This is a genomic window from Pseudomonas sp. v388, from assembly GCF_003935425.1.
GTDB lineage: Bacteria > Pseudomonadota > Gammaproteobacteria > Pseudomonadales > Pseudomonadaceae > Aquipseudomonas.
Window position 1 is genome coordinate 100414 of record NZ_RHQN01000012.1, and the last position, 48357, is coordinate 148770.

Sequence of the window (48357 nt, forward strand, 5' to 3'; positions counted from 1 at the left end):
CGGTGAAGATCCTGTAGGAGCGAGCTTGCTCGCGAAGACGTAATGCCAAACGACATGAATGCTGCGCCTGTACTGGCTCTTTCGCCAGCGAGCTGGCTCTACAGGCGAAGAGGTCGATATACAGCTGCAAACATCAGCGTTTGAACAGCCCTTTGAGGGCGTCTTTGAGTTCCGGGCTGACTTTGTCGCCCAGTTTCTCGTCCAGCTTGTCGCCCAGCTTTTCACTGATCCGGTCGCCGGCCAGTCTGGCGGCGATCTGGCCCAGGCCCTCGCGGTCCAGGCGGCAGGCTTTGGCGCCCAGTTCCAGCGGGCCGCGGCATTGCACGGGCCATTCGATGCCCACATAGCGTGGGTTGATCTCGCACGCCGGGTCCGGCATCTCGCTCTTGTCGCCTTCGATCACGATGCCGACGCGGTAGTTCATGCCCAGCACGCGCAGGTCCACGTCACCATTGCCATTGACCGTCAGGCCCGGCGTGCGAACCTTGAGGTCCGGGTTGCTGGCCACGCCATTGCGCAGCGCCAGGTTGCCGTCGAGCTGCTGGAACGGGGTGTCCTTGCCGCGCGGCTCTGCGCTGAGGGTTTTGCGATTGAGCACCGAAATGCCGCGGCACAGTTGCTGTTCAAGGTTGGCATTGACCAGCACGCCGTTGTTCAGGGTAAAACCGGCGGTGCCGCTGAGGCTGTCGACCAGGGCTTTCTCACTGTTGCCCTTGCCGTTCAGATCGCTGTTGAGGGTCAGCAGGCCACGCACCGGCGGATTCTGGCCCTGGCTTTCGAGAATGCGTTCCACCGGCACTTTGACGGCGCGGGTCTGCACGCTCACCAGCGGCACTTCAGGGCGCGCATCCAGGTTGCCCTTGAGTTCGAAATTGCCGTTGTAGAGGTCGCCGCGCAGGCTCTCGACTTTGACCAGGCCGCCCGCCGCCTGGGTCTTGAACGCCGCATTGTCGATGGGCAGCTTGTTGACGATCAGTTTGCCGAAGCTCAGGTCTGCCTCGACATCCAGCGTGCGCAAGCGCTCCAGCGGCAGCAGTCGAGTGGTGCTCCACGCGGCTTTGGTCGGCTGCTCCGGCAGCGGGGTATCGCCCGCGATGGCGGCAGCCTCACCGCTTTGCACTTCGGATTTGCGCGCAGCTTTCACGCCTTTGGACTCTTCGCTCTCGGCCGGGCGATAGCGGTCGGCGTCAAAGGTGTCACCCTTGAGCTGGACGCGCAGCGCCTGCCTGGCAAAGTCGGTCACGGCGATCCGGCCGGTGAAGTGGCTGTCGTCTACCTTGAGGCTCAGATCCTCCAGCGCCACGCTGTTGGGCGTGCCGCTGAGGCGGGTGACCATTTCCACTTTGCTCAATGCGCCGTCGGCCATCGGCGGCAATGGCTGGCCGATGGTGTCGAAGAAGGTGCGCACGTCGAGTTGGGCGATGGACAGGCCGCCGCTGACCTGCGGGGTCTTGTCCAGGTCACGGGCACGCAGCTCACCCAGTGCGCGCAACTGGTTGGCGGAAATCTTCAGGCCATTCCACTCGGCGATGTTCGCCGCCAGATCGACCAGCAACTGGCCTTGGGCGGCGAAGGTCACCGTCTTGCCTTGCAGCGGCTCGCCGGCCGCTTCGCCGGACAGGCGCATGTCTTCGAATTGATAGCGCTGCAATGCGCGGTCCAGGCGCAGCTCGCCGACCAGCTCGGTCTTGGCGCGAAGCATGGGCTGGTTGGTGCTCAGGAATGCCGTCAGCTTGATCGGGATGTCGGACGTTTCACGAATCGCGCCGGTGCTCAACTGGATGCTTTCAGCGAGGAAGGTCTGGCCCTTGCGCGCATCGCTGTAATCGATGCGGGCGTTGTTGACCGTCAGGCTGTCGATATTGAGCTGGATCGGGCGCGAAGAGCGTTCGGACTTGTCCGCATCCGGGGCAGGCTCGCCTGGCGCGGCCGGAGGTGTCTGGCCAGTGGCGGCGGCCGGCTTGCCGATGTCTTCCCAGTTGCCGTGGCCGTTTTCATCACGGTGCAGGCTCAGGTTCAGGCCTTCGATCCGCACGTCGCTCATCTGCACCTGTTTGCGCAGCAGCGGTAGTACCCGAACCGACAGGCCGAGCATCTGCACATCGGCGAAAGGCTGGTCGGGGGCGGCCAGCGTGGCGACCTTGGCTTCGTGCAGCTCCAGGCCCAGCCACGGAAACAGGCTCCAGCCGATGTCACCGTCAAGCGTCAGTTCCACGTTTGCCTTGTCGCGGGCCAGCTGGCGAATCTCGTCTTTGTAGTCGTTGGGATCAAACAGATGGGTCAAGGCGAAGCCAAGAGCCACGATGATCAGCAACAACCCGAGAATAAACAGCCCCAGGATTTTGCCGAACGCTTTCATGGGCGAGTCCTTGTGTCGATTGTTCAAAATTTAGCCCGCGAGTATACCGCTCTCGGCCGTCTCTCGGGCTTCGAATGCCGTCAGGGTCAGGACTGCCAGCGGCCCTGCGGCTGTCAGCAAGCGTAGTTTGCAACTGCCTGCGCGGTCGTTTTCTCCGCGCAGACTTGCCAGCGTCTTGCAGATGCGGTGTCGGACCGGTGGCATGCGTCGGATCTGCAGGAGCGGCTTTAGCCGCGAAGGAGGCAGTACGTTCGCAGCCGATACGTTGCCTGGAGTATTGCCTTCGCGGACAAGTCCGCTCCCACTTGGGATGTTGGTGAGTTCCGTTCATACGCATATGCACGGAAAGTTATAAGCACCCATTAAAGACTGTCTATATCCTGCCGATAATCGATTACATCTATGGGGTCATAGACAGCATGGATTAGTTGGAAATAAAAATGATGTAACAGCACACTTACATGCTTCGAGTAGTGGTAGTCTCCGCATGCGCTGACCGGGTGCGGCCATTTGCCACATCTGGAGCATCCTAAAAACAGTCATGCATTGCGGCATGGAAGCTGTGGATGTTCGGCGAAAAGTCCTGCGAGCTTTATACATATTGGGGTTATCACAATGAGCACAAGCACAGCCTTGGGCGGCGTTGCCGTTCAGCCTGCGTTCTTGTCCAAAGAGCGCATTATTGCCAAGCCCGGTTTCAACCGCTGGCTTGTTCCACCCGCCGCCCTGGCGATTCATCTTTGCATCGGTATGGCCTACGGCTTCTCGGTATTCTGGCTGCCGTTGTCCAAGGCTGTCGGTGTTACCGCACCTGTTGCATGCACACCCGACATGGGCTTCTTCGCTCAAATGTTCGCGTCGACCTGCGACTGGCAGATTTCGATGCTCGGCTGGATCTACACGCTGTTCTTCATCTTCCTGGGTTGCTCGGCAGCCATTTGGGGCGGCTGGCTGGAACACGCAGGCCCGCGCAAGGCCGGTGTGGTTTCGGCACTGTGCTGGTGTGGCGGTCTGCTGATCTCCGCGTTGGGTATCTATACCCACCAGATCTGGCTGATGTGGCTGGGTTCCGGCGTCATCGGTGGTATCGGTCTGGGCCTGGGCTACATCTCGCCAGTTTCGACCCTGATCAAGTGGTTCCCGGACAAGCGCGGCATGGCGACCGGCATGGCGATCATGGGCTTTGGTGGCGGCGCGATGGTGGGTGCACCACTGGCGACGTTCCTGATGAGCCACTTCGCTTCTGCGCAAAGCGTGGGCGTATGGGAAAGTTTCGTGGTGATGGCGGCGATCTACTTCGTCTTCATGATCGGCGGCGCACTGGGCTACCGCGTTCCACCGACCGGCTGGAAACCTGAAGGCTGGACTGCTCCGGCGGCCAAGGCCAAGAACGCGATGATCACCAACCGTCACGTGCACGTCAGCGTGGCCTGGAAAACACCGCAATTCCGTCTGGTCTGGCTGGTGCTGTGCCTGAACGTGTCGGCCGGTATCGGCATTCTGGGCATGGCTTCGCCACTGCTGCAGGAAGTGTTCGCCGGCAAGCTGTTGGGCAATTCGCTGACCTTCAGCGAGCTGAGTGCCGACCAGTTGAAGCAGATTGCTGCAATCGCCGCCGGCTTCACCGGTCTGTTGAGCCTGTTCAACATCGGTGGTCGTTTCTTCTGGGCCTCGTTCTCCGACTACATCGGCCGCAAAGCCACGTACTTCGTGTTCTTCGCGCTGGGCTTCCTGCTCTACGCTTCGGTTCCGACCCTGGGTCACCTGGGCAGCATCGCGCTGTTCGTGGCGGCGTTCTGTGTCGTGCTGTCGATGTACGGCGGCGGTTTCGCTACCGTTCCGGCTTACCTGGCAGATCTGTTCGGTACGCAAATGGTCGGCGCGATCCACGGTCGCCTGCTGACTGCATGGGCTGCAGCCGGTGTGCTCGGTCCGGTACTGGTCAACTACCTGCGTGAATACCAGCTCAGCATCGGCGTTGCCCGTGCCGACGCCTATGACATCACGCTGTACATCCTGGCCGGCATGCTGGTTCTGGGCTTCATCTGCAACCTGATGATTCGTCCGGTGGCCGACAAGTACTTCATGACCGACGCCGAACTGGCCGCTGAACAGGCCATCGGTCACGACAAGGGCGCCGATGCGACCACTTCGCTGGAGTGGAAAGCATCCGAAGGCAGCAAGCCTCTGGCAATCGCCGCCTGGCTGGCCGTAGGCATCCCGCTGGCGTGGGGCGTCTGGGTTACCCTGCAGAAGACTGCGGTGCTGTTCAACTGATAGCTCGCCGTTGATCAAGAGCGCTTGCACTTCGGTGCAGGCGCTTTTTTTTGCCTGCGGTTTGGCAAATGCAGAAGTTATATGGGGCTGATATCGGCTTCCCGTCGTCTGTTTGCTTCATGCGCGACGCTTCTGGGCCTATAATGATCGCCTTTTTCGCCCAATGATTTTGCGGAGCTGGTGATGGCCGAACGTAAGGCTTACGTCGAGCGCAATACTCTGGAAACCCAGATCAAAGCCTCGATCAACCTGGATGGCACCGGAAAGGCCCGATTCGATATCGGCGTGCCTTTCCTTGAGCACATGCTCGACCAGATCGCCCGGCACGGGCTGATCGACCTGGATATCGAGTGCAAGGGCGACCTGGAAATCGACGATCACCATACCGTCGAGGACGTGGGTATCACCATCGGCCAGGCATTCGCCCAGGCAATCGGCGACAAGAAAGGCATTCGCCGCTACGGCCACGCCTACGTGCCGCTCGATGAAGCGCTGTCGCGCGTGGTCATCGACTTCTCGGGTCGTCCGGGCCTGCAGATGCATGTGCCGTACACCCGCGCCACCGTCGGCGGCTTCGACGTGGACCTGTTCCAGGAGTTCTTCCAGGGCTTCGTCAACCACGCCAATGTGACGCTGCACATCGACAACCTGCGTGGCACCAACACTCACCACCAGATCGAAACCGTCTTCAAGGCGTTCGGCCGTGCCCTGCGCATGGCGGTGGAACTGGACGACCGCATGGCCGGGCAAATGCCTTCGACCAAGGGTGTGCTCTGATGCAGACAGTGGCGGTCATCGATTACGGCATGGGCAACCTGCACTCGGTCGCCAAGGCGCTTGAGCACGTTGGCGCCGGCCGTGTGCAGATCACCAGCGACGCCAAAGTGATTCGCGAAGCCGACCGCGTGGTGTTTCCGGGTGTGGGCGCGATTCGCGACTGCATGGCCGAGATCCGCCGACTGGGCTTCGACTCGCTGGTGCAGGAAGTCAGCAAGGATCGTCCGTTTCTCGGCATCTGCGTCGGCATGCAGGCATTGCTCGACAGCAGCGAAGAAAACGACGGCGTGGACTGCATCGGCATGTTTCCCGGCCAGGTGAAGTTCTTCGGCAAGGATCTGCACGAAGACGGCGCACATCTGAAAGTGCCGCACATGGGTTGGAACGAAGTCGCGCAGACGCTGGATCACCCGCTGTGGCACGACATTCCGGACATGGCGCGTTTCTATTTCGTGCACAGCTTCTACATCAACGCCGCCAATCAGCGTCAGGTGGCTGGTCGTGGACACTACGGTGTCGATTTCGCCGCCGCACTGGCTGAAGGCTCGCGCTTCGCCGTGCAGTTCCACCCTGAGAAGAGCCATACCCACGGCCTGCAGTTGCTGCAGAACTTCGCCGCATGGGACGGCCGCTGGTAACCATGAGCAGAGCCAGAACCAGGGCGCCGATTCTGACGCTGACGCCGGAACAGGAGCAGGACGCGATCCACAAGCTCAAGCGCCTGTTTGCCGAGCGTTTCGAACTGGAGCTGGGCACCTTCGAGGTGGCCGAGGTGCTGGAACTGTTCAGTCGCGAGATCGCCCCGCACTATTACAACCGGGCGATCTTCGATACCCAGGCGCTGCTCAAGGAGCGTTTCGAAGGGATCGAGAGCGACGTGTGGGCGCTTGAGAAAGATTAGAAGCAGCTTTGCGCTGCACGAATTGAAAGGTACGCATACGTGCAGCTTGTAGCTTGCAGCTTGCGGCTTATGACTAAGGACAAAGTATGCTGATTATTCCCGCTATCGACCTGAAAGACGGCGCCTGTGTGCGTCTGCGTCAGGGCCGCATGGAAGATTCCACGGTGTTTTCCGATGACCCGGTCAGCATGGCCGCCAAATGGGTCGACGGTGGCTGCCGCCGCCTGCACCTGGTTGACCTCAACGGCGCGTTCGAAGGCCAGCCGGTCAATGGTGACGTGGTCACGGCCATCGCCAAGCGTTATCCACAGTTGCCGATCCAGATCGGCGGCGGGATTCGCTCGCTGGAAACCATCGAGCATTACGTCAAGGCGGGCGTGAGCTACGTGATCATCGGCACCAAGGCGGTCAAGGAACCTGAGTTCGTGGCCGAAGCCTGCCGCGCGTTCCCCGGCAAAGTGATCGTCGGCCTGGACGCCAAGGATGGCTTCGTCGCCACCGACGGCTGGGCTGAAGTCAGCACCGTGCAGGTCATCGATCTGGCCAAGCGTTTCGAGGCCGATGGCGTGTCCGCAATCGTTTACACCGATATCGCGAAAGACGGCATGATGCAGGGCTGCAATATTCCGTTCACTGCGGCGCTGGCTGCGGCAACGCGTATTCCGGTCATCGCTTCGGGCGGCATCCATAACCTGGGCGATATCCGTGCCCTGCTGGACGCCAGGGCGCCAGGCATCATCGGCGCCATCACCGGCCGGGCGATCTACGAAGGCACGCTGGACGTGGCAGAAGCCCAGGCCATGTGCGACCTGGAACAGCGCTGACCGAGTCGGTGGGTGCGGACTGGTCTGCGAAGACCTGCGTACAGTCGATACATATGCAGCGACTGTACGGCTTCTTCGCGGACAAGCCCGTTCCCACAGGGTTTGCGGGTTGGATTTAACCGGAGATTGAGTCTGTGGCCTTAGCCAAACGCATCATCCCTTGCCTGGACGTCGACAATGGTCGCGTGGTCAAGGGTGTCAAGTTCGAGAACATCCGTGATGCGGGCGATCCGGTCGAGATCGCGCGTCGCTACGACGAGCAGGGTGCTGATGAAATCACCTTCCTGGATATCACCGCCAGCGTCGATGGCCGTGACACCACGCTGCATACCGTCGAGCGCATGGCCAGCCAGGTGTTCATCCCGCTGACGGTCGGCGGCGGTGTGCGTACCGTGCAGGACATCCGCAACCTGCTCAACGCAGGCGCAGACAAGGTGTCGATCAACACGGCGGCGGTATTCACCCCCGAATTCGTTGGTGAAGCCGCTGCGCGTTTCGGTTCGCAATGCATCGTGGTCGCCATCGACGCCAAGAAAGTGTCCGGGCCGGGCGAAACCCCGCGCTGGGAAATTTTCACCCATGGCGGTCGCAAGCCGACCGGTCTCGATGCAGTCGAGTGGGCCAGGAAGATGGAAGGTTTGGGCGCCGGTGAAATCCTGCTGACCAGCATGGATCAGGACGGCATGAAGAACGGCTTCGACCTGGGCGTCACCCGTGCCATCAGCGATGCGCTGGGTATTCCAGTGATCGCTTCGGGCGGTGTCGGCAACCTGGAGCACCTGGCGGCCGGCGTGCTGGAAGGGCACGCCAGCGCGGTGCTGGCGGCGAGCATCTTCCACTTCGGCGAATACACCGTGCCCGAAGCCAAAGCCTACATGGCCAGCCGCGGGATTGTGGTTCGCTGATTGCTGTTGTCCTGCCAGCAGTCTTCGCCAGCAAGCTGGCTGCTATGGTGCCGCGTGCATCCGTAAGAGCCAGCTTGCCGGCGAACAGGCCGGCCTGCTATTCCAGCAAGTCCGTACGCGGTGCCGAGCGCTGGCCGGACATATCTATTGCCCGGCTGCACAGTGTTGCAGGCAGTTTATCCTGCTCGATGTTCAGCGCCTCCAACGCACGTTGGTAATCCTTGGTGTTCTCGCAATCGCCCCCAAGCTTGTATTCATACGCGCTCAGTCCAGGGTGCGAGAACTGCCACGCCACGTTGTAGCTGCCTGAATCCTGCTTGCGAATCTCAAGCTGCGGCGCGCGGGTCGGGCCGGGCCGGGCGATTTCCATGGCCACCAGCAACGGGTTCTTCATGAGTGTCGGTGACGGCGACTGTTCCTGCGACTCGACCCCGATCACGCACAGCACATACAACCCAGGTTCCGAACCCACCGGATCGTCGATCAGCGCATCCTTGGCAGGCAGCGCCTGGCTGTAATGCCGAGGGCTTGAGCATTGCAGCGGGTCACGCACCGTCTTGTAGCGGTAGAAGGGCGTGTTCAGATCGAATGCCAGCCTCCAGGTCGGCAGCACCGGGTTGCCCGCCGCGTCGTTCTTGATCCGTTTGTAATAGCGAATCGCGTGGCTTTTCGGCGTGATGGTGACCGTCGGCAGCAGATCGCAGCCCTCGGCTTGCGGTGCGAATCGACCTTCGATGAAACACTGCGCCAGCGTGCCGACAGGGTTCGAATAGTTGCTCGCGGGTGCCCAGCGTGGATGGCCGTCTTGCAGCTCGCACGGCGCATCGCCGAAGCAGCGATTTTCTTCCTTGGCGTCTGCCGTCGTGGTCGCCACGACGCCCAGGACCTGGTTCGACACGCGATCCAGGAGCGGGCTTCCGGAGCTGCCCGGCTTCAGGCCACGGCACTGGTCCTTGTAGAAACTGCGGAACACCGCCGGATGCTCGACCAGCGTTTCGCTCGACAGCAGGCTGCATGTGGACAGCCGCAGACCTTTCTCGTCGTATTGCGAGGGCGCGCCGACGATCAGCAGATCGTCACCCACTTGCGGCGCCTTGGCGGCCAGTCGCAGTGGTTCGATACCTGCCTTGATCAGGCTTTGCAGCGAGGCCTCCAGTTCGATGATCGCCAGGTCCTGCCCGCGCTGGCTGCTCCAGTTGACCTGTTTAAGGCCGTAGCGAAGCTGTTTGTGTGCCGTATCGTAAAAGTGATTGAAATCCACATGGCCGTCGCTCGGCGTGTCCGTGGTGACGTTCAGGCTGTCGAGCGACACGCAGTGGCCTGAAGTCAGGACATACGCCGGGCTGGCGTCGTCGGATTTCTCGCCACGGGTGTCGATCAAGGTGGCGGTGCAGTATGCGTCTGGAGAGGCCTTAGCTATTTGCAGGCGGCCAATGCCTTTCCAGTGGTCGTTCTGGCCCCGCTGGTTGCCGAGCAGCAGTGAAGGCGCGAGGTTTTCCCGGCCAAGACCGAGATCCTGGGCGACGCAGGCCGACGCCATCAGCAGCGTAAACAGCGAGCAGCCCATCAGGTGAAGCGTTTTGGTTTTCATGACATTCCCTTGTAGTGAAACCGTCCAAAGCCGAGGAGTCGGCTGGAAGTGGTGTGAGTACGAAATCAGCAAACCCATCGTTGAAGGCAATAAATAGTTATGTGACGCATCGACTGCCGCTCGCCCGGCGCCCGGCCGCCATCGCCACCAGGCGTGCTCTCACGAGCCAGGCTCACCTACGATGTCCTCCCGAACGTCGGAGCGCTGGCCGTTGACGTCATGGGCGTAGGTGCAGATTTTCCTGGGCAGCGATCGCGCGTGCAGTTCCAGGTTGCCAAAGCGTCGCTTGAAGCCTTGCGGGTCTGAACAGTCGGTGGTGTCCACAGGCCCGACCTTGACGGTGTAATGATCGATCAAGCCGGAATCGAGCGACCAGTGAACCGAGTAGGCGTTGAATCGGGTTTTCTCGATGGTGATGCGTGGCGCGGCCGTGGGGCCGGCGGGCTGCAGCTCGATCGCGAGGGTCAGGGCGTTGCGCATCAGACCGTGACTCGGGCGCTCCTTGGCCGACGCCAGGCCAACGATGCACAGCCAGTTGATGCCGATCCGGGCATCTACCGGGTCATCGATCGTCGCGTTTTGCGAGGCAATCGCCTTGCTGTAGCCGGCCGGTCTTTCGCAATCCAGGGCCGAGTCGGCTTTCTTGTATCGATAGAAAGGCTGGTCCACGGTGAAGCGCAGGTTCCAGCCTGGAAAGATCGCCTGGCCGTCGTCGCCGGTCCGCACCTTGGCATAGTGTTTGGGCGGCGTGGCGGGGTCGAACCGGATCGAGAAGGTCGGGAACAGGCTGCACTGGGATTGTTCGGTACTGAGCACGCCGTTGACGAAGCAACGTTTGAGCTGAATGACCGGGCTGCCGAAGTTGCTGTCCGGCTCCAGCGGCGGGAAGCCGGGCGGCAGCGGGTCATCGTCCTGGGGTGGAGCGCCCGACGGGAGCGGCTGCGTGACGAGGTTCATTACCGCGTAAATCTCACCGCTGTCGCGAACGATCAGCGGACTGCCCGATGCTCCGGTGTCCACGTCCTTGCATCGGTTGCTCACCGAATGCCGCCAGACCCAGGGCTGATTGAGGATTTCCCCGGACGGCTGGTGAGTACAGGCCGCCATGCGCAGGCGTCCGGTGTCCTGATAGAGCGGCGCGCCCACCCAAAAGACTTCCCGGCCTTTCTCGGGTAGCTGGTCGGCGAGCGGCAGCGGCCGGATTCCGGCGTCGATCAGCGACTGGAGCGTGGGTTGCAACTCGACGATCGCCATGTCGACGCCCTGCAGACTGCTCCAGCTGATGCGTTTCAACGGATAGCTGCGCGGCGTGGTGTCGGTGAAGTAGTTGAACTGCATGGCGCCGTCGATCTCGCCGTCGGTGATGATCAGGCCGTTCTTTCGGGAAATGCAGTGGCCGCTGGTCAATACGTAGGCTGGCGCATCGGGCGTGCCGTCGGCGCTGCGGGTGTCGAGCAGGGTGGCCGTGCAGCTCAGGCCTTTCTTGCTTTGGATGCGGCCGATGCCGTTCCAGTGTTCGCGTGACCCGTCCGCGTTCAGGAGCACTCTGGAAGGGGCGAGGGAAACCAGGCCTTCGCCGATATCCGTGGGCGTCGCCTGTGCGAAACAGGGCAGCGCAGCGATGATGGACAGCGCCGCTGCGAGGGTTGTGACATTCATGATCGATCCTTGATAACGATGACTGGGCCTTCGGATGAAGGCCCGTCCGTTTAAGCGCGGCGTGGCGCGCTTATCAAGGGTGCGAAAGCAGGGGACAAAAAAAGCAGACGCGGCCTACTTTCGGCGAGGAAAGAGGTGATGCGCGACGAGCATGGAGCGTGTGGAAACCTAGCGATAAATGCCGTTCTTGCCGTGGCCGGCCATGGCCCGGTTGCCCCGCAGGCTGATCATGCTGGGCAGGTCGATCCATTCGATGCCCTGCGCCTTGAGGCGCGGCAGCTCCCGCTCCAGCACATCCAGGGTAACCGGGTAGGGATGCCCGATGACCACGGCCGAACCTTGTTTGCGCGCCAGTTCGATTGCGATACGCAACTGCCGGGTGACGGCTTCGGCGGTGCGTTCATCGTCGAGGAAGACGTCTCGCGACACGCTGGCCAGGCCGAGCTTCTGTGCCTGAGCGGCGGCCACGGTTCTGGCGCTGGTGCGGCTGTCGACGAAGAACATGTGGCGGCGTTGCAGCTCGGCCATCAGCCAGGCCATCGCCACCGGTTCTGCCGTCATGCGGCTGCCCATGTGATTGTTGATTCCCGCAGCGAAGGGCACCTTCAACAGCGCCGCATTGAGCCGGCTTTCCAGTTCGGCGAGGGGCAGGTCGGGGTGCCAGGCATACGGCCCGGTGGCCGGGTCCATCGGCATGTGCAAGATGACGGTCTTGCGCGCCTTGTGAGCCTGATGCGCGAAGTCGGTGGCGTGGGGCGTGTCGGGCATGATCGCCAGCGTCACCGGGCCGGGCAGGGCGAGGGTGCGGCTGTCGCGCAGCGGGTTCTGGCCCAGATCATCGATGATCACGCTCAGGTACGCGGCAGCGGGCTGGGGAGCAGGCTTGGCCGGTGCCGCGTGTGCAGCGCCGGCCAGCGAAAGCGCCAGGGTCAGGAAAGCGAGCAGGCGCATCCGTCAGTTGCCGCGCGTGATACTCAACCCTTTGAGCAGGCTCAAGGCCTGGCTGAGCTGGAAGTCATCATCCTGCGGACGCGCCTTGGAGGTGCCGCCCTTGACGGTCGGTTTGTCCGCGCCGCCGTTGCCGTTGCCCAGATGGCCGTACAGGTCGGCTTCCTTGTAGTTCTCGCCATCGACTTCGCTGGTCACCTTGGCGCGGCGCACGACGATATCCGGGTTGATGCCCTGGGCCTGGATGGAACGGCCGTTTGGCGTGTAATACAGCGCGGTGGTGATCTTCAGCGCCCGGTCATTGTTCAGCGGCAGCACGGTCTGCACCGAGCCTTTGCCGAAGCTGTCAGTGCCCATGAGGATGCCGCGTTTCGAATCCTGCAGTGCACCGGCGACGATTTCCGAGGCCGAGGCGCTGCCACCGTTGATCAGCACCACCAACGGCACGCCTTCGCTGGCATCGGCCGGGTCGGCGGAGAAGCGCAGCTCGGAGTTGGCGATACGGCCCTTGGTGTAGACGATCAGCCCCTTGGTCATGAAGTGATCCGCCACCTGCACCGCCGATTGCAGCACGCCGCCGGGGTTGTTGCGCAGGTCCAGGATCAGGCCGCTCATCTTCTTGCCGTTGTCCTTGCGCATCTTGGCCAGTGCCTTGCCGACTTCTTCGCCGGTCTTGACCTGGAACTGGGTGATGCGGATGTAGCCGTAGCCATTCTCCAGCATCTGCGCCTTGACGCTCTTGACCTGGATGGTCGCCCGCGCCAGCGTCACGTCGAACGGGTTGCCGCCGTCGCGCACCAGGGTCAGGGTGATTTTTTCGCCGATCTTGCCGCGCATCTTGTCGACCGCTTCCTGCATGGTCTGACCCTGAGTCGGCGCGCCGTTGATCTTGACGATCAAGTCGCCGGCCTCGATGCCGGCCTTGGAAGCCGGGGTGTCGTCGATGGGCGAAACCACTTTGACGAAGCCGTCCTCGACGCCTACTTCGATGCCCAGGCCGCCGAACTCGCCGCTGGTGCTTTCCTGCAATTCCTGGAAATCTTCAGGGCCAAGGTAAGCCGAGTGCGGATCAAGGTTGCTGAGCATGCCCTTGATGGCGTTTTCCAGCAGGGTCTTGTCGTCCACCGGCTCGACATATGCAGCCTTGACCCGATCCATGACCTCGGCAAAGGTGCGCAGCTCGTCGAGCGGCAAAGGCGCCTTGGGCGCGGCTGCAGCCGCCGGGGCCGGCGTGATGATCTCGGCCGCTTGCGCCAACGGCGCGCCGATAACGATGGCGACAGCCAGGGCCAGCGAGGTAAGGCGGGACAAATGCAGCATGTCTAACGAACTCCTGGAGATTTTGGTGCCGACTTATCCTTGAGTGCGACACCATTGGGCTGGATCGCTGGGGCGACCCTGCTGACGAATAGCAAAATACAACGCTGAAGTGTCTTGACCGCCACTGTTGCCTACGGTGGAAATCGCTTCTCCGGCCTTGACGATATCGCCGGCCGACTTGAGCAGGCTCTGGTTGTGTCCGTACAGGCTCAGGTAACCATTGCCATGGTCGAGGATGACCAGAAGACCCGCGCCGCGCAACCAGTCGGCGAACACCACTCGTCCACCGTGCACTGCGCGTACCTGGCTACCCGCCGCCGCACTGATCATCACGCCGTCCCATTTGGTCCGTGCGTCATCACCGCGTGCTTCGCCAAAACGTGCAAGCAGTCGACCATCGATTGGCCATGGAAGTTTTCCCCGCGCTTCGGCAAATGGCCCGCCGTAGGATACGCCGGCACTGGAAACCACGGCGCCGGGGGCTTTGACCGGACGTCGCGGTGCCGGTTCATCATCATTGTTGCGGGCCACGGCCTGGGCTTCGCGCTGGCGCTTCTCTTCGGCTTCGCGAGCGGCGACCAATGCTTTCTGGCGGGCTTCTTCAGCTTCGCGTGCCTGACGGGCCAGGGTTTCTTCGATGGTCTTCAGAACCTTGGCCAGGTCGGCCTGATCCTGCTGGCGGGCCTGCAGTTTCTCGTCGCGGGCCTTGTAGTCCTGGTTGAGCCTGGCAAGCGCCTGCTGGCGTTCCTGGCGGACCTTGGCCAATTCTTCGGTCTGGCTGTCGAGGTTGCTCTTCTGCACCAGCAATTGCGCCTGCTGCAGATCGATGGCTTTCTCGACCTGGGCCAGCTGGCGCAGGGTTTCATTGAAACCACGCAACTGGGCCAGACGGGCCTGGCTCATGTAATCGTAATAGGTCAGGGTTCGGGCGAACTTCTCGGGGTGCTGCTGGTTGAGCAGCAGCTTGAGGTATTCCTGGCGACCGCTTTGATAAGCCGCGCGTGCCTGAATGGCGATCAGGCGTTGCTGCTCGGTACGTGCCTTGTTGAGTCCGGCTTTTTCACCGTCGAGCTTCTGGAGCTCGCCTTCGGTCTTTTTTAGTTCCTTTTGCAGGACCTCGACCTGCTTTTCCAGCTTGCCCATTTCGGTTTCGGTGGTACGCAGGTCCTTCTGGACGCCTGCCTTTTCTTCCTGGAGCTTGCTGAGCACTTTCTGCAGCTCGGCAACGTCCTGACGCGCGGCATCTATCTGTTGTTGGGTTTGCGCTCGCTCATCGACGGCAAACGCCGGATTGAGCAGGCACATCAGAGCAAGGGCGATCAAGGCGCGGAGCATGAGGGTGGGCGATACCGAGGATGTGTGAGAAAAATGTCGGGCTAGTATGCCCGCCACACGCTGCAAAAAAAACGCCCCGCGGCCATTGCTTTGGGGCTTGCCGTTGAATAACCGGCGGCGCCGGGTAGCCGGGCGCCGGTCAGAGTGGCTTTATTGCGCGACGAGGATGGAGTGGCCGGTCATTTCTTCGGGCTTTTCCAGATCCAGCAAATGCAGGATGGTTGGCGCCACGTCGGCCAGGACACCGCCTTCGCGCACCTTGAGCGGGCGCTTGCCGACATAGATGAATGGAACCGGCTCGGAGGTGTGGGCGGTGTGCGCTTGACCGGTGGAATCGTCGGTCATCTGCTCGACGTTGCCGTGGTCGGCGGTGATCAGCGCTTCGCCGCCGACCTTTTCCAGCGCCTCGGCAATTCGGCCCACGCACACGTCCAGGCATTCCACGGCCTTGATCGCCGCCTCCATGATGCCGCTATGGCCGACCATGTCGCCGTTGGCGTAGTTGACGATGATCACGTCATAACGCTGGTGCTCGATGGCGTCGACAATCCGGTCGGTCACTTCCGGGGCGCTCATTTCCGGCTGCAGGTCATAGGTAGCGACCTTCGGCGACGGGATCAGAATGCGCTCTTCGCCAGGGAACGGTTCTTCCCGACCGCCGGAGAAGAAGAAGGTCACGTGCGCATACTTTTCGGTTTCGGCGATGCGCAGCTGGGTCTTGCCGTTGTCGGCCAGGTACTGGCCCAGCACGTTCTTCAGGCTGCCGGCGGCGAACGCCGAGGGCGCCGGAATGCTGGCTGCGTATTGAGTCAGCATCACGTAGTTGACCTTCGGCTGACGGGCGCGCTCGAAGTCCTTGAAGTCGTCTTCGACGAACACACGGGTCAGCTCGCGGGCGCGGTCGGCGCGGAAGTTCATGAACACCACGGCGTCGCCGTCTTCGACCTTGACCACCTCGCCGATGCGCGTGGCTTTGACGAACTCGTCGTTTTCGTCACGGGCGTAGGCCGCTTCAAGGCCGGCGACGCTGGAGTCGGCGTGGAATTCGGCGGCGCTGTCGACAATCAGGTTATAGGCCGTGGAAACGCGGTCCCAACGGTTGTCACGGTCCATGGCGAAATAGCGGCCGATGATCGTGGCCGTGCGGCCCTTGCCGAGGCGGGCGAAGGTCTGGTCCATCAGTTCGAGGGAAGCCTTGGCACTGCGCGGCGGGGTGTCGCGACCGTCGAGGAACGCGTGCAGGTAGACCTTCTCGGCACCGCGCTTGACGGCCAGCTCGGCCATCGCGACCAGATGGTCCTGGTGGCTGTGTACGCCGCCATCGGACAGCAGGCCCATGATGTGCACGGCCTTGCCGGCGCTGACGGCCTTGTCCACGGCGCCGCAGATGGTGGGGTTCTCGAAGAACTCGCCGTCGCGGATGGCCTTGGTGACGCGAGTGAAGTCTTGGTAAACCACACGTCCGGCGCCCAGGTTCATGTGGCCGACTTCGGAGTTGCCCATCTGCCCGTCCGGCAGGCCGACGTCCATGCCCGAGCCCGAGATCAGGCCGTGGGACATCGTCTCGTAGAGACGATCCATGACCGGCATCTTGGCGGCCATGATGGCGTTGCCTTCGGAATGTTCGCTGTGGCCGAAGCCGTCAAGGATGATCAGGACCAGAGGTTTTGGGGTGGCAGTCATGGGACCCACTCGAGGCTGGTTGATGGAAGTAGGAAAAAGATCGGCATTTTAAGGACAAGTTCAAACGGCGTCACTGCCCGACGGACTTTGGCCGACCTTGGGTGCTGTGTATACTGGCCGACATTTTAACGCCCTGGAACCGACCGATGGTTGCTAATCTGCTTGAATTTGCCACGACCCACTATTTGATCACCGGCGCATTTGTCATCCTGCTGGGCACGCTCATCGCGTACGAGCTGAGCAAGGGTGGCAAAAGCCTGAGCACCGGCGAGCTGACCGCACTGGTCAACGCCGATCAGGGCGTGGTCATCGACGTTCGTTCGGCCAAGGACTACGCGGCCGGCCATATCGTCGGCGCCCTGAACTTCCCGCAGGACAAGGTGCTGACCCGCACTGCCGAACTGCAGAAGTACAAGGACAAGACGTTGATCATAGTCGACGCCATGGGCCAGCATGCAGGCAGCACCGCCCGCGAGCTGCTCAAATCCGGCTTCAAGGCCGCCAAATTGTCCGGCGGCGTTTCCAGCTGGCGTGCTGATAATCTTCCTCTGGTGAAATAAAACATGGCCCGTGTTCTTGTCTATTCCAGCGACTATTGCCCTTTTTGCATTCGCGCCAAACAGTTGCTCAAGAGCAAGGACGTGGCGTTCGAGGAAATCAATGTCGACGGCAAGCCGCAGGTTCGCGCCGAAATGACGAAGAAGGCGGGCCGTACGTCCGTGCCGCAGATCTGGATCGGTTCGGTCCACGTCGGCGGTTGCGATGACCTGTTCGCCCTGGAGCGTTCCGGCAAGCTCAGCGAGCTGCTGGCCTGAGTCCCTGTTTCCATTAGCCCCCTATTTGTTAAGGATCTGACATGACCGATCAAACGAACAACGCTGCTGCTCCTGCCGAAGAAAACGGCCCTCAGTTTTCCCTGCAGCGCATCTACGTTCGCGACCTGTCGTTCGAAGCGCCGAAAAGCCCGGCGATCTTCCGTCAGGAGTGGACGCCAAGTGTCAGCCTGGACCTCAACACCCGTCAGAAGCCGCTGGAAGGCGATTTCTACGAGGTCGTCCTTACCCTGTCCGTGACCGTCAACAATGGTGAGGAAGTAGCGTTCATCGTTGAAGTCCAGCAAGCCGGTATCTTCCTGATCAAGGGCCTGGACGACGCGTCGATGAGCCACACCCTGGGCGCGTTCTGCCCCAACATCCTGTTCCCGTACGCTCGCGAAGCCATCGACAACCTGGTCGTGCGCGGTTCGTTCCCTGCGCTGATGCTGGCACCGGTGAACTTCGACGCGCTGTACGCGCAGGAACTGCAACGCATGCAGGAAGCCGGCGAAACGCCGACTGTGCAGTAAGCGTTATCGGTTCAGCAAAGAAAGCGCCTCTCGGGGCGCTTTTTTGTGGCGGTGGGTTTCTGAGGCTTGCCTGTGGGAGCGGACCGGGCAGCGTCGTTACGCAAACCCGTTCTGCCGCCACGCCTCGTACACCGCCACGGCCACGGTGTTGGACAGGTTCAGGCTGCGGCAGCCTTCGCGCATCGGCAATCGCAGGCGCTGCTCCGGGCCGAGCGGGTCGAGAACGTCGGGCGGCAGGCCGCGGCTTTCAGGGCCGAAAATGAAGGCGTCGCCTTTCTCGAAGCTCACGTCGTGGAACGGTCGCGATCCTTTGGTCGTGAAGGCGAACAGGCGCGGGCTGCCGAGCCTTTCCAGACAGCTGGGCAAGTCGGCGTGGGTTTGCAGCGTGGCATACTCGTGGTAGTCCAGCCCGGCCCGACGCAGACGCTTGTCGTCCAGCTCGAAGCCCAGCGGCTCGATCAAATGCAGGGTGCAGCCACTGTTGGCGCATAGCCTGATGACATTGCCGGTATTCGGCGGAATTTCTGGTTGAAAAAGGATGACGTGAAACATGCACGGCTCCGAACAAAAGGGCGGATTGCATTCTACCCCCGAAGAGGACCCAAGACCGAAGCTATGGCCTCGGGTTCTGGGTTCCATGGCAATTGTCGGCTTTACGATAGGCACGATCATCGGCCAGTCGCAGCAGCCCGACCCCGTGGAATTGGTGCAGATCGAAGAACTGCCGACCGGCCTTGCACTGTGGTTTGACGAAGAGCCCACGTTCAAAAGCGAAACGGTCGATGGTGCGGTGGTGGTCAGGCTCGAGGCGGCGCGTGGACAGCCGTGGACCGGCCAGTTGCGGTTCGACAGCAAGGTGGCGCGCTGGAGAGTAGAAAGAGGGGAGAAAGGTTTGGTGCTGACTCTTCTGGCAGCCCGTCCGTTGCACAGTGACTTGCACACTGCCGAGGTGGACGGGCGCTGGAGACTGGAGGTCAGTCTCCGAGAGAAATAAAAGAGGGGAATCCCCGGCCTGCCTGTACCAAGGTCCCCAAAACTGGTGATGTAATACCTAATGCAGAGGGCGTGCCAGTTTTCAAATTCGACTGGAAAATGGGCGCTACAAGACCTTTGAGCGGCTCTGGAACCTGCGTTTTACCGAGTTCTTGCAGTCATTGCGCGTGATCCCTGATTTTTTGTGATCCGGCTGGCCGGTGCTCCGAAGGTGTTTCCTGCACGGTTATCGGGCACTCAAAGGCTTCTTGCACCCAAGGTGATGCACGCGCGCCTGCACGGCATCAGGGTTCCCTTCACCCACGCACCCCGCCCCGTCTCCTGCGCCCTGCGGTTGACCGGCATTTATTCAGTTCCATTGTCTTGCAGGGCTTTTCCTGCCGGTGAGCCGGGTCATGGCGAAACGCCGGCACGGCATTTGCACCGTGCTTTACGCCGGCTCGATGACCGCTCGCTGCCTGTTTCGTTCAACACCCGCCATGGCGTGGCGGACGATCAAGGCGTCGAAAAGGGGGTTTCAAGCCTGTGAAAGCCGTGCTGTGAAAGTTTCTCCAGTCGGTCCGAGACGAGTGCTCTCCCGTGTGGTGGCAATTGTCACAATTACTGCTACCGATTGTTAACTTGTTGATTTACAAAGAGTTAAGTATTTTCCACGGACGTTTATCGGAACGGATTTTCCAGGGTCTGCATCAAGATCTCCGGGTAAACGGACTGCGAACCAAATGATCTGACGAATGACTTGAAAATATTTTTTGGGAATTACTGAATTTGGCCGATACACTCGGTGCCGGCGGGTAAAAACGTGTTGCGTTATAGCTGATAGGTCTAAATACAGCGCTAAAGATTACTTTTGGACTTATCGCTTTTTCACTACCGTGCTGCCACCGAAAAACGCGGTCTAGTCATAAATGTCTCGGGACGCACAGCAACCATTGGCCTCACGGCCGGGACTGTCGTCTAACGCGCATCCGAGGGTCAGGGCACAGCCCGGCACCTTGGACATAAAAAATTAGATTCACGAGGAGCGTAGTTAATGAAGAAGTCGACCCTGGCCCTGGCCGTAACCGTTGGTGTACTGGCTCAACAGGCCGGTGCAGCTGGTTTTCTTGAAGACAGCAAAGCGTCTGTCAGTTCTCGTACCCTGTATTTTGATAACAATGTCCGTGAAGGCTATCGAGCTTCTGAGCAGGAAGAAACTGCTACCGGCCTCAAGTTCGACTACATTTCGGGCTTCACTCAAGGCACCGTAGGTTTCGGCCTTGATGCTCAGGCAGTCGTAGGCTTTGGCTTGGGTGGTGGTATCAAGCACCATAACGCCGGTAGCGCTAACACTGTTGTCCCGGCGGATACTGACGGTTCTTCTGTTGATAGCTGGAGCCGCGTCGGCGCTAACGTCAAAGCTCGCTTTTCCAAGACTGAACTGAAAGTCGGTAATGCGCTCGCGCCAAACCTGCCGATTCTGGTCAGCAACGATGGTCGCTTGCTGCCTCAGGCTTTCGAAGGCGGCATCCTGACTTCCAAGGACCTGGACAATGTGACCTTCACTGCTGGTCAACTGACCCAGGCTATTGGTCGTGCCTCTAGCGACTGGGGTGATCTGTCGGTAAACGGCGCTGCCAAAGGCAGCGACGAGTTCCGATTCGCTGGTGCTGATTGGAAAGTCACAAAAGACCTGACCCTGCAGTACTACTTCGCAAATCTCGAAGACTTCTACAAACAGCATTTCCTCGGCTTGGTACACGTTTACCAGATCGCCGATGATCAGTCGTTCAAGACCGACCTGCGTTACTTCAACAGCAGCAGCGATGGCAAGAACGATGATGGCGCTACCGGTTACGCTTTCAACAACAATAACGGTTATGCCAAAAAACCGGGCGAGGTCGATAACAGCACCTGGTCTGCCATGTTCACCTACACCTTGGGCGGCAACGCCTTCATGGTCGGCCACCAGCAGGTTGGCGACGACGGTGGTTTCGTGAACCTGAACCAAGGTTCGGTACGTAAAGATAATGGTCTCGGTAGTCTTGATGGTAACGGCGGCGCAAGCTTCTATCTATTCACAGACTCGATGATCAACCAGTTCAACCGCGCTGGCACAAATACCACCTTCGGTCAGTATTCGTATGATTTCGCCAAGGCGGGTATCCCAGGCCTGAAGGCTGCGATTGCTTACCTGCATGGCGATGACATCAAGGGCCGCCAGGGCACTGTCAACGCAGGCCGTGAATTCTCCGAGTGGGAACGCGATATGCGTATTGACTACGTGATCCAGAGCGGTCCGTTAAAAGGTTTTGGCACCACTGTTCGTCATGGTAGCTACCGTGGTGATGCTGATCTGCTCAACTCCACCAACGCCGATCAAACCCGCGTGATCTTCAACTACACCTACAACTTCATGTAAGTGTTCTGAAGCTCCAAAGAAACCCCGCCCCGTGCGGGGTTTCTTTTGTCCGTTATTCCATATTCGATTCGGGTCTAACTCGATCAACATCTATTCTTTTTAATTTTTCGCGACAGCAGGCACAGTGCAGCTTAACTCAGGCTTCCCCGAACAAAGACAAGGAGCTGCACCATGACACTGCGACTTGGCGATATCGCCCCGGACTTCGAACAGGATTCCAGCGAAGGCCGTATCCAATTCCATGAATGGCTGGGGAACAGCTGGGGTGTGCTTTTTTCCCACCCGGCGGATTTCACGCCGGTGTGCACCACCGAGTTGGGTTTCACCGCCAAGCTCAAGGATGAATTCGCCAAGCGCGGCGTCAAGGCCATTGCGCTGTCGGTGGACCCGGTGGACTCCCACGTGAAATGGATCGACGACATCAATGTCACGCAGAACACCCAGGTCAATTTCCCGATCCTGGCCGACGCCGACCGCAAGGTGTCGGACCTGTATGACCTGATTCACCCCAATGCCAGCGACACCCTGACTGTGCGCTCGCTGTTCGTGATCGATCCGAACAAGAAGGTGCGCCTGACCATTACCTATCCGGCCAGCACCGGTCGCAACTTCCACGAGATCCTGCGGGTCATCGATTCGCTGCAGCTGACCGATAACTACAAGGTCGCCACGCCCGCCAACTGGGTCGACGGTGACGACGTGGTAATCGTGCCGTCCATCAAGGACGAGGCAGAAATCAAGGAACGCTTCCCCAAGGGCTACAAGGCCGTCACACCATACCTGCGCCTGACGCCCCAGCCCAACCGCTGAACCCCGATCAACCATGCGTGAACCTTGGGCCGACTTGTCGGCCCTTTTTTGTGGGCGCAGGAGGGCTATAAGTTTATGGAATAACCAAATGAATAAATGAGATTTATAGATATAAAAAACACCTGTTACTGTCACCACCATTAGGGGCGAAACCGCTCATGAACCGCACCTTACTTGACCGCCATCGGCCAGGCAGGTGACCAACTTAGTGTTTGCAAAGGAGCGCGCCATGCGCACTATCGTTTTGCGTCGAGGCCTGGTCGCTCTGTTTGCTGCGGCGGTCTCTTTCGGCGTCATCTCCCAGGCTCAGGCCGAAGACTTGCGCATCGGTTATCAGAAGTACGGCACGCTGGTGCTGCTCAAGGCCAAAGGCTCGCTGGAGAAGCGTCTGGCCGAGCAGGGCGTGAAAGTGCAGTGGACTGAATTCCCCGGCGGCCCGCAGCTGCTGGAAGGCTTGAACGTCGGCTCCATCGATTTCGGCGTGACCGGCGAGACGCCACCGGTGTTCGCCCAGGCGGCCGGCGCGGACCTGCTCTACGTGGCCTACGAGCCGCCGGCGCCGACCAGTGAAGCGATCCTGGTGCCCAAGGACTCGCCGATCACATCGGTCAAGGATCTCAAGGGCAAGAAGGTCGTACTCAACAAAGGCTCCAACGTTCATTACCTGCTGGTGCGCGCCCTTGAAGACGCGGGCCTGAAGTATTCGGATATCCAGACCGTGTTCCTGCCGCCGGCCGACGCCCGCGCCGCCTTCGAGCGTGGCAGCGTGGATGCCTGGGTCATCTGGGACCCGTACCAGGCGGCCGCCGAGCAACAGCTGCAAGCGCGCACTTTGAAGGACGGCACCGGCATCGTCGATAACCATCAGTTCTATCTGGCGACCAAGCCTTATGCGCAGAAGAACCCAAAGGTGATTCAGGCGCTGGTCGAAGAGGTGCGCGCCGTGGGTGAATGGTCCAAGTCGCACCCCGAGGAGGTGACCAGGCAGGTTGCGCCGCTGCTCGGCCTGCCGGCGGACATCACCCTGACGTCGGTCAAGCGCCAGGGCTATGGCGCGTTGTTCCTCACCCCTCAAGTGGTTGCCGCGCAGCAGAAAATCGCCGACACCTTTTATCAGCTCAAGTTGATCCCCAAGCCGCTCAGCATCGCTGATGTGGTCTGGACGCCGCCCGCTGCCGTCGCGAACGCGCAGTGACTGACCGGCCCCTGAAGGAGACAACTCCATGAGCGTGACTACCTCACAACGCATTACCCACAGGCTGGCGCCCTGGGCGCTGCCGATCCTGCTGCTGGCGGTGTGGCAGCTGTCGGTCAGTGCAGGCTGGCTGTCGACGCGCATCCTGCCGGCGCCCAGCGCGGTTATCGCCGCCGGCGTCAGCCTGGTGGCCAGTGGTGAAATCTGGACTCATCTGGCAATCAGCGGCTGGCGGGCCGGAATCGGTTTTGCCATCGGCGGCGGCATCGGCCTGGCCTTAGGCTTTATCACCGGCCTGACCCGTTGGGGCGAACGCTTGCTCGACAGCTCGGTGCAGATGATCCGCAACGTGCCGCACCTGGCGCTGATTCCGCTGGTGATCCTGTGGTTCGGTATCGACGAGACCGCCAAAATATTCCTGGTCGCGCTGGGCACGCTGTTCCCGATCTACCTCAACACCTACCACGGCATTCGCAACATCGATCCGGCACTGGTGGAAATGTCCCGCAGTTACGGCCTGTCCGGGTTCGGCCTGTTCCGTCATGTGATTCTGCCGGGTGCGATGCCTTCGATTCTGGTCGGCGTGCGCTTCGCGCTGGGCTTCATGTGGCTGACGCTGATCGTCGCCGAGACCATCTCGGCAAGCTCCGGGATTGGCTACCTGGCCATGAACGCACGTGAATTCCTGCAAACCGACATCGTCGTGCTGGCCATCGTGCTTTACGCGGTACTCGGCAAGCTGGCGGATCTGGCCGCCCGAGGATTGGAGCGAGTGTGCCTGCGCTGGCATCCGGCCTATCAAGTGAACAAAGGCGGTGCGGCATGACCAGCTTGAAACAACAACCGCCGCACCTGCTGCGCGGCATCCCGCTGGCGGTTCGCAAGCTGAAGAAAGCCTTCGGCAGCCGCGAAGTGCTCAAGGATATCGACCTGCACATTCCGGCCGGCCAGTTCGTGGCGGTGGTCGGGCGCAGTGGGTGCGGCAAAAGTACCTTGCTGCGCCTGCTGGCAGGCCTGGATAAACCGAGCGAAGGCCAACTGCTGGCAGGCTCCGCGCCATTGAGCGATGCCCGCGATGACACGCGCCTGATGTTCCAGGAAGCCCGTTTGCTGCCGTGGAAAAAGATCATCGACAACGTCGGCCTGGGCCTGAGCGGTGACTGGCGGGCGCAGGCACTGGAAGCGCTGGAAGCGGTCGGCCTGGCCGAGCGTGCCAATGAATGGCCGGCAGCCTTGTCCGGCGGCCAGAAGCAGCGCGTGGCCCTGGCGCGCGCGCTGATTCACAAGCCACGTTTGCTGCTGCTCGACGAGCCGCTGGGCGCGCTGGATGCCCTGACCCGGATCGAGATGCAGCAACTGATCGAAAGCCTGTGGCGCAAGCACGGCTTTACCGTTTTGTTGGTCACCCACGACGTCAGCGAAGCGGTTGCAGTCGCCGACCGAGTGATTTTGATCGAAGAAGGCCGTATTGGCCTGGACCTGTTGGTCGACTTGCCCCGGCCACGTGCCCGTGGCTCGCATCGCCTGGCTGCGCTGGAAACCGAAGTTCTCGACCGCGTGCTGTCCATTCCCGGAACGCCGCCCGAACCTGAACCTACTTCACCATTGCCTACGCAGTTGCGTTGGGCCAATTAATCCCGATCCCAAAGGAAGCCAAACCATGACCATTAAAGCCATCAACGTTCGTAACCAGTTCAAAGGCACCATCAAGGAAATCGTCCTGGGCGACGTGCTGTCGGAAATCGACGTGCAGACCGCTTCGGGCATCGTGACATCGGTCATCACCACTCGCTCGGTCAAAGAGCTGGAACTGGGTGTGGGCAGCGAAGTGATCGCGTTCGTGAAATCCACCGAAGTGTCGATCGCCAAGCTGTGATCGAAGTGCGGCACAGAACCCCGGACGGTGAGAACCCTCCGGGGTTTTTTATTGCGGGGCGCACGGTTCTGCGGCCGTGGTGCGTCTGATCGTCGAATTGCCGTGCACTAGATGCCTTCGCGTTTAGGCAGAAATGGCGGCAGGTACAGCCCCAGATAGGCATTGAACACGCGCATGCCTTCCTCGGCCATGCGCGGCGTGATCTGGTCATGCAGCTGGATCGAGCGGGCGTAAACCCGGTCGCTCAGCTCCATCGCCAGGGCAAATACGTCGACGTCCTCTGGAAGCGCCGGAAGCAGGAAGTAGCGGTCGAACACTTCCAGCATCAGCTGGCCCAGCTCGATATCGTGCTGCCGGTCGGCCTGGTTGATTTCCGCAAGCCCGTGCTGGGCCAGGATCAACTGGCGTGCGGCGGCGTCGGCGTTGTAGATATCCAGCATGCGCAGTTCCACGATGCGCGACAGGTCGCGCCACTCATTGAGCTGCGCATGCTCGATGGGCGCCTGCAGCGAGGCGCGAAAGGCCGCGTGGATGTCTGCGGTCAGCGCTTCGAGCAAGGCCGGCACGCTGGCGAAGAAGTGATAGACCGATGACGGCGGAATCTTCGCCCGCTCGGCCACGCTGTAGATCGACAGGCTGGCCACGCCCTCGGCGGCGAGCAGTGTCCGTGCTGCATCGAGGATCGAATCGATCCGCGCCTGGCTGGCTGCTCGGGGTTTGCGGGGTGCGGCGGGGCGTGTCATGGGCAAGCTCTTGAAAATTGGAGTGGGAGCGGACCGGGCGGCGCTCCGCTTGTCCGCGAAGAGGTCGGTACAAACGCTGGAAATCTATCGTCTGTACATAAGGCTTCGCGGACGAGTCCGCTCCCACAAAGGCATGGTGTGCAACAAAAAACGCCGCAAGGCACGGGCGCTTGCGGCGTTTTCATTGCGTGGTGCGCTTACACGGTATGCAGATACCAGTTGTACTCAAGGTCGGAAATGGAGTGCTCGAACTCTTCCAGCTCACTTTCCTTGCAGGCCACGAAGATATCGATGTATTTCGGATCGATGTACTTGGCCATGACTTCGCTGTCGTCCAGCTCGCGCAGTGCATCACGCAGGTTGTTCGGCAGGCTTTGTTCATGCTGCTCGTAGGAGTTGCCGGAAACCGGCGCGCCTGGCTCGATCTTGTTGGTCAGGCCGTGGTGCACGCCTGCCAGGACGGAAGCCATCAGCAAGTACGGGTTGGCATCGGCACCGGCAACGCGGTGTTCGATGCGCACCGCATCGGCGGTGCCTGTCGGCACGCGAATGGCAACCGTGCGGTTATCCAGGCCCCAGGTCGGCGAGTTGGGAACGTAGAACTGAGCACCAAACCGGCGATACGAGTTGACGTTCGGGCACAGGAACGCCATTTGCGCCGGCAGGGTCTCGAGCACACCGCCGATGGCATGACGTAATGCGGCGTTCTGCTCGGGATCCTCGCTGGTGAAGATATTCTTGCCATCGCGATCAAGGATCGAAATGTGCACATGCAGTCCGTTACCTGCCTGGCCCGGGTAGGGCTTGGCCATAAAGGTCGTGTCCATTTCGTGGTCGTAAGCGATGTTCTTGATCAGGCGCTTGAGCAGAACCGCGTAGTCGCAAGCCTTGAGCGGATCGGCAACGTGGTGCAGGTTGACTTCGAACTGCGCCGGCGCGCTTTCCTTGACGATGGCGTCGGCCGGGATGCCTTGTTCTTTCGCGCCTTCGAGGATGTCTTGCAGACAATCGACGTACTCGTCAAGGTCGTCGATCAGGTAGACCTGTGTCGAGTGCGGACGTTTGCCGGAAATCGGTGAGCGCGGCGGCTGTGGACGACCGTTCACGTTTTCCTGGTCGATCAGGTAGAACTCCAGCTCGAATGCGGCGCAGATGGTCAGGCCCATGTCATCGAACTTGGAAACCACCTGACGCAGCACTTCGCGCGGGTCGGCGAAGAACGGCGTGCCTTCGAGTTCGTGCATGGTCATCAACAGCTGCGCGGTCGGGCGCTTCTGCCAGGGCTCGTTGCACAGCGTGTCAGGGATTGGATAGCAGATGCGATCGGCGTCGCCGATGTCCAGGCCCAGGCCGGTGCTTTCCACCGTCGAGCCGTTGATATCCAGGGCAAACAAAGAGGCCGGCAGGTTGATGCCTTTCTCGTAAACCTTGTGGAGGCTGGTGCGCTCAATGCGCTTGCCGCGCACCACACCATTCATATCTGCAATCAGAAGGTCAACGTACAGAACCTCAGGATGTTCCTTAAGGAACGCGTTCGCTTCGTTAAGCTGAACGGCACGCGGGGGTACCGACATGATGCAACACCTTTGTTGTTAAAAATATCAATCATCGAGTATTACGGGTTTCAGTCAATCCGAAAGCCAGGATGAAGTCAATAGAGCCAAAGGCCGCCCCAAAATTGCCCCGAAATGCCTTTTTTGCCGCTATTTGGGGCGCATTTTCAGTGGGGAAGCCTTTGTAGATATCGTGCGTGAGCGGCCTATCTAATGTCTTTAACGTAAAGTTGTATAAAAAAATGAACAAGGCTAAGCTCGATTGCAGCCCACAGAGCAATAATACCGGGGGTTTGATGCCTTGCCTTCTCTTGATTGACCTCCGCTTTTGCCGTGTGCAAAGCCGTCATCATGTCTGTCACATTAGCGTCCATAATGACCTGCCGCTGAACGTCACGACGTCCGGATCACCAGATTGCCTAGGATTTCAGTCGGGCAGGTGCCACCTTACCGCGTATTCGCGCCTGCCGAAACGAGTTGTACACCGTGACGCCAATGCGTCTAGAAAACGCCTGATCGCCTGATTGCAATCAGGACACGACAAACCCTGAGGTATTTATGAGTACCAACCTCGACCAGCTCACCGATTGGTTGAAAGAACACAAGATCACCGAAGTCGAATGCATGGTGTCCGACCTTACCGGGATCACTCGCGGAAAAATCTCACCGACCAACAAGTTCATCGCGGAAAAAGGCATGCGCCTGCCCGAGAGCGTGCTGTTGCAGACGGTGACCGGCGATTACGTAGAGGACGAAATCTACTACGAGCTGCTGGACCCCGCCGACATCGACATGATCTGTCGCCCTGACCAGAACGCGGTGTACCTGGTGCCCTGGGCCGTAGAGCCGACTGCGCAGGTGATCCACGACACCTACGACAAGCAAGGCAACCCCATCGAGCTGTCGCCGCGCAACGTGCTGAAGAAAGTGCTCAAGCTCTACGCCGACCAGGGCTGGCAGCCCATCGTGGCGCCGGAGATGGAGTTCTACCTGACCAAGCGCAGCGATGACCCCGACTACCCGCTCCAGCCTCCCGTCGGGCGCTCCGGCCGGCCGGAAACCGGGCGTCAGTCGTTTTCCATCGAGGCGGCCAACGAGTTTGACCCGCTGTTCGAAGATGTCTACGACTGGTGCGAACTGCAGAACCTGGACCTGGACACGCTGATTCACGAAGACGGCACCGCGCAGATGGAAATCAATTTCCGTCACGGTGATGCGTTGTCGCTGGCCGACCAGATCCTGGTGTTCAAGCGCACCATGCGCGAAGCCGCGCTCAAGCATGACGTGGCCGCGACCTTCATGGCCAAGCCCATGACCGGCGAGCCGGGTAGCGCCATGCACTTGCACCAGAGCATCATCGACATTCATACCGGCAAGAACATCTTCTCCAACGAAGACGGCACGATGAGCCAGCTGTTCCTGAACCACGTAGGCGGCCTGCAGAAGTTTATCCCCGAGTTGCTGCCGCTGTTCGCACCGAACGTGAACTCGTTCCGCCGCTTCCTGCCGGACACCTCGGCACCGGTCAACGTCGAGTGGGGCGAAGAAAACCGCACCGTGGGCCTGCGAGTGCCGGATGCCGTGCCGCAGAACCGTCGCGTGGAAAACCGCTTGCCGGGTGCCGACGCCAACCCGTATCTGGCAATTGCCGCCAGCCTGCTGTGCGGTTTCATCGGCATGGTCGAAGGCATCAACCCGAGCGCGCCGGTGGTGGGCCGTGGTTACGAGCGCCGCAACCTGCGTCTGCCGCTGACCATCGAGGATGCGCTGGAGCGTCTGGAGAACAGCAAGACCATCGAGAAGTACCTGGGCAAGAAATTCATCGTCGGCTACGTCGCGGTCAAGCGCGCCGAGCACGAGAATTTCAAGCGCGTGATCAGCTCCTGGGAGCGCGAGTTCCTGCTGTTCGCCGTGTGACCCCCCAAACCCTGCCGCCGCCGGGCTCGGTGGCGCAGGGTTCGTCCGACCGATCAAAGGAAGTGCCGCATGAGTGCCAACAACCCGCAAACCCTCGAATGGCAAGCCTTGAGCAGCGAACATCACCTGGCACCGTTCAGTGATTACAAACAACTGAAAGAGAAAGGCCCGCGCATCGTTACCCGCGCCGAGGGCGTGTACCTGTGGGACAGCGAAGGGCACAAGATTCTCGACGGCATGTCCGGGTTGTGGTGCGTAGCCATCGGCTACGGTCGTGAGGAACTGGCCGACGCTGCCAGTCGCCAGATGCGCGAGCTGCCTTATTACAATCTGTTCTTCCAGACCGCCCACCCGCCGGCGCTGGAGTTGGCCAAGGCGCTGTCCGAGATCACCCCTGCCGGGATGAACCACGTCTTCTTCACCGGCTCCGGCTCCGAGGGCAACGACACCATGCTGCGCATGGTCCGTCATTACTGGGCGGTCAAGGGGCAGCCAGACAAGAAAACCATCATCAGTCGCATCAACGGCTATCACGGCTCCACCGTTGCCGGTGCCAGTCTGGGCGGCATGACCTACATGCACGAACAGGGCGACCTGCCGATTCCCGGCATTGTGCACATTCCGCAGCCGTACTGGTTCGGCGAAGGCGGCGACATGGCCTGCGACGAGTTTGGCGTGTGGGCGGCCGAGCAACTGGAGAAGAAGATTCTCGAATTGGGCGTCGACAACGTCGGTGCGTTCATCGCCGAGCCGATTCAGGGCGCCGGCGGCGTGATCGTGCCGCCCGACAGCTACTGGCCGAAGATCAAGGAAATCCTGGCGCGCTACGACATCCTGTTTGTCGCCGACGAAGTCATCTGCGGCTTCGGGCGTACCGGTGAGTGGTTCGGTAGCGATTTCTACGGCCTCAAGCCGGACATGATGACCATCGCCAAAGGCCTGACCTCCGGTTATGTGCCCATGGGCGGCCTGGTGGTACGTGACGAAATCGTCGCCGTGCTCAATGAAGGTGGCGACTTCAACCACGGTTTCACGTACTCCGGCCATCCGGTGGCGGCGGCGGTGGCGCTGGAAAACATACGTATCCTGCGCGAAGAAAAGATCGTCGAACGGGTCAGGTCCGAAACGGCACCATATTTGCAAAAGCGTCTGCGCGAGCTGAGCGACCATCCTCTGGTGGGCGAAGTGCGCGGTGTGGGCCTGCTGGGTGCCATCGAACTGGTGAAGGACAAGGCGTCTCGCGAGCGCTATACAGGTAAGGGCGCCGGCATGATTTGCCGAACCTTCTGTTTCGAAAACGGCCTGATCATGCGCGCAGTGGGCGATACCATGATCATCGCGCCGCCGCTGGTCATCAGCTTCGAGCAGATCGATGAGTTGGTGGAAAAGGCCCGCAAGTGTCTGGACCTGACGCTGGAAGCTTTGCAATAGGAACAGAACCTGTGGGAGCGGCTTTAGCCGCGAAGAAGCGGGTACATCCATGAGTGATGTATCGGCTGAAATAATGCCTTCGCGGGCAAGTCCGCTCCCACAAATACAGAATCCTAACGGTCAGTGATAAAAAAATTATCGGAGCGGTAAGTATGAAAAAATTTGGCAAGACCCTTCTCGCGCTGTCCCTTATGGGCGTCGTGGCCGCCGCTGCGCAGGCCGATGACAAAGTGCTGCACGTCTATAACTGGTCCGATTACATCGCGCCGGACACCATTGCCAAATTCGAGAAAGAGTCGGGCATCAAAGTGGTGTACGACGTCTTCGACAGCAACGAAACGCTCGAAGCCAAATTGCTGGCCGGCAAATCCGGTTATGACATCGTCGTGCCGTCCAACAACTTCCTGGCCAAGCAGATCAAGGCGGGCGTCTATCAGGAACTGGACAGGTCCAAGCTGCCCAACTGGAAAAACCTGAACGAATCGCTGCTCAAGGCCGTTTCTGTCAGCGACCCGGACAATAAGCATGCATTCCCGTACATGTGGGGTTCCATCGGTATCGGCTATAACCCTGACAAGGTCAAGGCTGCGCTGGGCGCCGATGCGCCGGTCAATTCCTGGGATCTGCTGTTCAAGCCCGAGAACGCCGCCAAGCTGAAATCCTGCGGCGTGAGCTTCCTCGATTCACCGACCGAAATGCTGCCGATTGCCCTGCATTACCTCGGCTACCCGACCGACTCCCAGGACAAGAAGCAGCTGGCCGAAGCCGAAGCCTTGTTCATGAAGATCCGTCCTTCGATCGGCTATTTCCACTCGTCCAAGTACATCTCGGACCTGGCCAACGGCAACATCTGCGTCGCGGTCGGCTATTCGGGTGACATCTACCAGGCCAAATCCCGTGCCGAAGAGGCCGGCGGCAAGGTCAAGGTGAGCTACAACATTCCGAAAGAGGGCGCCGGCAGCTTCTATGACATGGTCGCCATTCCCAAGGATGCCGAAAACGTCGAAGGTGCCTACAAGTTCATGACCTTCCTGATGAAGCCGGAAATCATGGCCGAAATCACGGACGCGGTGCGTTTCCCCAACGGTAACGCGGCTGCCACGCCGCTGGTCAGCAAGGACATCACCGGCGATCCGGGCGTTTATCCGCCGGCTGACGTACAGGCCAAACTGTATGCCATCGCTGATCTGCCTGCCGCCACCCAGCGCTTGCTGACACGCAGCTGGACCAAGATCAAATCGGGTAAATGAGCCTGTCATGAAACCCGTGGATGCTGCGTAGCCCTGGCCGCGCAGCGTCCCGCCGACAGGAATGTTGTCGAAAACTTTGCTGGATGGATCCATAGAAGGTAAGTTGCGCGCCGGTTTCCGTTGTCCGGACGCGTTCCGGCTTCCAGGCTCCCCCTGTTGAAAGGACCCACTCTTTGTCTATTTCCATATTTTCCAAAGCCCTGCTCGCCGGCGCCGGGCTGACCCTCGCGGTCAGTGCCCAGGCCGAAACCGTGCACATCTACAACTGGTCCGACTACATCGGCAAGACCACCCTGGCAGACTTCGAAAGCACGACCGGCATCAAGCCGATGTACGACGTTTTCGACTCCAACGAAACCCTGGAAGCCAAGCTGCTCGCGGGCCGTACCGGCTACGACGTGGTGGTGCCGTCCAACCATTTCCTGGGCAAGCAGATCAAGGCGGGCGCGTTCCAGAAGCTCGACAGGTCGCTGCTGCCCAACTACAAGAATCTCGACCCGGCGCTGCTCAAGCGTCTGGAGAAAAACGATCCAGGTAACCAGTACGCCGTGCCGTATCTGTGGGGCACCAACGGCATCGGCTACAACGTCGAGAAGGTCAAGGCCGTGCTGGGCGTGGACAAGATCGATTCCTGGTCGGTGCTGTTCGAACCGGAGAACATCAAGAAGCTTTCCAGCTGCGGCGTAGCCTTCCTCGACTCGGCGGACGAAATGTTGCCGGCGGTGCTCAATTACATGGGCCTCGATCCCAACAGCACCAAGGAAGCGGACTATAAAAAGGCCGAGGCCAAGCTGCTGTCGATTCGGCCTTACGTGACCTATTTCCACTCGTCCAAATACATCACCGACCTGGCCAATGGCGACATCTGTGTCGCGGCCGGTTTCTCGGGCGATGTATTTCAGGCCAAGGCGCGTGCCGAGGAAGCGGGCAAGGGCGTCCAGATCGCTTACAGCATCCCGAAAGAGGGCGGCAACCTGTGGTTCGACATGCTCGCCATCCCGGCGGACTCGAAAAACGTCAAGGCCGCCAGTGCGTTCATCAACTACATGCTTGACCCGAAAGTGATCGCCCAGGTCAGTGACGAAGTCGGCTATGCCAATGCCAACCCGGCAGCCGGTGAGTTCATGGATCAGGAAATCCGCACCGACGAAGCGGTGTATCCGCCGCAGGACGTACAGGACCGGCTATATGTGAACAGTGAGTTGCCACCCAAGGTGCAACGCTTGATGACCCGCAGCTGGACCAAGGTCAAGTCGGGCAAATAAAAAATCCAGCACCCGGCCGTACAGGCCGGGTTGCGCTTGTGTTGGGAGTTTCACCCATGGCAGTTGCCTCCGGCGCCTACAAAAAAGCCCTCGAAGGCGGTCAGCAACCTAAAGAGGTGCTGGTCAAGATCGACCGGGTCACGAAAAAATTCGATGAAACGGTAGCCGTGGACGATGTGTCCCTGCAAATCCACAAAGGCGAGATCTTCGCCCTGTTGGGCGGTTCCGGTTCCGGTAAATCCACACTGCTGCGGATGCTGGCCGGCTTTGAGCGACCCACCGAAGGCCGGATCTTCCTCGACGGCGTCGACATCACCGACATGCCGCCGTATGAACGTCCGATCAACATGATGTTCCAGTCCTACGCGCTGTTCCCGCACATGAGCGTGGCGGACAACATCGCCTTCGGCCTCAAGCAGGACAAGCTGCCCAAGGCCGAGATCGACGCCCGCGTGGCCGAGATGCTCAAGCTGGTGCAGATGACCCAGTACGCCAAGCGCAAGCCGCACCAGCTTTCGGGTGGCCAGCGTCAGCGGGTCGCGCTGGCGCGTTCCCTGGCCAAGAAACCCAAGCTGTTGCTGCTCGACGAGCCGATGGGCGCGCTGGACAAGAAACTGCGCTCGCAGATGCAGCTGGAACTGGTGGAAATCATCGAGCGAGTCGGCGTGACCTGCGTGATGGTGACCCACGACCAGGAAGAAGCCATGACCATGGCCGAGCGCATCGCGATCATGCACCTGGGCTGGATTGCCCAGATCGGCAGCCCGATCGACATCTACGAAACCCCGACCAGCCGCCTGGTCTGCGAATTCATCGGCAGCGTCAACCTGTTCGACGGTGAAGTGATCGAAGACATGGAAGGCCATGCCCTGATCCGCAGCCCTGAGCTGGAACGCAATATCTACGTCGGCCACGGCGTGAGTACGTCCGTGGAAGACAAGCACATCACCTACGCGCTGCGCCCGGAGAAACTGCTGATCACCACCGAACAGCCGTCCTTCGAGTACAACTGGTCGCGGGGGAAGGTGCACGATATCGCCTATCTGGGCGGCCACTCGGTGTTCTATGTCGCACTGCCCGGTGGCAAGCTGGTGCAATCGTTCGTCGCCAACGCCGAGCGCCAGGGTGCGCGGCCTACCTGGGGCGACGACGTATACGTGTGGTGGGAAGACGACAGCGGCGTGGTACTGCGCTCATGAAAGCACGCAAGGTCAAACGCGCCCTTAACCGGATCACGCCCAATGGCCGGCAGATGGTCATTGGCGTACCGTTCCTCTGGCTGTTCCTGTTCTTCGCCCTGCCGTTCCTGATCGTGGTCAAGATCAGCTTCGCCGAGGCCGACGTGGCGATCCCGCCGTACACCGAGATCTTCAGCTACGCCGAAGAAAAACTGCAGGTGGCCCTGAATCTGGGCAACTACATCCTGCTCGGCGGTGATGACCTGTACGTTTCGGCGTACCTGGGTTCGCTGAAAATGGCGTTCATCAGCACCTTGCTGTGCCTGCTGATCGGCTATCCGATGGCCTACGCGATCGCCAACGCCCGCAAGGACGTGCAGACGGTCCTGCTGCTGTTGATCATGATGCCGACCTGGACTGCGATCCTGATTCGCGTCTATGCCTGGATGGGTATTCTCAGCAACAACGGCCTGCTCAATGCGTTCCTGATGTGGCTGGGGTTGATCGACGAACCGTTGCAGATCCTCAACACCAACCTGGCGGTGTATATCGGCGTGGTCTATTCGTACCTGCCGTTCATGATCCTGCCGCTGTACGCCAACCTGGTGAAGCACGATCACAGCCTGCTGGAAGCCGCTTCCGACCTGGGGTCGAGTACCTTCAACAGCTTCTGGAAGATCACCGTGCCGTTGTCCAAGAACGGGGTGATCGCCGGCTGCATGCTGGTGTTCATTCCGGTGGTGGGCGAGTTCGTGATTCCCGAGCTGCTGGGTGGCCCGGAAACCCTGATGATTGGCCGCGTGTTGTGGCAGGAATTTTTCAACAACCGTGACTGGCCGGTGGCGTCGGCCCTGGCAGTGATCATGCTGCTGGTGCTGATCGTGCCCATCATCCTGTTCAACCGCAGTCAGGCCAAAGAACTGGAGGGCAAGGCATGAAGAGCTTTCGATTCTCGACCTTGATGCTGGTCCTGGGCCTGGTGTTCATCTACGCGCCGATGATCATTCTGGTGATCTACTCGTTCAATGCCTCACAACTGGTGACGGTGTGGGGCGGCTGGTCGGTCAAGTGGTATGTGGGCCTGCTGGACAACACCCAGCTGATGGGTTCGGTGATGCGCTCGCTGGAAATCGCCTGTTACACGGCGATTGCCGCGGTTGCACTGGGGACCATGGCGGCGTTCGTGCTGACCCGTATCACGCGCTTCAAGGGCCGCACCTTTTTCGGCGGCCTGGTGACCGCGCCGCTGGTGATGCCGGAGGTGATCACCGGTCTGTCGCTGTTGCTGCTGTTCGTGGCCATGGCGCAGTTGATCGGCTGGCCTCAGGAGCGCGGCATCGTGACCATCTGGATCGCGCACACCACCTTCTGCGCCGCTTACGTGGCCGTGGTGGTTTCGGCTCGTCTGCGCGAACTGGACCTGTCCATCGAGGAGGCGGCGATGGACCTGGGCGCACGGCCGTGGAAGGTGTTCTTCCAGATCACCATCCCGATGATCGCGCCTTCTTTGGCAGCGGGCGCCATGATGTCGTTCGCGCTGTCGCTGGATGATCTGGTGCTGGCCAGCTTCGTGTCCGGACCGGGCTCCACGACCTTGCCGATGGAAGTGTTCTCGGCGGTGCGCCTGGGCGTCAAGCCGGAGATCAACGCGGTGGCGAGTCTGATTCTGCTGGCGGTGTCGTTGGCGACCTTTCTGGTCTGGTACTACACCCGCAGTGCTGAAGAGCGCCGCAAACGTGCGATCCAGCAGGCCATCGAAGAAGCAGCGGCGGACTCCTGGAAACAACCGGACCCGCGCCGGGCGCCTTCTGCCTGACGGGATCTGATCTGTGGGAGGGAGCTTGCTCGCGACAGCCGTGTATCAGCCACTGAAAATGTTGTGGATGTACCGGCCCCGTCGCCAGCAAGCTGCCTCCCACAAAAGCTCAGCCATTCGCTTCCTACGGCACCAACCTCAAAACTCCTTGCGTATGTTCTGCCACATCCTTCTCGCTGAAGCGCTGTGGCACGTACTCGCCTTTTACAAATTTTTCAGCCTGATCCGCGTAATGCCGGTCAAAAGGCACGCCGCTTTGGCCCACCGGGTTGATGCCCCGGCTCTCGGCTGGGGCGGCGAAGTCGATCAGGCGTCGCGTTGATGGCCCGTAATTCACCGGCCACGGCGCGCGGCTGATGCGCGAAGAGAGATTGTTGGGCACTTCATGGGTGCCGGGCGCGGCGAATGGACCAACATTCAGTACGCGGTCTAGCGGCTTTTGCGAACCCAGCGGGTGACCATGAGTCAGGGTGTGAACCTTGCCCCATTGCCAATCATTCGGATTAGCCCCATACAACGATTTCAGATGCGCCACGCTGGCGCGCCACGCCGCTTTGACCGTATCGGCGCGGCTTTCCACGACCGGCGTAACACGATTGTCCCACCAGGGTGATTGCGCATCGGCAGCCAGTCGGGGCAGGGCGGCGTCCAGCGCTCTGGTCGACAGCAGCGTTTCGAACATCCCGTCGCCCAGCTCGTCGTGAAACGACTTGTCCGCCAGCTCAAACAGCAGCTGGTTGAACAACGTCGCCGCTACGGAATCCACCGGGTAGTCGCCTTGCCAGGCAGCCAGCGATTCGACCAATGCCCGTTCGCCCGGCTCATCCGCCACCTCGCGCAACACCGGCATCAGCGGCCGCAGAATGCTCGGCGCGTAGTCAGTCTGCGTTCCGAGTTGCAGTCTGGCGCTGGCATCCAGGTCCCATTGGATGCCGGGCTCGCTCAGTTGCCGGTCGAGCTGCTGCCCGCGCTCGGCGGGGTTGTAGTAGCCAGGAATCTGCATCCCGGTTGGCGACAGCGGCTGAAAGTTGGCCGAGACGATATAGCCGCGGGCCGGATTTTCTTCCTGCGGGTTGGCGCTGAAAGGGTAGAAACCCAGCTTGTCCGCCTGCGCGGTGCTGCCGTCCAGCAGAAAGGTCGAGTTGACGCCCTCGGGACGAATCGGCAACTGCGCTGCCGCCCACCAGCCGATGTCACCCCAAGCGTTGGCCCAGACAAGGTTCAAGCCGGGAGACTGGATTTTCTGCGCGGCGCTGCGCATTTTCTCCCGCGTATCAGCACGGTTCAGCTCGTAAAAGCCGTCCAGTACCGGATTCTCTGATTCCAGAAACGACCACCACATGGCAATCGGTGCCTGTCCTGCAAGCTTGCCCATTACGTCGTTGACGATCGGGCCGTGGGGCGACTGGCGCAGGGTGATGGTAGCCGGCGGCTCGCCCTTCACCGCGATCTGCTGTTCGCTGCGGGTCATGTCTACCCAGCGGCCGTGATGCCAGACCTGATTCGGATCGTCCGGGTTGGTCTTCTCGACGATCAGGTCCACGTCGTCGTTCTGGAACATGGTCAGGCTCCAGCCGAAATCCAGGTTGTGGCCGAGAAAGGCGAAGGGATTGAGGGCCTGGTGATGCCCGTACAGCTCAAACCCCGGTGCAGACAGTTGCGCCTCGTACCATACCGATGGCGCGGAAAAGCGGATGTGCGGGTCGCCGGCCAGGATCGGTTTGCCGCTCTGGGTGCGGCTGCCGGCGATGGCCCAGGCGTTGCTGCCTTCGAACTGCGGCAAGCCTGCGTCCTGCAGCGCCCCGAGGCTCAACTGCGCCAGTCGGTCGAGGCTGTTCCAGTCGGCGCCGGTCAATGTGGGGGACTGGTCGAGCATACCCTGCGGGTGCCAGTCCAGATCGAACACCTCCAGGTAGCGTGGCCCAAGCTCATCACGCACATAGGTCAGCAAAGGTTCGGTGCGAAACGCAGCGGCAAAACTGTAGGCGAGATAGCCGCCCACGCTCAGGGTGTCTTCGGCGGTGAACGGGCGCTTGGCAATGCCCAGCAGGTCGAACTCCATCGGCCGGGCGTGGGTGTCCTGATACTGGTTGATGCCGTCGAGGTAAGCCTGCAATGCCTGCCAGGTCGGGCTGTTCTGGTCCTGCCGTGCGACATAGGCCGCCGCATGGTCGCGAATGCGCAGGCTGCGGAACAACCGGTCGGTTTCCACCAGCCGCGGCCCCATGACTTCGGCCAGTTCACCCCGCGCCAGGCGGCGCAGCATTTCCATCTGGAACAGCCGGTCCTGGGCATGAACGTAACCCAGCGCGCGGTACAGGTCGGCCTGATGCTCGGCGCGAATGTGCGGCACGCCGCGCTCGTCGTAGCGCACGGTGACCGGCGCCTGAAGGTGGCTCATGACAATTTCGCCGTTACGGACCGGCTGTTTGCCGTGAATGTACCAGCCGGCAACGGCGGCAAGCATTACCGCAAGCGCGGCGATGACAATCAGCAGGACGCGAAGACTGCGCTTCATGGGGCTTCCCTGTAAAAGGCTCCGGCAAGGGCGTTGAAGGCTACAGATTCGGCGCGTGGCTGGGTAGCGGCGGATTTCAGTGAGTCAGCAGGCCGTTTTCAAGGTCGGATGATTTTCTCGCGAGGGTGTCACTTGCCATGGCCGGACAGGCGGATACTATCGCCCTATGGCCGTTCGCGCCCTTGCCGCCATCTGGAAGCCCCATGTCTGTCACGTTCGACCCCGATCACCTGCGCGCCAGCCTGGCGCCGCTCACTGCCCAAGCCCCGCTCAACGATAACGGGCTGGGTTATCAGCGTTTCTACAGCCTGGAGAACCTGGGCGGCGAGAAGGCGACTCGCAGTTGGCTCGGCCGTCTGGACGTCGGTGACTATGAAATCGTCGGCCAGGTCTGGTTGCCGGAAAATCCGCTGGCGACAATGTTCCTGTTCCACGGCTTCTACGATCACATGGGCCTGTACCAGCACGTCATTCAGTGGGCGCTGACGCAGGGCTTCGCGGTGATTTCCTGCGATCTGCCCGGGCATGGCCTGTCCAGCGGCAGCCGGGCGAGCATCAACGATTTTGCCGAATATCAAATGGTGCTTCAGCGGTTGCTGGTCGAAGCCGAGGCGTTGCAGTTGCCGCATCCCTGGCACCTGTGCGGACAGAGCACCGGCGGGGCAATCGTGATCGACCACCTGCTGCATCAAGGGACCGACAGTCCGGCGCAGGGTCAGGTCATCCTGTTGTCGCCGCTGGTGCGGCCTCGGGCCTGGGGTTGGTCACGACTCAGCTATTACGCACTCAAGCCATTCGTGAAGGGTATCGCCCGGCGCTTTACGGAAAACTCCAACACACCGACGTTCCTGCCGTTCCTGCTGGCCGATCCGTTGCAACCGCGTCGTTTGCCAACCGCCTGGGTTGGCGCCCTGGCGCAGTGGATCGTGCGTATCGAGCGCGCTCCCGCCTGTGCCCGCAGTCCGATCATCATCCAGGGCGACGCCGACATGACAGTCGACTGGTTGCACAACCTGACCATTCTCAAGGCCAAGTTCAGCGAGCCGCAGATCCTCATGCTCGATCAGGCTCGGCATCATCTGGCCAATGAGTCGCCGGAACTGCGGGCGCAGTATTTCGAGTTCTTAAGGAGTCGGCTCGGTTGAGCCACCCGGTTCTGCGCGGCGAAGGTCAGTTCGCGCGTCCCGCTCCACTCTGACCCACCGCCAGACCCGCACGGATGGCGGCGAGGGCGGCCTGGTAGTAGGCCTTGCCTTCCGCAGACTCGGCGAAGGTCGAGAACTCTTCGAGTTCCGGGTCCGACAGGTCGCGGTAGACGTACAGCAGCGTGTTGTTGAGGTCGGCGCTGATCTGCGCCATCAAGCGCTCGCGCTGGCCTTCGAGCATGCCTTGTGCCTGTCCGCCGCCCAAAAGGCCTGGGATCATCTGGCTCAGGCTGTCGGCGGCAACGCCGGCAATGGCCAGGCTGACTTCGGCACCGGCCTGTTTGGCGGGCAGTGCCTGGGCCAGATGCCCGATCAACAGTTGGCGCGTCGCATCGGCCTGGATCACCGGCAGGCCTTGGGCATGCTTGGCCAGTTGATCGGGACGGGTCGCGGTGAGTTCGGCGTTGACGATCTTGCGGCCCAGCGGCGTCTGGAAGAACTGCAAGGCAGGCGCAGGGTCCTTGAGGCTTTCCCGCAGGCGTTGTTCGGCCCGTTGATCCATCGCCTGCGGCGCGAACCGTTGATTGCTATTGTTCACCAACGCCTGATAGACCGCAGGCGGCAGGTTGTTCTGATAGCGCTGCTGGGCCGCTTTGACCGCGTCGCTGAAGTGCGCCCTTTGTTCCGGCCAGCCGGCGGCCTTGTAGAGCAAATCGTAGCTGTCTGCCCAGGCAGGCACGGCGCAGCACATCAACAGCAAAACAAACAAACGACGCATTAGGGACTCCTGTCGGCAGGCCGCTATTCTCGGGGTGTAGACGGGGCTTTGTCGAGTTATGACTGCCCTTGCCGAATGAAAACTCCTGCGCACCACAATGCTGTATGCACGCCTCTGTTGGAGTGCAGGGCTTATGGATACTATGCACGCCATGCGCATACCTACCGATCACCCACTGCTGCTCCGAATTGTCGACGACCTCGCCACCCATGGCTGGTCGCAGCAGAATATTTTCCTGCCCGAAAGTCTGACCCGTGAACTGGCGCAAGAGTGCCGCAAACGTGCAGCCGAAGGTGAGCTGGAGCCTGCCGGGATTGGTCGCGGGCCTGCGCAGGAGGTGCGCGAAGGCATTCGTGGGGATCGAATCCAGTGGCTGGAACCCGGCCAGGCCGAATGCTGCGATAACTATCTGGAGATCATGGACAGCCTGCGCCTGGCGTTGAACCAAGGTTTGTTCCTGGGCCTTGAGGATTTCGAAAGCCATTTTGCCCAGTATCCACCGGGCGCGTTCTACCTGCGGCACGTCGATCGCTTCAGGGACGACGACAAACGCATGGTGTCGGCCGTGCTGTACCTCAACGATGCCTGGCGGCCGGAGCACGGCGGGCAGTTGCGCATGTACCTCAAGAATGAGGTGGAGTGCGATGTGGAACCCATCGGTGGTTGTCTGGTGGTGTTTCTGTCAGGAGAGTTCCCGCACGAAGTGCTGCCGGCGACTCGTGACAGGCTTTCCCTGACCGGTTGGTTCAGGCGGCGGGGCAATGATTTGTTCGCCTGACACCTTGTAGGAGCGGACTTGTCCGCGAAAAGCTGGAGCGACCGCAGAAGATGCATCGACCGCTCTGATGTTTTCGCGGACAAGTCCGCTCCCACAGACTCGGCAAAAGTTGACCAGAAAAAAGGAGACCCGAAGGTCTCCTTTTTTGTGCGCGCGGTCTGCAATCAGAACAGAACGCGGCTACGGATGGTGCCTTTGATCTGTTGCAGCTTGGCTTGCGCCAGGTCCGAGTACTCGGCGTCGACGTCGATCACCACGTAGCCGACTTTCTCGTTGGTCTGCAGGAACTGACCGGAGATGTTGATGCCGTTTTCCGCGAAGACCTTGTTGATCTCGCTGAGCACGCCTGGGATGTTTTCGTGGATGTGCAGCAGGCGGTGCTTGCCAGGGTGAGCAGGAAGCGCCACTTCCGGGAAGTTGACCGACGACACGGAAGTACCGTTGTCGCTGTACTTGACCAGCTTCTCGGCGACTTCCAGGCCGATGTTGGCCTGGGCTTCGGCAGTGGAACCGCCGATGTGCGGGGTCAGAATCACGTTGTCCAGGCCACGCAGCGGGCTCTCGAAGATGTCGTCGTTGGAGCGCGGCTCGACCGGGAATACATCGATGGCGGCGCCGATCAGGTGCTTGTCCTTGATCGCGTCGGCCAGTGCCTCCAGCTCGACCACGGTGCCGCGAGCGGCGTTGATCAGGATGCCGCCCTTTTTCATGGCGCGGATTTCCTTCTCACCGATCATCCACTGGGTTTCCGTGGTTTCCGGAACGTGCAGGGTGACGATGTCGGACATGCCCAGCAGCTCGGTCAGGCTGGCGACCTGAGTGGCGTTGCCCAGCGGCAGCTTGGTCAGCGTGTCGTAGAAGTACACCTGCATGCCCAAACCTTCGGCCAGGACCGACAGCTGGGTGCCGATCGAGCCGTAGCCGATGATGCCCAGCTTCTTGCCACGGATTTCAAACGAGTTGGCCGCGCTCTTGATCCAGCCGCCACGGTGGCAGGAAGCGTTTTTCTCAGGGATGCCGCGCAGCAGCAGGATGGCTTCGGCCAGCACCAGCTCGGCCACCGAACGGGTGTTGGAGTACGGCGCGTTGAACACCGCGATACCACGCTCACGCGCTGCGTTGAGGTCGACCTGGTTGGTGCCGATGCAGAAGCAGCCTACCGCGACCAGTTTCTTCGCGCAGTCGAACAACTCTTCGGTCAGCTGGGTGCGAGAGCGAATGCCGATGAAGTGGGCGTCAGCGATCTTTTCCTTCAGCTCGGCTTCCGGCAACGACTTGGTGTGGTACTCGATGCTGGTGTAGCCGGCGGCCTTGAGGACGTCGACAGCGGATTGGTGGACGCCTTCGAGAAGAAGGAACTTGATCTTGCTCTTGTCGAGGGAAGTCTTGCTCATCTGCGTAAACCTGTGTCCCGGAGAAATTGGCAGGGGCCGGATCGGCCATAGGCACGATTCACGGGGGTCGTATGCTAGCATAACGACCCCGCGAAACCTCATTCCTGAACGTGAACCGTTCTCAGGATGCCCATGAATGGTTCGAGAGTTGAGTCGATGAACAATCCTGTTTTGATTGACGAGCTGAAGACCCTGGTCGACCCCGGCAAGGTGTTGACCGATCCCGATTCCCTCGAAAAATACGGCAAGGACTGGACCAGGCAGTTCTCACCGGCGCCGTCCGCCATTGTGTTCCCCAAAACCACCGAGCAAGTCCAGGCCATCGTACGCTGGGCCAACACCCATCGTGTCGCGCTGGTGCCGTCCGGCGGGCGCACCGGCCTTTCCGCTGCGGCGGTGGCCGACAATGGCGAAGTGGTGGTGTCCTTCGATTACATGAATCAGGTGCTGGAACTCAACCTCACCGACCGCACCGCCGTGTGCCAGCCGGGCGTGATTACCCGCCAGTTGCAGGCTCTGGCCGAAGAGAACGGCCTGTATTACCCGGTGGATTTCGCGTCCTCGGGCTCCAGCCAGATCGGCGGCAACATTGGCACCAACGCTGGCGGGATCAAGGTCATCCGCTATGGCATGACCCGCAATTGGGTGGCCGGGCTCAAGGTCGTCACCGGCAAGGGCGATGTACTCGAACTGAACAAGGACCTGATCAAAAACGCCACCGGCTACGACATGCGCCAGCTGTTCATTGGCGCCGAAGGTACGCTGGGCTTCGTGGTCGAGGCCACCATGCGGCTGGATCGCGCGCCGCGCAACCTCACCGCGATGGTGCTGGGCACCACCGACTTCAACTCGATCATGCCGGTGCTTCATGCCTTCCACGGCAAGCTCGACCTGACCGCTTTCGAATTCTTTTCCGACAAGTCCTTCGCCCGGGTCATGGCCCGCGGGGACGTGCCATCGCCTTTCGATACGCCATGCCCGTTCTACGTCTTGCTGGAGTTCGAAGCCGCGACGCCCGACCTGGCCAATGACGCCCTGGCGACCTTCGAGCATTGCGTCGAGCAGGGCTGGGTACTGGACGGCGTGATGAGCCAGAGCGAGCAGCAGCTGCGCAACCTGTGGAAGTTGCGCGAATACATCTCCGAGACCATTTCGCACTTCACGCCGTACAAGAACGATATTTCGGTCACTGTCTCCAAAGTGCCCGAATTCCTCGCCGAGATCGATGCCATCGTCAGCGAGCACTATCCGGACTTCGAGGTGCTCTGGTACGGCCATATCGGCGACGGCAACCTGCACCTGAACATCCTCAAGCCGCATGACCTGGACACTGGCGAGTTTTTCGTCAAATGCGCGAAGGTCAACAAGTGGGTGTTCGAGACTGTCGAGAAGTACAACGGCTCGATCTCTGCCGAGCACGGCGTGGGGATGACCAAGCGCGATTACCTGACGTACAGTCGTTCGCCGGTGGAAATCGAATACATGAAGGCCTTGAAGTCGGTCTTCGATCCCAACGGGATCATGAATCCGGGCAAGATCTTCCCGCTTTGAATCTTCAGCGTCCTTCAATAAAAGCCACATCCACAAAACCCAGGAGACGTCATGAGCTACCAGCACAAATATGCCGATGGAACGAGCATCCACTTCCCGCTGGGTAAAGTGGTCTGCATCGGGCGCAACTATGCCGAGCACGCCAAGGAGCTGGGTAATCCGGTGCCGACTGAGCCGCTGATTTTCATGAAGCCGGGCAGCTGTGTCGTGGCCCTGGAAGGCGGGTTCAAGATTCCCACCGACCGTGGCTCTGTGCATTACGAAGCCGAGATCGTCGTACTGATCGGCAAGCCGTTGAGCAAGAACCCGTCGGCCGAAGAAGTGGTCGATGCCATCAGCGGCATTGCGCCGGGCCTGGATCTGACGCTGCGTGATGTGCAATCGCGTCTGCGCGAGAAAGGGCTGCCGTGGGAATTGGCCAAATGTTTCGACGGTGCTGCGGTGATCGCGCCATTCCTGCCGGCCGAAACCTATCCGGACCTCACCGACATCGGGATTCGCCTGACCCTGAACGACAAGGTCGTGCAGGATGGCAACAGCAGCCTGATGCTCAACCCGATCATCCCGATGATCCAGCACATGGCGGCCAACTTCTCGTTGCAGGCCGGCGACATCATCATGACCGGCACGCCTGCCGGTGTCGGGCCGTTCGAGCCGGGTGATCAGGTCGTTCTGGAACTGACCGGCCACAGCCGCTACGAAAGCGTCGTGCGTTGATAACCGGCCTCTCGTTACAGGGAACCGTCTGACACCACCGTCAGGCGGTTTTTATGCAGCTTTGGGGAAAGTTCCGACCAATTGTCGTTTTTTTCACAAGCGATCTGGATAATCCTCCGGGCTCTTCGCTGGAAGGGCTCGTCGTGGTGACGTCAAATCTGCCTGGAAACGGTTAAATGGCCATTGCTACCTCATCTATGTCTACGCCTCGGTCGCGGTTTGCCCGGCTTCGCGAGCTGCGCTGGTATTGCTGGGTATTGCTGATCCTCTGCATGGGCTACGGCATCGCCTTCCTGATGCATTGGGATGACCGCGCCTACCTCTGGATGCGTGAAGCGTTCCAGAGCAGGGCCGAGCGCAGCGCCAGTATCTGGTTGCCCGACTACCGCGTGGTCATCGACGCCAAGGTGCTGCCGGGCATGGAAGAGGACGAAGCTTCGGACCTGGCCTACAGTCCTGCCACCAAGACCCTGTTCGCCGTCATGGGCAAGAACCCGTTCCTGGTGGAGCTGAGCCTGGAAGGTGACGTGTTGCGCAAGATTCCGCTGGTGGGCTGGAGCAATCCCGAGGGGGTTGCCGTGCTCAATGACGGCTTGATCGCGATCACCGATGAACGCCAGCATGTGTTGACCTTTTCCAGGGTGGACGGCGAGACCACCAGCCTGGATATCGCCAATGCCGTGCGATACAACCTGGGCGCCTCGGACAATCAGAACAAGGGTTTCGAAGGCGTGGTCTGGGACCATGCGCGCCAGCAGCTGTTGCTCGGCGAAGAGCGGCCTGCGGCGATCTTTACCTGGAAAAGCAACGGCGGCGAAATCCTCAAAGGCGAGAAACGCAATGTTTCAAGCGATGCGCTGGATGTCCGCAACCTGTCCTCCCTGAGCATCGACCCTCGTACCGGCCATACCCTGGTGCTGTCGGCCGATTCGCACCTGGCGCTGGAACTCGACGAAGACGGCAAGCAGGTCAGCTTCATGACGCTGCTGATGGGCATGAACGGCCTCTCGGCCACCATTCCGCGTGCCGAAGGCGTGGCACTGGATGAAGAGGGCACGTTGTATATGGTCAGCGAACCGAACCTGTTCTACACGTTTCGCAAGCACTGACACTCAGCGCTCGATCAAGGCATAAAGCCATTAAGCTTGGATTCATATTGGTATGTTATTCATGCCGAATGATCAAACCGTGAGCCCCTTCAATGCGTCGCCTTAACCGCTATTCGTTGTTCATTCTTCTGCTGGCCGTCGTGGTCGCAGTGCTTTTCGTCATCGATCGCCGCTACCGTTTCGCTGACCAGGCGGCGTTCAATTGGCAAATGCTGTGGCAGTCGGACTCTATCGATACGCTGGCGCTGCATCAGTACCGGGCAGTGGTCGAAGGCCAGCCCATCGACGGGCTCAGCAGCGACGTATCGGCCTTGAGCTATGACCCGGACCGCAAAAGCCTTTTCACCGTGACCAACAAAAGAAATGAAATCGTCGAGCTGAGCCTGGACGGTCGCACGTTGCGGCGCATTCCGCTGGTGGGCTTCGGCGACTCGGAAGCGGTCGAGTACATCGGCCCTGGGGTCTACGTCATCAGTGACGAGCGTCGCCAGCGTCTGATCAAGGTGCAGATCGATGACGCTACCCAGGCTCTCGACGCACGTGACGCCGAACAGTTGACCCTGGGCATCGACGCCGGAGGCAACAAAGGTTACGAAGGGCTGGCCTACGATTCGGCAGGCAAGCGCCTGTTCATCGCCAAGGAGCGGGAGCCGGTGCAGATCATTGAGGTGCGCGGTTTTCCGAGCGTGGGGGGCGATGCACCGAGCGTTGTAGAGATAACGTCAGACCAGAAACGCAACGCCAGACTGTTCGTCCGTGATCTGTCCAGCCTGCAGTTCGATGAACGCAGCGGGCACTTGCTGGCCCTGTCCGATGAGTCCAGACGGATCATCGAAATCGACACCAAGGGCCACCCCATCGGCAGTGCTTCGCTCACGGCGGGCAGCATGGGCCTGAGCAAGGACGTGCCGCAGGCCGAAGGCATTGCCATGGATGACCAGGGAACGTTGTACGTAGTCAGCGAGCCGAACCTGTTCTACGTGTTCCGCAAGCCGGAAACCCCAAATCCGTAGGAGCGGACTTGTTGTGGCTCCTACAGATCGGGGATGTTCTCAGCGCGTCAGGGTTTTCACACCTTCGGCAGTGCCGAGCAACAGCAGGTCAGCCGGGCGCGCCGCGAACAGGCCGTTGGTCACGACGCCGACGATGGCGTTGATCTGCGCTTCCAGCGTCACCGGATCGGTGATGTTCATGTTGTGAACATCCAGAATGATGTTGCCGTTGTCGGTCAGGACGCCTTCACGATAGACCGGGTCGCCACCCAGCTTCACCAGCTGGCGCGCCACGTGGCTGCGGGCCATGGGAATGACTTCCACCGGCAGCGGAAACGCGCCGAGCACCGGCACCAGCTTGCTGCCGTCGGCAATGCAGATGAAGGTCTTGGCGACTGCGGCAACGATTTTTTCGCGAGTCAGTGCCGCGCCGCCGCCTTTGATCAGGTTCAGGTGCTCGTCGCTTTCGTCGGCGCCGTCGATGTAGAACTCCAGATCGCTGACGGTATTGAGTTCATAGACTGGAATGCCGTGGCCCTTCAAGCGCGCAGCGGTGGCTTCGGAACTGGCGACTGCGCCATCGAACGCGGCCTTGTGTTTGGCCAGCGCGTCGATAAAGCAATTGGCTGTGGAGCCCGTGCCGACGCCGACGATGCTTTTGTCGTCGAGCTTGGGAAGGATGAAATCGACAGCGGCTTGGGCGACTGCCTGTTTGAGTTGATCCTGGGTCATGCGGGCTCCACGGTGCCTGAGGTATGCAGAAGGGCCGGCATTATAACGACGACTGCGCCTGAAAGCCCTGTCATTCCGATGCTCATCCATCGGGCGACGGGTCCGGTTGTGCTGCAACCGCTCCAGCCCCTAGACTTCCTGCCTCGCTCTTACCGCCAGTGATGTCGTCCCGATGCTCGAACAGTACGTCAAGAAGATCCTCACCTCCCGCGTTTACGACGTTGCCGTGGAAACCCCGCTGCACGGCGCCCGCCAGCTGTCCGAGCGGCTGGGCAACCAGGTGCTGCTCAA

44 protein-coding genes are annotated in these 48357 nt (G+C 60.6%); 30 read left to right on the forward strand and 14 right to left on the reverse strand.

Annotation, left to right across the window (positions count from 1 at the left end):
• Positions 1-133 precede the first annotated feature (133 nt).
• Complete coding sequence (locus EGJ27_RS23875) at positions 134-2359, reverse strand: AsmA family protein (protein ID WP_125833203.1); 2226 nt, start codon at positions 2357-2359, stop codon at positions 134-136.
• Positions 2360-2974: 615 nt separating this feature from the next.
• Between EGJ27_RS23875 and EGJ27_RS23880 the strand changes: the two genes are divergently transcribed.
• The 6 genes from EGJ27_RS23880 (at position 2975) to hisF (ending at position 8043) form a co-directional block, all read left to right on the forward strand.
• Complete coding sequence (locus tag EGJ27_RS23880) at positions 2975-4636, forward strand: OFA family MFS transporter (protein ID WP_125833204.1); 1662 nt, start codon at positions 2975-2977, stop codon at positions 4634-4636.
• 183 nt (positions 4637-4819) lie between these two features.
• Positions 4820-5413, forward strand: coding sequence for an imidazoleglycerol-phosphate dehydratase HisB (hisB, locus tag EGJ27_RS23885; RefSeq protein WP_125833205.1), 594 nt, complete (start codon positions 4820-4822; stop codon positions 5411-5413).
• Positions 5413-6051 (forward strand): imidazole glycerol phosphate synthase subunit HisH, encoded by a 639-nt coding sequence (gene hisH / locus EGJ27_RS23890; RefSeq protein ID WP_125833206.1) that lies wholly within the window; start codon positions 5413-5415, stop codon positions 6049-6051. The genes hisB and hisH overlap by 1 nt, the downstream gene beginning before the upstream one ends.
• A gap of 2 nt (positions 6052-6053) precedes the next feature.
• A complete protein-coding gene (locus EGJ27_RS23895; protein ID WP_125833207.1) occupies positions 6054-6314 on the forward strand; it encodes a DUF2164 domain-containing protein in 261 nt (86 codons plus the stop codon).
• A gap of 86 nt (positions 6315-6400) precedes the next feature.
• On the forward strand, positions 6401-7138 hold the full coding sequence (gene hisA / locus EGJ27_RS23900; RefSeq protein WP_125833208.1) for a 1-(5-phosphoribosyl)-5-[(5-phosphoribosylamino)methylideneamino]imidazole-4-carboxamide isomerase: 738 nt from the start codon (positions 6401-6403) through the stop codon (positions 7136-7138).
• 134 nt (positions 7139-7272) lie between these two features.
• Positions 7273-8043, forward strand: a complete 771-nt coding sequence (hisF, locus tag EGJ27_RS23905; RefSeq protein ID WP_125833209.1) for an imidazole glycerol phosphate synthase subunit HisF — start codon at positions 7273-7275, stop codon at positions 8041-8043.
• A 97-nt stretch (positions 8044-8140) separates the two neighbouring features.
• Here hisF and EGJ27_RS23910 read toward each other — a convergent pair whose 3' ends face one another.
• The 6 genes from EGJ27_RS23910 to gpmI all read right to left on the reverse strand — a co-directional run bounded on the left by EGJ27_RS23910 (position 8141) and on the right by gpmI (position 16579).
• Positions 8141-9634 (reverse strand): serine protease, encoded by a 1494-nt coding sequence (locus EGJ27_RS23910; RefSeq protein WP_158619390.1) that lies wholly within the window; start codon positions 9632-9634, stop codon positions 8141-8143.
• Between the two features lie 159 nt (positions 9635-9793).
• The gene (locus EGJ27_RS23915; RefSeq protein WP_125833211.1) at positions 9794-11293 is read right to left on the reverse strand and encodes a trypsin-like peptidase domain-containing protein; all 1500 of its coding nucleotides are present in this window, start codon (positions 11291-11293) and stop codon (positions 9794-9796) included.
• A 168-nt stretch (positions 11294-11461) separates the two neighbouring features.
• On the reverse strand, positions 11462-12244 hold the full coding sequence (locus EGJ27_RS23920; protein ID WP_125833212.1) for a divergent polysaccharide deacetylase family protein: 783 nt from the start codon (positions 12242-12244) through the stop codon (positions 11462-11464).
• Positions 12245-12247: 3 nt separating this feature from the next.
• On the reverse strand, positions 12248-13561 hold the full coding sequence (locus tag EGJ27_RS23925; RefSeq protein WP_125833213.1) for a S41 family peptidase: 1314 nt from the start codon (positions 13559-13561) through the stop codon (positions 12248-12250).
• A 33-nt stretch (positions 13562-13594) separates the two neighbouring features.
• A complete protein-coding gene (locus tag EGJ27_RS23930; protein WP_125833214.1) occupies positions 13595-14896 on the reverse strand; it encodes a murein hydrolase activator EnvC in 1302 nt (433 codons plus the stop codon).
• 150 nt (positions 14897-15046) lie between these two features.
• Positions 15047-16579: a 2,3-bisphosphoglycerate-independent phosphoglycerate mutase gene (gene gpmI / locus EGJ27_RS23935; RefSeq protein WP_125833215.1), complete on the reverse strand. Its 1533-nt coding sequence runs from the start codon at positions 16577-16579 to the stop codon at positions 15047-15049.
• 146 nt (positions 16580-16725) lie between these two features.
• Between gpmI and EGJ27_RS23940 the strand changes: the two genes are divergently transcribed.
• Genes EGJ27_RS23940 through secB form a run of 3 tightly spaced genes read left to right on the forward strand, consistent with a single transcriptional unit; the run spans position 16726 to position 17924 of the window.
• Positions 16726-17139 (forward strand): rhodanese-like domain-containing protein, encoded by a 414-nt coding sequence (locus EGJ27_RS23940; RefSeq protein WP_125833216.1) that lies wholly within the window; start codon positions 16726-16728, stop codon positions 17137-17139.
• Positions 17140-17142: 3 nt separating this feature from the next.
• Entirely contained in the window at positions 17143-17394 is a 252-nt protein-coding gene (gene grxC / locus EGJ27_RS23945) for a glutaredoxin 3 (protein ID WP_125833217.1), read from the forward strand.
• Between the two features lie 41 nt (positions 17395-17435).
• Positions 17436-17924 (forward strand): protein-export chaperone SecB, encoded by a 489-nt coding sequence (gene secB / locus EGJ27_RS23950; protein WP_125833218.1) that lies wholly within the window; start codon positions 17436-17438, stop codon positions 17922-17924.
• Between the two features lie 96 nt (positions 17925-18020).
• On the opposite strand, the gene EGJ27_RS23955 is transcribed toward secB, so the two are convergent.
• Positions 18021-18476 carry a tRNA (cytidine(34)-2'-O)-methyltransferase gene (locus EGJ27_RS23955; protein WP_125833219.1) on the reverse strand — a complete coding sequence of 152 codons (456 nt, stop codon included), beginning with the start codon at positions 18474-18476 and terminating at the stop codon, positions 18021-18023.
• On the opposite strand from EGJ27_RS23955, the gene EGJ27_RS23960 reads away from it, so the two are divergent.
• From EGJ27_RS23960 to EGJ27_RS23990, 7 genes are all read left to right on the forward strand, one after another.
• Entirely contained in the window at positions 18475-18918 is a 444-nt protein-coding gene (locus EGJ27_RS23960; protein ID WP_125833220.1) for a hypothetical protein, read from the forward strand. The genes EGJ27_RS23955 and EGJ27_RS23960 overlap by 2 nt on opposite strands.
• 1032 nt (positions 18919-19950) lie before the next feature.
• Positions 19951-21318 carry an OprD family outer membrane porin gene (locus EGJ27_RS23965; protein ID WP_125833221.1) on the forward strand — a complete coding sequence of 456 codons (1368 nt, stop codon included), beginning with the start codon at positions 19951-19953 and terminating at the stop codon, positions 21316-21318.
• A 171-nt stretch (positions 21319-21489) separates the two neighbouring features.
• Positions 21490-22128 carry a peroxiredoxin gene (locus tag EGJ27_RS23970; RefSeq protein ID WP_125833222.1) on the forward strand — a complete coding sequence of 213 codons (639 nt, stop codon included), beginning with the start codon at positions 21490-21492 and terminating at the stop codon, positions 22126-22128.
• A 229-nt stretch (positions 22129-22357) separates the two neighbouring features.
• Positions 22358-23323, forward strand: a complete 966-nt coding sequence (locus tag EGJ27_RS23975; protein ID WP_125833223.1) for a sulfonate ABC transporter substrate-binding protein — start codon at positions 22358-22360, stop codon at positions 23321-23323.
• A gap of 28 nt (positions 23324-23351) precedes the next feature.
• Entirely contained in the window at positions 23352-24149 is a 798-nt protein-coding gene (gene ssuC / locus EGJ27_RS23980; RefSeq protein WP_125833224.1) for an aliphatic sulfonate ABC transporter permease SsuC, read from the forward strand.
• Positions 24146-24958: an aliphatic sulfonates ABC transporter ATP-binding protein gene (ssuB, locus tag EGJ27_RS23985; RefSeq protein WP_125833225.1), complete on the forward strand. Its 813-nt coding sequence runs from the start codon at positions 24146-24148 to the stop codon at positions 24956-24958. Before ssuC ends, ssuB begins: the two co-directional genes overlap by 4 nt.
• Positions 24959-24983: 25 nt before the next feature.
• Positions 24984-25199: a molybdopterin-binding protein gene (locus EGJ27_RS23990; RefSeq protein WP_056842174.1), complete on the forward strand. Its 216-nt coding sequence runs from the start codon at positions 24984-24986 to the stop codon at positions 25197-25199.
• Between the two features lie 107 nt (positions 25200-25306).
• On the opposite strand, the gene EGJ27_RS23995 is transcribed toward EGJ27_RS23990, so the two are convergent.
• Entirely contained in the window at positions 25307-25942 is a 636-nt protein-coding gene (locus tag EGJ27_RS23995) for a TetR/AcrR family transcriptional regulator (protein ID WP_125833226.1), read from the reverse strand.
• Between the two features lie 197 nt (positions 25943-26139).
• Positions 26140-27516, reverse strand: a complete 1377-nt coding sequence (locus tag EGJ27_RS24000; protein ID WP_125833227.1) for a glutamine synthetase family protein — start codon at positions 27514-27516, stop codon at positions 26140-26142.
• A gap of 537 nt (positions 27517-28053) precedes the next feature.
• Here EGJ27_RS24000 and EGJ27_RS24005 point away from each other — a divergent pair.
• The 7 genes from EGJ27_RS24005 to EGJ27_RS24035 all read left to right on the forward strand — a co-directional run bounded on the left by EGJ27_RS24005 (position 28054) and on the right by EGJ27_RS24035 (position 36352).
• Positions 28054-29412 carry a glutamine synthetase family protein gene (locus tag EGJ27_RS24005; RefSeq protein WP_125833228.1) on the forward strand — a complete coding sequence of 453 codons (1359 nt, stop codon included), beginning with the start codon at positions 28054-28056 and terminating at the stop codon, positions 29410-29412.
• Positions 29413-29481: 69 nt separating this feature from the next.
• The gene (locus tag EGJ27_RS24010; RefSeq protein WP_125833229.1) at positions 29482-30843 is read left to right on the forward strand and encodes an aspartate aminotransferase family protein; all 1362 of its coding nucleotides are present in this window, start codon (positions 29482-29484) and stop codon (positions 30841-30843) included.
• Between the two features lie 152 nt (positions 30844-30995).
• Positions 30996-32093, forward strand: coding sequence for a polyamine ABC transporter substrate-binding protein (locus tag EGJ27_RS24015; protein WP_125833230.1), 1098 nt, complete (start codon positions 30996-30998; stop codon positions 32091-32093).
• A gap of 173 nt (positions 32094-32266) precedes the next feature.
• Positions 32267-33358 (forward strand): polyamine ABC transporter substrate-binding protein, encoded by a 1092-nt coding sequence (locus tag EGJ27_RS24020; RefSeq protein WP_125833231.1) that lies wholly within the window; start codon positions 32267-32269, stop codon positions 33356-33358.
• A gap of 56 nt (positions 33359-33414) precedes the next feature.
• Positions 33415-34557, forward strand: coding sequence for a polyamine ABC transporter ATP-binding protein (gene potA, locus EGJ27_RS24025; protein ID WP_125833232.1), 1143 nt, complete (start codon positions 33415-33417; stop codon positions 34555-34557).
• A complete protein-coding gene (locus EGJ27_RS24030) occupies positions 34554-35474 on the forward strand; it encodes an ABC transporter permease subunit (protein WP_125833233.1) in 921 nt (306 codons plus the stop codon). The genes potA and EGJ27_RS24030 overlap by 4 nt, the downstream gene beginning before the upstream one ends.
• Positions 35471-36352 carry an ABC transporter permease subunit gene (locus EGJ27_RS24035; RefSeq protein ID WP_125833234.1) on the forward strand — a complete coding sequence of 294 codons (882 nt, stop codon included), beginning with the start codon at positions 35471-35473 and terminating at the stop codon, positions 36350-36352. Before EGJ27_RS24030 ends, EGJ27_RS24035 begins: the two co-directional genes overlap by 4 nt.
• Before the next feature lie 124 nt (positions 36353-36476).
• Here EGJ27_RS24035 and EGJ27_RS24040 read toward each other — a convergent pair whose 3' ends face one another.
• The gene (locus EGJ27_RS24040) at positions 36477-38870 is read right to left on the reverse strand and encodes a penicillin acylase family protein (RefSeq protein ID WP_125833235.1); all 2394 of its coding nucleotides are present in this window, start codon (positions 38868-38870) and stop codon (positions 36477-36479) included.
• Between the two features lie 203 nt (positions 38871-39073).
• On the opposite strand from EGJ27_RS24040, the gene EGJ27_RS24045 reads away from it, so the two are divergent.
• Positions 39074-40015 (forward strand): alpha/beta hydrolase, encoded by a 942-nt coding sequence (locus EGJ27_RS24045; RefSeq protein WP_125833236.1) that lies wholly within the window; start codon positions 39074-39076, stop codon positions 40013-40015.
• Between the two features lie 25 nt (positions 40016-40040).
• Here EGJ27_RS24045 and EGJ27_RS24050 read toward each other — a convergent pair whose 3' ends face one another.
• On the reverse strand, positions 40041-40793 hold the full coding sequence (locus EGJ27_RS24050) for a DUF2059 domain-containing protein (RefSeq protein ID WP_125833237.1): 753 nt from the start codon (positions 40791-40793) through the stop codon (positions 40041-40043).
• 142 nt (positions 40794-40935) lie between these two features.
• On the opposite strand from EGJ27_RS24050, the gene EGJ27_RS24055 reads away from it, so the two are divergent.
• A complete protein-coding gene (locus tag EGJ27_RS24055; protein WP_125833248.1) occupies positions 40936-41571 on the forward strand; it encodes a 2OG-Fe(II) oxygenase in 636 nt (211 codons plus the stop codon).
• Positions 41572-41735: 164 nt separating this feature from the next.
• Here the strand turns inward: EGJ27_RS24055 and serA are convergent, their stop codons facing one another.
• Positions 41736-42965 (reverse strand): phosphoglycerate dehydrogenase, encoded by a 1230-nt coding sequence (serA, locus tag EGJ27_RS24060; protein WP_125833238.1) that lies wholly within the window; start codon positions 42963-42965, stop codon positions 41736-41738.
• A gap of 156 nt (positions 42966-43121) precedes the next feature.
• Here serA and EGJ27_RS24065 point away from each other — a divergent pair, with 156 nt between their 5' ends.
• From EGJ27_RS24065 to EGJ27_RS24080, 4 genes are all read left to right on the forward strand, one after another.
• Complete coding sequence (locus tag EGJ27_RS24065) at positions 43122-44516, forward strand: FAD-binding oxidoreductase (protein WP_125833239.1); 1395 nt, start codon at positions 43122-43124, stop codon at positions 44514-44516.
• Between the two features lie 51 nt (positions 44517-44567).
• Entirely contained in the window at positions 44568-45233 is a 666-nt protein-coding gene (locus EGJ27_RS24070; RefSeq protein WP_125833240.1) for a fumarylacetoacetate hydrolase family protein, read from the forward strand.
• A 176-nt stretch (positions 45234-45409) separates the two neighbouring features.
• Positions 45410-46342, forward strand: a complete 933-nt coding sequence (locus tag EGJ27_RS24075; RefSeq protein WP_125833241.1) for an SdiA-regulated domain-containing protein — start codon at positions 45410-45412, stop codon at positions 46340-46342.
• Between the two features lie 92 nt (positions 46343-46434).
• Positions 46435-47355, forward strand: a complete 921-nt coding sequence (locus EGJ27_RS24080) for an SdiA-regulated domain-containing protein (protein ID WP_125833242.1) — start codon at positions 46435-46437, stop codon at positions 47353-47355.
• Between the two features lie 39 nt (positions 47356-47394).
• Here the strand turns inward: EGJ27_RS24080 and rpiA are convergent, their stop codons facing one another.
• Complete coding sequence (gene rpiA / locus EGJ27_RS24085; RefSeq protein WP_125833243.1) at positions 47395-48066, reverse strand: ribose-5-phosphate isomerase RpiA; 672 nt, start codon at positions 48064-48066, stop codon at positions 47395-47397.
• A 172-nt stretch (positions 48067-48238) separates the two neighbouring features.
• Here rpiA and EGJ27_RS25140 point away from each other — a divergent pair.
• Positions 48239-48357 (forward strand): hypothetical protein (locus tag EGJ27_RS25140; protein WP_254785300.1); only part of this gene is annotated, 119 nt, incomplete at its 3' end.

What these genes read in the sequence shown, in the direction of transcription:
- EGJ27_RS23875 (WP_125833203.1), bottom strand. Translation starts at nt 2,359, where the DNA reads ATGAAAGCGTTCGGCAAAATCCTGGGGCTGTTTATTCTCGGGTTGTTG.
- EGJ27_RS23880 (WP_125833204.1), top strand. Translation starts at nt 2,975, where the DNA reads ATGAGCACAAGCACAGCCTTGGGCGGCGTTGCCGTTCAGCCTGCGTTC.
- hisB (WP_125833205.1), top strand. Translation starts at nt 4,820, where the DNA reads ATGGCCGAACGTAAGGCTTACGTCGAGCGCAATACTCTGGAAACCCAG.
- hisH (WP_125833206.1), top strand. Translation starts at nt 5,413, where the DNA reads ATGCAGACAGTGGCGGTCATCGATTACGGCATGGGCAACCTGCACTCG.
- EGJ27_RS23895 (WP_125833207.1), top strand. Translation starts at nt 6,054, where the DNA reads ATGAGCAGAGCCAGAACCAGGGCGCCGATTCTGACGCTGACGCCGGAA.
- hisA (WP_125833208.1), top strand. Translation starts at nt 6,401, where the DNA reads ATGCTGATTATTCCCGCTATCGACCTGAAAGACGGCGCCTGTGTGCGT.
- EGJ27_RS23910 (WP_158619390.1), bottom strand. Translation starts at nt 9,634, where the DNA reads ATGAAAACCAAAACGCTTCACCTGATGGGCTGCTCGCTGTTTACGCTG.
- EGJ27_RS23915 (WP_125833211.1), bottom strand. Translation starts at nt 11,293, where the DNA reads ATGAATGTCACAACCCTCGCAGCGGCGCTGTCCATCATCGCTGCGCTG.
- EGJ27_RS23920 (WP_125833212.1), bottom strand. Translation starts at nt 12,244, where the DNA reads ATGCGCCTGCTCGCTTTCCTGACCCTGGCGCTTTCGCTGGCCGGCGCT.
- EGJ27_RS23925 (WP_125833213.1), bottom strand. Translation starts at nt 13,561, where the DNA reads ATGCTGCATTTGTCCCGCCTTACCTCGCTGGCCCTGGCTGTCGCCATC.
- EGJ27_RS23930 (WP_125833214.1), bottom strand. Translation starts at nt 14,896, where the DNA reads ATGCTCCGCGCCTTGATCGCCCTTGCTCTGATGTGCCTGCTCAATCCG.
- gpmI (WP_125833215.1), bottom strand. Translation starts at nt 16,579, where the DNA reads ATGACTGCCACCCCAAAACCTCTGGTCCTGATCATCCTTGACGGCTTC.
- EGJ27_RS23940 (WP_125833216.1), top strand. Translation starts at nt 16,726, where the DNA reads ATGGTTGCTAATCTGCTTGAATTTGCCACGACCCACTATTTGATCACC.
- grxC (WP_125833217.1), top strand. Translation starts at nt 17,143, where the DNA reads ATGGCCCGTGTTCTTGTCTATTCCAGCGACTATTGCCCTTTTTGCATT.
- secB (WP_125833218.1), top strand. Translation starts at nt 17,436, where the DNA reads ATGACCGATCAAACGAACAACGCTGCTGCTCCTGCCGAAGAAAACGGC.
- EGJ27_RS23960 (WP_125833220.1), top strand. Translation starts at nt 18,475, where the DNA reads ATGCACGGCTCCGAACAAAAGGGCGGATTGCATTCTACCCCCGAAGAG.
- EGJ27_RS23955 (WP_125833219.1), bottom strand. Translation starts at nt 18,476, where the DNA reads ATGTTTCACGTCATCCTTTTTCAACCAGAAATTCCGCCGAATACCGGC.
- EGJ27_RS23965 (WP_125833221.1), top strand. Translation starts at nt 19,951, where the DNA reads ATGAAGAAGTCGACCCTGGCCCTGGCCGTAACCGTTGGTGTACTGGCT.
- EGJ27_RS23970 (WP_125833222.1), top strand. Translation starts at nt 21,490, where the DNA reads ATGACACTGCGACTTGGCGATATCGCCCCGGACTTCGAACAGGATTCC.
- EGJ27_RS23975 (WP_125833223.1), top strand. Translation starts at nt 22,358, where the DNA reads ATGCGCACTATCGTTTTGCGTCGAGGCCTGGTCGCTCTGTTTGCTGCG.
- ssuC (WP_125833224.1), top strand. Translation starts at nt 23,352, where the DNA reads ATGAGCGTGACTACCTCACAACGCATTACCCACAGGCTGGCGCCCTGG.
- ssuB (WP_125833225.1), top strand. Translation starts at nt 24,146, where the DNA reads ATGACCAGCTTGAAACAACAACCGCCGCACCTGCTGCGCGGCATCCCG.
- EGJ27_RS23990 (WP_056842174.1), top strand. Translation starts at nt 24,984, where the DNA reads ATGACCATTAAAGCCATCAACGTTCGTAACCAGTTCAAAGGCACCATC.
- EGJ27_RS23995 (WP_125833226.1), bottom strand. Translation starts at nt 25,942, where the DNA reads ATGACACGCCCCGCCGCACCCCGCAAACCCCGAGCAGCCAGCCAGGCG.
- EGJ27_RS24000 (WP_125833227.1), bottom strand. Translation starts at nt 27,516, where the DNA reads ATGTCGGTACCCCCGCGTGCCGTTCAGCTTAACGAAGCGAACGCGTTC.
- EGJ27_RS24005 (WP_125833228.1), top strand. Translation starts at nt 28,054, where the DNA reads ATGAGTACCAACCTCGACCAGCTCACCGATTGGTTGAAAGAACACAAG.
- EGJ27_RS24010 (WP_125833229.1), top strand. Translation starts at nt 29,482, where the DNA reads ATGAGTGCCAACAACCCGCAAACCCTCGAATGGCAAGCCTTGAGCAGC.
- EGJ27_RS24015 (WP_125833230.1), top strand. Translation starts at nt 30,996, where the DNA reads ATGAAAAAATTTGGCAAGACCCTTCTCGCGCTGTCCCTTATGGGCGTC.
- potA (WP_125833232.1), top strand. Translation starts at nt 33,415, where the DNA reads ATGGCAGTTGCCTCCGGCGCCTACAAAAAAGCCCTCGAAGGCGGTCAG.
- EGJ27_RS24030 (WP_125833233.1), top strand. Translation starts at nt 34,554, where the DNA reads ATGAAAGCACGCAAGGTCAAACGCGCCCTTAACCGGATCACGCCCAAT.
- EGJ27_RS24035 (WP_125833234.1), top strand. Translation starts at nt 35,471, where the DNA reads ATGAAGAGCTTTCGATTCTCGACCTTGATGCTGGTCCTGGGCCTGGTG.
- EGJ27_RS24040 (WP_125833235.1), bottom strand. Translation starts at nt 38,870, where the DNA reads ATGAAGCGCAGTCTTCGCGTCCTGCTGATTGTCATCGCCGCGCTTGCG.
- EGJ27_RS24045 (WP_125833236.1), top strand. Translation starts at nt 39,074, where the DNA reads ATGTCTGTCACGTTCGACCCCGATCACCTGCGCGCCAGCCTGGCGCCG.
- EGJ27_RS24050 (WP_125833237.1), bottom strand. Translation starts at nt 40,793, where the DNA reads ATGCGTCGTTTGTTTGTTTTGCTGTTGATGTGCTGCGCCGTGCCTGCC.
- EGJ27_RS24055 (WP_125833248.1), top strand. Translation starts at nt 40,936, where the DNA reads ATGCACGCCATGCGCATACCTACCGATCACCCACTGCTGCTCCGAATT.
- serA (WP_125833238.1), bottom strand. Translation starts at nt 42,965, where the DNA reads ATGAGCAAGACTTCCCTCGACAAGAGCAAGATCAAGTTCCTTCTTCTC.
- EGJ27_RS24065 (WP_125833239.1), top strand. Translation starts at nt 43,122, where the DNA reads ATGAACAATCCTGTTTTGATTGACGAGCTGAAGACCCTGGTCGACCCC.
- EGJ27_RS24070 (WP_125833240.1), top strand. Translation starts at nt 44,568, where the DNA reads ATGAGCTACCAGCACAAATATGCCGATGGAACGAGCATCCACTTCCCG.
- EGJ27_RS24075 (WP_125833241.1), top strand. Translation starts at nt 45,410, where the DNA reads ATGGCCATTGCTACCTCATCTATGTCTACGCCTCGGTCGCGGTTTGCC.
- EGJ27_RS24080 (WP_125833242.1), top strand. Translation starts at nt 46,435, where the DNA reads ATGCGTCGCCTTAACCGCTATTCGTTGTTCATTCTTCTGCTGGCCGTC.
- rpiA (WP_125833243.1), bottom strand. Translation starts at nt 48,066, where the DNA reads ATGACCCAGGATCAACTCAAACAGGCAGTCGCCCAAGCCGCTGTCGAT.